This window comes from Paenibacillus phytorum, from assembly GCF_013141715.1.
GTDB lineage: Bacteria > Bacillota > Bacilli > Paenibacillales > NBRC-103111 > Paenibacillus_E > Paenibacillus_E phytorum.
Genome location: NZ_WHOA01000241.1, coordinates 461,373 through 519,043 on the forward strand (window position 1 = coordinate 461,373; position 57,671 = coordinate 519,043).

At 44.8% G+C, this 57,671-nt stretch carries 55 protein-coding genes and 1 riboswitch (2 of these 56 cut by a window edge); of the genes, 45 read left to right on the top strand and 10 right to left on the bottom strand.

Features of this window, described 5'->3' with window-relative positions; all coding sequences use genetic code 11:
- Positions 1-423, top strand: the 3' portion of a protein-coding gene (locus GC098_RS35380) for a low molecular weight protein-tyrosine-phosphatase (protein ID WP_171648938.1). Its footprint begins 60 nt before the window's first position; the window shows 423 of its 483 coding nt (coding positions 61-483); its start codon lies beyond the left edge, outside the window; it ends in the stop codon at positions 421-423.
- An 84-nt stretch (positions 424-507) separates the two neighbouring features.
- Here the strand turns inward: GC098_RS35380 and GC098_RS35385 are convergent, their stop codons facing one another.
- Both GC098_RS35385 and GC098_RS35390 read right to left on the bottom strand, forming a co-directional pair.
- Positions 508-906, bottom strand: a complete 399-nt coding sequence (locus tag GC098_RS35385) for a hypothetical protein (protein WP_171648940.1) — start codon at positions 904-906, stop codon at positions 508-510.
- Positions 907-995: 89 nt separating this feature from the next.
- Positions 996-2,198: an ATP-binding protein gene (locus tag GC098_RS35390; protein ID WP_171648942.1), complete on the bottom strand. Its 1,203-nt coding sequence runs from the start codon at positions 2,196-2,198 to the stop codon at positions 996-998.
- A 262-nt stretch (positions 2,199-2,460) separates the two neighbouring features.
- On the opposite strand from GC098_RS35390, the gene GC098_RS35395 reads away from it, so the two are divergent.
- The 9 genes from GC098_RS35395 (at position 2,461) to mgrA (ending at position 11,828) form a co-directional block, all read left to right on the top strand.
- On the top strand, positions 2,461-2,643 hold the full coding sequence (locus GC098_RS35395) for a hypothetical protein (RefSeq protein WP_171648944.1): 183 nt from the start codon (positions 2,461-2,463) through the stop codon (positions 2,641-2,643).
- A gap of 114 nt (positions 2,644-2,757) precedes the next feature.
- Positions 2,758-3,768, top strand: a complete 1,011-nt coding sequence (locus GC098_RS35400) for a 2-oxoacid:acceptor oxidoreductase family protein (protein WP_171648946.1) — start codon at positions 2,758-2,760, stop codon at positions 3,766-3,768.
- A 34-nt stretch (positions 3,769-3,802) separates the two neighbouring features.
- Entirely contained in the window at positions 3,803-6,106 is a 2,304-nt protein-coding gene (locus GC098_RS35405; RefSeq protein ID WP_171648948.1) for a thiamine pyrophosphate-dependent enzyme, read from the top strand.
- A 184-nt stretch (positions 6,107-6,290) separates the two neighbouring features.
- Positions 6,291-6,584, top strand: coding sequence for a hypothetical protein (locus tag GC098_RS35410; RefSeq protein ID WP_171648950.1), 294 nt, complete (start codon positions 6,291-6,293; stop codon positions 6,582-6,584).
- 119 nt (positions 6,585-6,703) lie between these two features.
- Positions 6,704-6,791, top strand: a riboswitch (cyclic di-GMP riboswitch).
- Between the two features lie 153 nt (positions 6,792-6,944).
- Positions 6,945-7,898: a C40 family peptidase gene (locus GC098_RS35415; protein ID WP_171648952.1), complete on the top strand. Its 954-nt coding sequence runs from the start codon at positions 6,945-6,947 to the stop codon at positions 7,896-7,898.
- 49 nt (positions 7,899-7,947) lie between these two features.
- Positions 7,948-8,598 carry a ribonuclease H-like YkuK family protein gene (locus GC098_RS35420; RefSeq protein WP_171648954.1) on the top strand — a complete coding sequence of 217 codons (651 nt, stop codon included), beginning with the start codon at positions 7,948-7,950 and terminating at the stop codon, positions 8,596-8,598.
- Between the two features lie 148 nt (positions 8,599-8,746).
- Positions 8,747-9,253 (top strand): ADP-heptose synthase, encoded by a 507-nt coding sequence (locus tag GC098_RS35425; protein WP_171648956.1) that lies wholly within the window; start codon positions 8,747-8,749, stop codon positions 9,251-9,253.
- Between the two features lie 24 nt (positions 9,254-9,277).
- Positions 9,278-10,306 (top strand): phosphotransferase, encoded by a 1,029-nt coding sequence (locus GC098_RS35430; protein ID WP_171648958.1) that lies wholly within the window; start codon positions 9,278-9,280, stop codon positions 10,304-10,306.
- Between the two features lie 532 nt (positions 10,307-10,838).
- Positions 10,839-11,828 carry an L-glyceraldehyde 3-phosphate reductase gene (gene mgrA / locus GC098_RS35435; RefSeq protein WP_171648960.1) on the top strand — a complete coding sequence of 330 codons (990 nt, stop codon included), beginning with the start codon at positions 10,839-10,841 and terminating at the stop codon, positions 11,826-11,828.
- A gap of 3 nt (positions 11,829-11,831) precedes the next feature.
- Here mgrA and xerS read toward each other — a convergent pair whose 3' ends face one another.
- Complete coding sequence (gene xerS / locus GC098_RS35440) at positions 11,832-12,914, bottom strand: tyrosine recombinase XerS (RefSeq protein WP_171648962.1); 1,083 nt, start codon at positions 12,912-12,914, stop codon at positions 11,832-11,834.
- A 204-nt stretch (positions 12,915-13,118) separates the two neighbouring features.
- On the opposite strand from xerS, the gene sigV reads away from it, so the two are divergent.
- The 7 genes from sigV (at position 13,119) to GC098_RS40545 (ending at position 18,681) form a co-directional block, all read left to right on the top strand.
- The gene (gene sigV, locus GC098_RS35445; protein WP_171648964.1) at positions 13,119-13,622 is read left to right on the top strand and encodes an RNA polymerase sigma factor SigV; all 504 of its coding nucleotides are present in this window, start codon (positions 13,119-13,121) and stop codon (positions 13,620-13,622) included.
- 1 nt (position 13,623) lies between these two features.
- Positions 13,624-14,499 carry an anti-sigma-V factor RsiV gene (gene rsiV, locus GC098_RS35450; protein ID WP_171648966.1) on the top strand — a complete coding sequence of 292 codons (876 nt, stop codon included), beginning with the start codon at positions 13,624-13,626 and terminating at the stop codon, positions 14,497-14,499.
- A gap of 64 nt (positions 14,500-14,563) precedes the next feature.
- Positions 14,564-14,887, top strand: a complete 324-nt coding sequence (locus GC098_RS35455; protein WP_171648968.1) for a hypothetical protein — start codon at positions 14,564-14,566, stop codon at positions 14,885-14,887.
- Positions 14,888-15,185: 298 nt separating this feature from the next.
- On the top strand, positions 15,186-16,205 hold the full coding sequence (locus tag GC098_RS35460) for an ABC transporter ATP-binding protein (protein ID WP_171648970.1): 1,020 nt from the start codon (positions 15,186-15,188) through the stop codon (positions 16,203-16,205).
- Positions 16,180-16,983, top strand: coding sequence for an ABC transporter permease (locus GC098_RS35465; RefSeq protein ID WP_171648972.1), 804 nt, complete (start codon positions 16,180-16,182; stop codon positions 16,981-16,983). Before GC098_RS35460 ends, GC098_RS35465 begins: the two co-directional genes overlap by 26 nt.
- Positions 16,967-17,812, top strand: coding sequence for an ABC transporter permease (locus GC098_RS35470; RefSeq protein WP_171648974.1), 846 nt, complete (start codon positions 16,967-16,969; stop codon positions 17,810-17,812). Before GC098_RS35465 ends, GC098_RS35470 begins: the two co-directional genes overlap by 17 nt.
- A 200-nt stretch (positions 17,813-18,012) precedes the next feature.
- Complete coding sequence (locus GC098_RS40545; protein WP_246359131.1) at positions 18,013-18,681, top strand: DUF3892 domain-containing protein; 669 nt, start codon at positions 18,013-18,015, stop codon at positions 18,679-18,681.
- Between the two features lie 199 nt (positions 18,682-18,880).
- Here the strand turns inward: GC098_RS40545 and GC098_RS35480 are convergent, their stop codons facing one another.
- From GC098_RS35480 to GC098_RS35495, 4 genes are all read right to left on the bottom strand, one after another.
- Complete coding sequence (locus GC098_RS35480; protein ID WP_171648976.1) at positions 18,881-19,162, bottom strand: hypothetical protein; 282 nt, start codon at positions 19,160-19,162, stop codon at positions 18,881-18,883.
- A 133-nt stretch (positions 19,163-19,295) separates the two neighbouring features.
- On the bottom strand, positions 19,296-20,159 hold the full coding sequence (locus GC098_RS35485) for a helix-turn-helix transcriptional regulator (protein WP_171648978.1): 864 nt from the start codon (positions 20,157-20,159) through the stop codon (positions 19,296-19,298).
- A 49-nt stretch (positions 20,160-20,208) separates the two neighbouring features.
- Positions 20,209-20,631, bottom strand: coding sequence for a DUF3995 domain-containing protein (locus GC098_RS35490; protein WP_171648980.1), 423 nt, complete (start codon positions 20,629-20,631; stop codon positions 20,209-20,211).
- A gap of 193 nt (positions 20,632-20,824) precedes the next feature.
- Entirely contained in the window at positions 20,825-21,556 is a 732-nt protein-coding gene (locus GC098_RS35495; RefSeq protein WP_171648982.1) for a YqjF family protein, read from the bottom strand.
- A 173-nt stretch (positions 21,557-21,729) separates the two neighbouring features.
- On the opposite strand from GC098_RS35495, the gene GC098_RS35500 reads away from it, so the two are divergent.
- From GC098_RS35500 to GC098_RS35515, 4 genes are all read left to right on the top strand, one after another.
- Positions 21,730-21,933, top strand: a complete 204-nt coding sequence (locus GC098_RS35500; RefSeq protein ID WP_029195001.1) for a YwbE family protein — start codon at positions 21,730-21,732, stop codon at positions 21,931-21,933.
- A gap of 24 nt (positions 21,934-21,957) precedes the next feature.
- Positions 21,958-22,209 carry a YolD-like family protein gene (locus tag GC098_RS35505; protein WP_171648984.1) on the top strand — a complete coding sequence of 84 codons (252 nt, stop codon included), beginning with the start codon at positions 21,958-21,960 and terminating at the stop codon, positions 22,207-22,209.
- Between the two features lie 149 nt (positions 22,210-22,358).
- The gene (locus GC098_RS35510) at positions 22,359-23,270 is read left to right on the top strand and encodes a tyrosine-type recombinase/integrase (protein ID WP_312880541.1); all 912 of its coding nucleotides are present in this window, start codon (positions 22,359-22,361) and stop codon (positions 23,268-23,270) included.
- 106 nt (positions 23,271-23,376) lie between these two features.
- Positions 23,377-24,300, top strand: a complete 924-nt coding sequence (locus GC098_RS35515; RefSeq protein ID WP_171648986.1) for a S66 peptidase family protein — start codon at positions 23,377-23,379, stop codon at positions 24,298-24,300.
- A 62-nt stretch (positions 24,301-24,362) separates the two neighbouring features.
- Here GC098_RS35515 and GC098_RS35520 read toward each other — a convergent pair whose 3' ends face one another.
- On the bottom strand, positions 24,363-24,986 hold the full coding sequence (locus tag GC098_RS35520) for a C40 family peptidase (RefSeq protein WP_171648988.1): 624 nt from the start codon (positions 24,984-24,986) through the stop codon (positions 24,363-24,365).
- A gap of 390 nt (positions 24,987-25,376) precedes the next feature.
- Here GC098_RS35520 and GC098_RS35525 point away from each other — a divergent pair, with 390 nt between their 5' ends.
- The 11 genes from GC098_RS35525 (at position 25,377) to GC098_RS35575 (ending at position 36,987) form a co-directional block, all read left to right on the top strand.
- Positions 25,377-26,189 carry an ABC transporter ATP-binding protein gene (locus tag GC098_RS35525; protein WP_171648991.1) on the top strand — a complete coding sequence of 271 codons (813 nt, stop codon included), beginning with the start codon at positions 25,377-25,379 and terminating at the stop codon, positions 26,187-26,189.
- Positions 26,173-26,985 carry an ABC transporter permease gene (locus GC098_RS35530; RefSeq protein ID WP_171649095.1) on the top strand — a complete coding sequence of 271 codons (813 nt, stop codon included), beginning with the start codon at positions 26,173-26,175 and terminating at the stop codon, positions 26,983-26,985. Before GC098_RS35525 ends, GC098_RS35530 begins: the two co-directional genes overlap by 17 nt.
- Positions 26,982-27,854 carry an ABC transporter permease gene (locus GC098_RS35535; protein WP_171648993.1) on the top strand — a complete coding sequence of 291 codons (873 nt, stop codon included), beginning with the start codon at positions 26,982-26,984 and terminating at the stop codon, positions 27,852-27,854. The genes GC098_RS35530 and GC098_RS35535 overlap by 4 nt, the downstream gene beginning before the upstream one ends.
- Before the next feature lie 83 nt (positions 27,855-27,937).
- The gene (locus GC098_RS35540; protein WP_246359132.1) at positions 27,938-29,011 is read left to right on the top strand and encodes an ABC transporter substrate-binding protein; all 1,074 of its coding nucleotides are present in this window, start codon (positions 27,938-27,940) and stop codon (positions 29,009-29,011) included.
- 80 nt (positions 29,012-29,091) lie between these two features.
- On the top strand, positions 29,092-30,465 hold the full coding sequence (locus GC098_RS35545; protein ID WP_171648995.1) for an aspartate aminotransferase family protein: 1,374 nt from the start codon (positions 29,092-29,094) through the stop codon (positions 30,463-30,465).
- A 6-nt stretch (positions 30,466-30,471) separates the two neighbouring features.
- Positions 30,472-31,743 carry a M20 family metallo-hydrolase gene (locus GC098_RS35550; RefSeq protein WP_216625522.1) on the top strand — a complete coding sequence of 424 codons (1,272 nt, stop codon included), beginning with the start codon at positions 30,472-30,474 and terminating at the stop codon, positions 31,741-31,743.
- Positions 31,740-32,621, top strand: a complete 882-nt coding sequence (locus GC098_RS35555; RefSeq protein WP_171648997.1) for a nitrilase-related carbon-nitrogen hydrolase — start codon at positions 31,740-31,742, stop codon at positions 32,619-32,621. The genes GC098_RS35550 and GC098_RS35555 overlap by 4 nt, the downstream gene beginning before the upstream one ends.
- A gap of 20 nt (positions 32,622-32,641) precedes the next feature.
- The gene (locus tag GC098_RS35560) at positions 32,642-34,006 is read left to right on the top strand and encodes an NAD(P)-dependent oxidoreductase (protein WP_171648999.1); all 1,365 of its coding nucleotides are present in this window, start codon (positions 32,642-32,644) and stop codon (positions 34,004-34,006) included.
- Between the two features lie 32 nt (positions 34,007-34,038).
- Positions 34,039-35,334: an NAD-dependent dihydropyrimidine dehydrogenase subunit PreA gene (gene preA / locus GC098_RS35565; RefSeq protein ID WP_171649001.1), complete on the top strand. Its 1,296-nt coding sequence runs from the start codon at positions 34,039-34,041 to the stop codon at positions 35,332-35,334.
- 2 nt (positions 35,335-35,336) lie between these two features.
- Positions 35,337-36,779: a dihydropyrimidinase gene (hydA, locus tag GC098_RS35570; RefSeq protein ID WP_171649003.1), complete on the top strand. Its 1,443-nt coding sequence runs from the start codon at positions 35,337-35,339 to the stop codon at positions 36,777-36,779.
- Positions 36,772-36,987, top strand: a complete 216-nt coding sequence (locus GC098_RS35575; protein WP_171649005.1) for a hypothetical protein — start codon at positions 36,772-36,774, stop codon at positions 36,985-36,987. The genes hydA and GC098_RS35575 overlap by 8 nt, the downstream gene beginning before the upstream one ends.
- Here the strand turns inward: GC098_RS35575 and GC098_RS35580 are convergent.
- Complete coding sequence (locus tag GC098_RS35580) at positions 36,984-38,597, bottom strand: PucR family transcriptional regulator (RefSeq protein WP_171649007.1); 1,614 nt, start codon at positions 38,595-38,597, stop codon at positions 36,984-36,986. The genes GC098_RS35575 and GC098_RS35580 overlap by 4 nt on opposite strands.
- A 117-nt stretch (positions 38,598-38,714) precedes the next feature.
- Between GC098_RS35580 and GC098_RS35585 the strand changes: the two genes are divergently transcribed.
- The 10 genes from GC098_RS35585 to GC098_RS35630 all read left to right on the top strand — a co-directional run bounded on the left by GC098_RS35585 (position 38,715) and on the right by GC098_RS35630 (position 51,112).
- Entirely contained in the window at positions 38,715-40,157 is a 1,443-nt protein-coding gene (locus GC098_RS35585) for a CoA-acylating methylmalonate-semialdehyde dehydrogenase (protein ID WP_171649009.1), read from the top strand.
- Between the two features lie 124 nt (positions 40,158-40,281).
- On the top strand, positions 40,282-41,232 hold the full coding sequence (gene corA / locus GC098_RS35590) for a magnesium/cobalt transporter CorA (protein ID WP_171649011.1): 951 nt from the start codon (positions 40,282-40,284) through the stop codon (positions 41,230-41,232).
- Between the two features lie 53 nt (positions 41,233-41,285).
- Entirely contained in the window at positions 41,286-43,049 is a 1,764-nt protein-coding gene (locus GC098_RS35595) for an ABC transporter ATP-binding protein (RefSeq protein WP_171649013.1), read from the top strand.
- The gene (locus GC098_RS35600) at positions 43,046-45,019 is read left to right on the top strand and encodes an ABC transporter ATP-binding protein (RefSeq protein ID WP_171649015.1); all 1,974 of its coding nucleotides are present in this window, start codon (positions 43,046-43,048) and stop codon (positions 45,017-45,019) included. The genes GC098_RS35595 and GC098_RS35600 overlap by 4 nt, the downstream gene beginning before the upstream one ends.
- A gap of 175 nt (positions 45,020-45,194) precedes the next feature.
- The gene (gene rpiA / locus GC098_RS35605) at positions 45,195-45,866 is read left to right on the top strand and encodes a ribose-5-phosphate isomerase RpiA (protein WP_171649098.1); all 672 of its coding nucleotides are present in this window, start codon (positions 45,195-45,197) and stop codon (positions 45,864-45,866) included.
- Positions 45,867-46,264: 398 nt separating this feature from the next.
- On the top strand, positions 46,265-46,792 hold the full coding sequence (locus GC098_RS35610; protein WP_171649017.1) for a DinB family protein: 528 nt from the start codon (positions 46,265-46,267) through the stop codon (positions 46,790-46,792).
- A 37-nt stretch (positions 46,793-46,829) separates the two neighbouring features.
- Complete coding sequence (locus tag GC098_RS35615) at positions 46,830-47,264, top strand: SRPBCC domain-containing protein (RefSeq protein ID WP_171649019.1); 435 nt, start codon at positions 46,830-46,832, stop codon at positions 47,262-47,264.
- Complete coding sequence (locus GC098_RS35620; RefSeq protein WP_171649021.1) at positions 47,261-48,058, top strand: lipid II flippase Amj family protein; 798 nt, start codon at positions 47,261-47,263, stop codon at positions 48,056-48,058. Before GC098_RS35615 ends, GC098_RS35620 begins: the two co-directional genes overlap by 4 nt.
- 84 nt (positions 48,059-48,142) lie before the next feature.
- Positions 48,143-49,021, top strand: a complete 879-nt coding sequence (locus tag GC098_RS35625) for a radical SAM/SPASM domain-containing protein (protein ID WP_171649023.1) — start codon at positions 48,143-48,145, stop codon at positions 49,019-49,021.
- Positions 49,022-49,165: 144 nt separating this feature from the next.
- On the top strand, positions 49,166-51,112 hold the full coding sequence (locus GC098_RS35630; protein WP_171649025.1) for an ATP-dependent DNA helicase: 1,947 nt from the start codon (positions 49,166-49,168) through the stop codon (positions 51,110-51,112).
- A gap of 18 nt (positions 51,113-51,130) precedes the next feature.
- On the opposite strand, the gene GC098_RS35635 is transcribed toward GC098_RS35630, so the two are convergent.
- Complete coding sequence (locus GC098_RS35635) at positions 51,131-52,930, bottom strand: ABC transporter substrate-binding protein (protein ID WP_171649027.1); 1,800 nt, start codon at positions 52,928-52,930, stop codon at positions 51,131-51,133.
- Between the two features lie 143 nt (positions 52,931-53,073).
- On the opposite strand from GC098_RS35635, the gene GC098_RS35640 reads away from it, so the two are divergent.
- The 3 genes from GC098_RS35640 to GC098_RS35650 all read left to right on the top strand — a co-directional run.
- Positions 53,074-54,576, top strand: a complete 1,503-nt coding sequence (locus GC098_RS35640) for a DUF4153 domain-containing protein (protein ID WP_171649029.1) — start codon at positions 53,074-53,076, stop codon at positions 54,574-54,576.
- Positions 54,577-54,671: 95 nt separating this feature from the next.
- Positions 54,672-56,243, top strand: coding sequence for an S-layer homology domain-containing protein (locus GC098_RS35645; RefSeq protein WP_171649031.1), 1,572 nt, complete (start codon positions 54,672-54,674; stop codon positions 56,241-56,243).
- Positions 56,244-56,486: 243 nt separating this feature from the next.
- Positions 56,487-57,671 carry the 5' portion of an MFS transporter gene (locus tag GC098_RS35650; protein WP_171649033.1) on the top strand. It continues 219 nt past the right edge of the window, so 1,185 of the gene's 1,404 nt are visible here — the first part of the coding sequence; the start codon lies at positions 56,487-56,489; its stop codon lies off the right edge, out of view.

The window sequence follows — 57,671 nt, forward strand, 5'->3', positions numbered from 1 at the left end:
GTTTTTCGTCATCAGGTTAAAGAAGCGGGTCTCGATGCTGTAATTGCTATTGATTCTGCCGGAACTGGTGACTGGCACATTGGACATCCCCCACATCAAGGCACTCGGGACATATTGGATCAGTATCAGATTAAACATGAGGGACTAAAAGCAAGGCAAGTTAGGTCCAATGACTTTATTCAATATACATATATCATTGCGATGGATGCGAGCAATGTAACTAATCTGGCATCGTTTGCACCTGATTTCGTTGAAGGTGAAAAACGAGCTGCTATTCATAAATTGCTGGATTTTTCACCTGATCGCTCCAATAAAGATGTTCCAGACCCTTATTACACGGGTGATTTTCAAGAGGTGTACGAGATGGTCGATGAGAGCTGCGAACGCTTACTAGCCTTTATCATCGAGAAAGAAAAGCTGTAAGATGATCTCTTATGAAATAAAAAAAGCAAGGGTGAGAAAAGAAAAAGATTCTTTTCACCCTTGCTTTTTTGTTGTGGAGGAGTTCTAAAATATAGTTATACCGATGCGCTGCATATATTCAGATATGGCTTTGAGCATACTCGGATGGATGGGAATAATGACATCGGTTGGCCCTATTTCGAACAGCCCGCTGCGGTTATGGACGGTAGCTGCTTGGACATAAATGCGGAAGTAATCAGAACCAGGTGCTACATGGGTGAATTCTCGATTGGCTGATCGCGAGTTTACGAAGGTGACGGCTTTGAGAGCTGAATGATCGTATGGAATAATGCTAATTATATGAACCAACTTGAAATAATAATTAATGTGAGGTTTGTGAAGGATCAACTCTTTGGAAGAGACAGTAAGACCGAAATCCCTCTTTTTATGCGACATTTTCAAGTCGCCCTCAAGTGATTTAATCGGAATGAAATCAGAATTCATAGTAAAGCCCTCCTTACCAGTCATGATGATCGCTTGTCTTAACAGAATAGCACAGATCATCAAGTATGTTAATGGAGGGCGCTGGGTGCTCACTTTTGCTGAAATAAAATGGAGCATTGCGTGCCTTGGTTTAAATTGCTGGAGAAGGAGATTTTTCCGTTCATCATTTTGATAATACTCATGACCACGACGAGCCCAAGTCCAGTACCTTGTGCTTTGGTCGTGTAGAAAGGCTTACCGAGCGAATTTAATTGCTGCTTACTCATTCCAACACCAGTGTCAGAAATAGAAATTTGTACAGCATTAGGCAGCTTACAGGTACTTAATGATATTTTACCGCCGTTAGGCATGGACTCAATCGCATTTTTAACAAGATTCATCAAGCATTGGCGCAGCTTTTTGGATTCTCCTAGGATGTAAAGGGGATCTTCATTTTCATGATTAATATGGATAGCGACCTGGTGATCTGTAGCAAATGGCGTGATGAAACGCAGCATGGCTTCTATCTCTTCTTTGAGTTCTAATTGTTCCTGTAAGTTAGATGACGGCTTGGCATAGTTTAAGTAATCACCCAGGATGGCGTTTGCTTGATCCACACCCGACAACGCAAGGTCGACATACCGTTTGTGATCGTTGAAGGATAGCTCTTTCTGATCCAGCAACTGAAGAAAGCCTCTTGTCGATGTGAGAGGATTACGTATTTCATGAGAAATGGTGGCTGCAAACTGGCCGAGCATTCGATCCTTTTCCAATGCGACAAGTCTCTGTTTGTGAATCTCATGCTTTTTCACAAAAAATTGTAAGTATGTAATCATCCAAAGAGAGAAAAAGGAAAAAATTACGGTGTATGCAGCATACAAAGTAATAGGAGATTGTATGTTCAGCGTTAATAGCGCATACAATACTTCGTACACGAGCAGCATACCCGTTGCATAAGTTAATTTCATCTTAAGTGTAGGTTGATTTGTTATATTTCTGAAGAGCAATCCACCTAATAATAATAAAACAGCACTGCTTATTAGAGCGGGTTGCCAATAGTAATTCAGCACGACCATACAACCTATGTTAAATAAGGTCCAGGTAATAAAAGCTGGAATAAATCCGATAAACAGAATCACAGCAATCAAGCTGATCGGAAACAAATGGAGGGAATAAATTAAGGGATCAATGTCTTCAAATTTCCAGTACAAAAAGATGAGTACGATTAAAACTATTGTGAATAGAAATCTACGCTGATATTCTTTGTAAATGAAAATAGGGGTAAGAACTAGATGGATTAATATAGCACTCATGATGTAGAAGAGACCATGTAGTTCATTGGAAATGATTGAATGGAGCAAATGAAATGCCATCCTTTCCGATGTACGACAGTATCTTTTTTATTTCTACATTATCTCACAAAAACTGACCTTATCAAGGGAAATGGGTCATTTAGAATGCTAAAGATTTGATAAAGACTTATGGTGTTATTCCTATAAACCGCTGTATAATAAAGAAACATGAAGATGCAAGCGTTTACAATCTAAGTTGGTTGTCAAACAAGGAGAGATGAGGATGCGGATGCGGTCGTGCTCACAGGTTTGCGGTGTTGTCTTTAATCCGATTGATGATGATTATGTGGACGTATGTGAGGATTGTGAGGATGCCGATAAAGATAATTTTGCTCAAGAAGAGAATATAGGGCCGAGAAGTTACTATTTGGGAGGGTGCGGCCTCATTATTGATTATTTACTATGAATGGACCCTTTTAAAAAAAGGTTGATTACCAGAGATTTCTTGTTACAATGAGAGTAGATTTACTATTCATACTATTCATTATTTATGCAGTTCATTTTTGAAAGGAGACCTGGCATGGTAACTTTACCTAAATTGAACGATCTCGGTTTTTTTGAGATTAGACTGGAATCCATCGGTGGGCTCGGCGCGAATCTAGCGGGTAAGATGCTGGCGGAAGCGGGAGTCGTTGGGGTGGGTTTGAACGGGGTTAGCTTTTCTTCCTATGGTTCAGAAAAGAAAGGATCGGCAGTGAAAGCACATATAAGGTTTTGTGACATGGATACGAGAATTCGGGATACATCACCGGTCGAACGACCGCATGTTGTGGGTGTTTTTCACGAATCGCTTTCCAAAACTGTAAACGTTATCAGTGGCATCTATGAAGATAGTACAGTACTTGTAAATTCGACAAAAACACCAGATGAATTGAAGGAAAAGATGAAGCTCCGGGGCGGTACCATTGCAGTTATCGATGCAATTGGAATCTCATTAGAAGAGAAGAATCGCGTGAATATGGCGATGCTTGGTGCGCTATTCCGGTTGTGTGATTTCCTTGATCCAGATGTCATGAGAGGCGTTATTCGTAAATCGTTAGAAAAGAAATATCCGCTTGCTGTTGCACCAGCCCTACGAACGTTTGACCGTGGTTACGATGAAGTTAAGTTCCAAACGTATGCGCTTCCAGAAGGGGAGACGATGCCCGATTTCGTTCGTTTCGATACGCCAGTCCTTGGTTATGAAACACAGTCCATTGGGGGCGTCATTACGAATCCTGGGAACAGCATTCTGAAAGATTTAAGTATTTCACGTGCGGGGATGATGCCGCATTTCCATGAAGATAAATGTATTCACTGTGCCTCCTGCGATAACGTGTGTCCGGATTTCTGTTTCGTTTGGGATGAACTACCCGACAAGAAGGGGCGTCCTCAAATGTTCTTACAGGGGATCGACTATCAATACTGCAAAGGTTGTCTTAAATGTGTACAGGCTTGTCCGACCGAAGCGCTCACTAATGAGCGGGAAGAAGATGGTTATGCGGACTTAAATCGCATGCCGCATCGATTCAATCTAGCTATAAACTCTTAGAGAGAATTTATGGGAGAAGGGTGGAACTACTCGCATGTCCATTGATATCAAAAAGGAATTAGGGCAAGCCAAGGTCGAGCAGCGCATTGTATATGAATCAGGTAACGAGATGGCGGCTTATGCGGCTCATCAAATTAATTATCATGTTATGGGATACTTTCCGATATCTCCATCTACGGAGGTTGCGCAATTTCTTGATCTAATGAAGTCCAATGGACAGCATGATATCGTGCTCATTCCAGCAGACGGTGAACATGGTTCGGCAGGCATTTGTTATGGCGCATCAACTGCTGGCGGCCGCGTATTTAACGCGACAAGCGCCAACGGTTATTTGTACATGTTGGAACAAATGCCGGTACAATCTGGGACACGCTTTCCCATGGTGATGAACTTGGTATGCCGCTCCGTATCCGGACCCTTGAATATTCATGGGGATCACTCTGACTTGTACTATGCTTTAAATACGGGATGGCCGATTGTGATGTGTCGGGACCCGCAAGCGGTCTATGACATGAATATCATAGCTTTAAAGCTAGCTGAAGATCCGGAAGTTCGATTGCCGGTTTTGGTTGCTTCGGACGGTTATTTCACGTCTCACCAAAAGCGTAGAGTACAAACGTTCGCGCATCGTGAGGATGTGCATGCTTTCGTAGGTGAGAAGCCACAGGGCTTCCCGGATACGCTGGATCGTGATAATCCGATCACCGTAGGTCCTTATATGAATGAGCCGGATTATATTAATAACTGCTACCAGCAGTCCATGGCCATGTACAACGCTGAAGGTGTTTATGATCGTATACGGCAGGAATACGCTGAGTTGACAGGCCGTGATTATCCGATTCTTGAGCTATATCGGATGGAGGACGCGGAAGTCGCCGTGTTCTTGATGAATTCGGCTTCCGAAATCATCAAGGACGTCGTCGACCAACTCCGCGAGAAGGGCATTAAAGCCGGATCGATCGCGCCAAACATCATCCGTCCATTCCCAGCAAAGCAGATTGCTGAAGCTTTGCAGAATGTGAAGGCGATCACCGTTGGCGATCGCGCGGATTCCTATGGCGGCCATGGCGGCAATATGGTCAACGAAATTAAAGCGGCGCTGTTCACACATGGGAACAGAGATACGCTTGTCATAAGCCGAATCTACGGCTTAGGTGGCAAGGACTTTTATGCCGAAGACGGGCATAGTTTGTTCCAATTTGCCATTGACGCTGTACAAAGCGGCAAGGTGGAAGTTCCCTTCGATTACTACGGCCACACGCCAGGTGATCCTTCGAAAGCGCCGAAGCGGGTGTTGACGCCGATGAAGTATGAGGATTTGAAGACGGGACTCATCACGGTAACGCCGGATGAGAACACGGGCAAGCTGAATGTGCGTATCCCGCCTTTACGTGCATTGACGAAGAAACCGAAGCGTATTGCTCCGGGGCATGGCGCATGTCCAGGCTGCGGCATTTTCTCCGGCTTGGAGCTGTTTTTCAAAGGGATTGAAGGCGATATTGTCTCGATCTTCCATACAGGCTGTGCGATGGTTGTAACGACGGGTTATCCGTATTCGGCTCACAAAGCGACATATATTCATAACCTGTTCCAGAACGGCGCAGCGACCCTCTCAGGAGTTGTGGAGATGTTCTGGGAGCGCAAGCGTCGTGGCGAACTCGACCATTTGGGTCTGAAGGACGATTTCACCTTCGTGATGATCACTGGTGATGGCGGAATGGATATTGGGATGGGGCCCGCGATCGGAGCGGCTTTGCGCAATCATAAAATGATTATTCTCGAGTACGATAACGAGGGATATATGAACACGGGTGCTCAGTTGTCTTATTCGACGCCAATGGGTCATCGTACATCGACTTCGAACGTTGGGAAGCATCAAGGTGGTAAAGTGTTCCATCACAAGGATACAGCCCAAATTATGGCCGCTACCCATATTCCATATGTATTTACGGGGTCGGAAGCGTATCCGCAGGATCTTGTGAAGAAGGCCGCGAAAGCACAATGGTACGCCCAAAATGAGGGCTTGGTGTATGGGAAAATTCTCATTGCCTGTCCATTGAACTGGCTGTCAGATGACCAGGAAGGCTCCAATATCGTCGGAGCTGCAGTAGATTCCTGCTTCTTCCCGCTCTATGAAGTGGAGCACGGGGTTACGTCCATCACGTATAATCCGGAGGATAAGAGCAAGAAGATTCCACTATCGGATTGGCTCAAGACGATGGGGAAAACGAAGCATATGACGAAGCCTGAATATGAGGGTTCCCTGAAATCGTTCGAAACGGAAGTCGAACGTCGTTGGAATATGTTAAAAGCCAAACATGAGAATGCTTATTTATAAGTCGTCATCATGAGAAAACCTTTATCGAGGCCATTCAAAGATGAGCGACCGCGTTTAGATGTAGGTTTTATCGTCAATAACAAAGCGGTTTTCGGAAACCGAAAACTTATACTTTCTTATGTGGAAAAAATGAAGGCACATTCACCTATGTGGTGAACGTGCCTTTTTATCGGAGGAATGAAAGATGCCCTATGTGTTGCAGCACAAAATATCGCAGCAGATTTTCACATGTACACTTGTCAATCACTACGGTTTAGCTTATTATGGTGTTAAATTTTGGCCGGATTTAGAGGAGGCTGAGCAGGAATATCCTGCTTTTCTACACAACATGGGGGGAATGGAGTCGGATGCTTGGCAAGTGACTGAGCTCGAGGAAGGGGAAATGAAGCTCTGCAATGTGAAGTTGAAAAATGACCCTAATTTGCAAGTGTTTTGGCCTCTTACACGAAAACCGGAAGTCCGTAAACTGGAAAAATAAACCGTAGCGTCAATAGGTACGCAGCCACTATGAGTTCGACGAGAAACGCAACCTTTCGCCTATATTCGTGAAGAACCCCCTCAAACTATAATAAGGATGCGGTAGAAAAAATTAACATCACAACGTAATGGCATACCGAGCGAAAGTTTGGGACGCAAAGCTATAGGGGCTCTCGTGCCAAAGGTACAGTGCTAGCCAGCTGCCGAATGCGATGGGACCCCTCTACAAGAAAAGGATGACCCTGCTGAGGAAAACGGGCCATCCTTTTTACGATGTAGAGGAGGTGACAGGTTCAAATTATCCATTTCGTCAGTGAATCAGATACATCTAGAGCGATATCAACCTATGGAGGAAGACACGATGAGAAAATGGAAAATGGTTATCGGAATGCTTGTTTTAGCGCTTACTTTTGTAGTCCCTGCAGCCATTCAGGCAAATGAGGGGATAACGACAAAGGCACAAATTGTTTCGGGGGTAAGCTTCAGAGATCAAGCTAGTACTTCAAGCAATGTTATACGTTTATTGAAAACAAACGAAATTGTTACCGTCACGGACTATGTAACGACGAATTGGTATAAAATCAAGGATGCACAGGGTGTAAGCGGATATGTTTCGACGAATAGTAAATATATAAAAATAACTAGCAATGCGGAAATCATCTATGGCGTAAACTTTCGCACACTTCCAGCTTCCGAACCCGGCTCTAAGATTATTCGGATGCTTAGTAAAGGGGAAGACATCCTCGTTACAGCAAAAGTCAATGACAGCTGGTATAAAATTCAAGACGCTAATGGAACTAGCGGGTATGTAAGCACAAATAGTAAATACATAAGCACTGATTTCTCTGTCATCAAACCCAATCTACCTCTCGCCGACGAAATTAAAGCTGTTATTGCAGCTGGCCAAGTTTACTTAGGCACTCCTTATGAATTTGGTTCGGTACGCAACGATACCACGACCTTCGATTGCTCGGATTTCATTCAAACGATGTTCTGGGATGCTCTACGATTCTCCGTACCTAGCGATTCACAAGCACAAGGCAACTATGTTAAATCGTTAGGTCCTGTTAGTAAGGATTGGAAAAGTTTGAAACGTGGAGATCTGATGTTCTTCAGCAGCTACAAAGGGAGTAAAGCATCAGATTATGATAACGTGAACGTTCTTACAGAACCGATCACGCATGTTGGACTTTATTTAGGAAATGGGAATATGCTGCATACGTATTCGATCGAATCCGGCGGAGTTCGTACGGATACGATCGATGGGAAGCAATGGGAAAATCGATTTTTGTTCGGCGGCAGTGTTTTACGATAAGTGATTGTTCGATCAGAGGAATTTTGCCATATACTATAGATAGGGGCGGATGCAGCTTCAGCATCCGCTTCTTCCTCATTCTAAGGAGAAAGGAAGAACCTTATCTTTGAAACCTTTGACGACGACCCAACCACTGGAATTTCGGAACACAACGGAAAGAGGACTTAACCTAGATACCGTACACGAGCGTATTCTCCATTTCATGCGTCACGACCCCGTAGCAACCTACAAATTTATTATTGGTACGGATTGTCAGGTACACACAGGTCATACGAAATTCATTACCGGTGTAGTTATCCAGCGGTTAGGAAAAGGAGCGTGGGCGTGTTATCGTCAAGTCATCGTTCATCGGGCCCTACATTCGATTAAGGAAAAGCTTTCGATGGAAACTGCTTTGAGTGAAGAAATTGCCATGTATTTTGATGAGTCTAAACGACAGGATATGGAAAATATTATTCTTCCACATCTGTATCAAGGTGCTTCCTTCGACATGTTTATTCATATTGATGCCGGTGACGATGAAAATAAGAACAGGACGGCTAAATTCGTCCAAGAAATGGTGCGGAGAGTGGAATCTGTTGGTATGGTTCCTGTTATTAAACCAGATTGTTACGTAGCTTCGGCCTATGCCAATCGTTTTTCGAAAAAGCCGTATCAGCCAATTTATAAGAATCATGAGGTCATCGATGGAATCCTATAAGAGAAATAGCAACCGTTAGTTCGAAGTGGTCACCTCGATCATAGGAACTGACGGTTTTGTTTGGCCCAAGAAGGTTGTGAAAAGAGGATTCCTCCGCTTCTTAGCGAAATAATGCTTCTACAAGGTTAGAAAGAAAGGGGAGAACAAGATGAGCAAAACATTTATAATAGAAGCCGTTATGCTAGCGGTGCATGGTCAGTTAATGCTGCCTGGGCAGCCTGTTACTTATGTGATACCTTATACCAGCATTCAGGAGTTATACGAGCTTCAGACAGGCAGTGAGCCGATCATGTTAGAGGAAGAAGACGATGGCTTCGTGAAGCAAATGATTGGTGAGCTGATTGCTTTCTTCGAGGAATCTTTTAATAAGAAAAAAATTGAAAAAGCGTTAACTGTTCCATGGCGTAAAAGCCCACCTTTACCAATAAATGAGTATGTCACCTTAATGATTGTTTTTGCGATCGACAATGAGGAGTATGGGGACAATTTCGACCCGATTGAAACCGAATTAATTCTGACGGCGATCAAAGAACAGGCTGCTCTGTTAACTGACCAGTTAGATTTCATTGAACGTATGGTTCAAGCAGGAATTCCAGTCGAAGCTTATGACGTAGAGGATTTTGAATTTGCGGTAGAAGGTGACAATCAGGTTTAGAAAGAGGAGTTGAGGAATGCAATTATGCGTGTCAAAGATCAAGAGGAGCAATTAACCTCACTGCCAACATACTGGTTTCCAGCTCAAACATGGTCCATGCGTGTTGGCGCGGGAGGTATGAATAATACAACTCGGTTCGTAGACGTGGAAGGTACTTCCTATGTTCTTCGATTGTACGAAACTCATCGTGACATGGACAAAATAATTTTCGAGCATAGTGTTCTTTTGGCATTAGATAAAGAAAAAGATAAGCTTCACTTTCGTGTGCCTGTGCCCGTAGAGCTCCCAGCTGGGGGGACAGTTGTTCGATTAGACGCTAAGGAAGGCAAACTGGCTGCCTTATTTACGTACACAGATGGCTGCAATCCTACTTGGGGGAATACGCATCAACTGCTGCAATTCGGAGAGGCTGTCGGAAAGCTGTCATCTGCTCTGGCTGCGATTTCCATGGAACTTGAACCTGTCTACCCACCGTACTATGAAATTGAACATATCCATCCCCGCTGCACGCCAGATGCGATTCAAGAGTTCTGTCTTCAACCACCAGAACCATTCAGGATGCAGCGCGATGAGCTTTCCTATATATTTGGTCGATTTGCTGCTTTTTATAAGGCTATTCCTTATCTTCGAAAGCTTCCACATCAACTCGTTCATGGTGATATCAACGGGTCTAATATGCTGGTTAATGCCGATGGTCAAATTACGGCCGTACTTGATTTTGAATTCGTAACGCTAGATGTTCGAGTTATGGAGTTAGCGGTCTGCTTATCAGATCTTATCGATCCCACTCTACCGTTAGAAGAACTGCGACGCAATTGTACTGCCTTTTACAAGGGGTATGGCCAATCGATTCATTTGAGAGAGGAAGAAATTGTGTTGTTGCCTCTTCTGATCGAGCTTCGTCGGTTGGATGTATTTATCCATTTTCTGGGAAGATATTTAGATGGGGTGGATGCTCAAGGGGTGCTCGTTGATATTATTCATAACACATTTAACAAAACGAAGTGGCTGCAAATGAATGGCTCGGAGCTTGTGCTTACTTTGCTCAAATAGCATGCGTGAAGATGGGGTAATCGTACAAGTGATAGTTCTCTGGATGGAATACCATATAGCACCAATTGAAAAGGTGGTGTTTAGGTATGCCTAAAGGTGTTTATCGGGGCAATGTTCTCGCTATGCCTAACTGTGGTCGTTTTTGCCGTAATGTGTGTACACGATTATTTGTTGTTGGGCGCAATCAATGTATTGCGGATTGTCTGCGGTGTGGTGGATTACGCGGAAGTGCAAAGTCCACTGTGAAATCAAAAGGAAAAATGGCTCACAAATCAAAACGTAAATGTCATTGCGGCTGTGGCAAATGTAAATAAATTTGAAATAACTGGCGAAGGAATTCGGCAGTTTTATTTCTGATTGTAGGTAAAATAAATGCATGACTAACCTTGAGGTAAGTAAGACACGTTTTTTTCAGTTCTTTTTTTGTTGCCTCGGTTAACCTATACTAGTACTTAAGAAGCCAATTTACTGGTGAAACTTTGGTAGAAACATACGAAGTAAGTTTTCTACGAAAACTCTGAGGAGGACAAACATGGTCTATCAAGCAAGCTCAACGCGTTATGCAGAAATGAAATATAATCGTTCAGGCAAATCGGGACTTAAGCTCCCGGCCATTTCATTAGGTTTGTGGCACAATTTCGGTGGATTAGATCTCCATGAGAATGGAAGGGCTATGCTGCTTCGTTCTTTTGACTTAGGGATTACGCATTTTGATTTGGCTAATAACTACGGGCCGCCACCAGGGTCAGCTGAGGAAATGTTTGGTAAGGTGTTGAAAAGTGACTTGGCCGCGTACCGCGATGAGTTGATCATCTCAACTAAAGCTGGTTACCACATGTGGGAAGGTCCTTACGGTGAGTGGGGCTCTAAGAAATATCTAGTATCCAGCTTGGATCAAAGTTTGAAAAGAATGGGATTGGAATATGTAGATATTTTCTATTCACACAGACCGGATCCGAATATACCATTCGAAGAGACTATGGCTGCCCTGGATTTAATTGTTCGTCAAGGTAAAGCTTTGTACATAGGACTTTCTAATTATACGGCAGAGCAAACGAAAGAAGCAGTAACGATTCTGAAAGGTCTGGGAACACCGCTGTTGATTCATCAACCTTCATACAGCATGTTGAATCGTTGGATTGAGAATGGCCTGCAGGATGTGCTGGATGAGTTTGGCGTAGGCAGCATCGCGTTTTGTCCGCTTGCACAAGGCCTGCTGACGAACAAGTACGTGAGTGGGGTGCCAAGTGATTCTCGCGCGGGTGGGAAGAGTCAATTCCTGAACACGAAAGATATTACGGAAGAGAAACTTGCACAAATTAATCAACTGAATGAGATAGCGAGCAGTCGTGGACAAAGCTTGGCGCAAATGTCGCTAGCTTGGGTTCTTCGCGGCGAGCGAGTAACGTCAGCGTTGATTGGTGCAAGTCGTGTGTCTCAAATTGAAGAGAACGTAGCTGCACTTAAAAACCTAGCATTCTCTCCAGAAGAATTGGCTAAAATTGAAGAAATCCTGAAGTAATCTTCAGGATTCCAGTCGTTTATCAATCGCTTCGGACATTGTTCTATCTGTGAGATGCGCATAGATTTGCGTTGTTTCAGGGGAAGCATGTCCGAGCTGCTCTTGGGTTTTGTACAAGTCATTCTGTAAGTAATAATCTGTGGCGAACGAGTGCCGCAGCTTGTGAACAGACAGGTAGGGCTTGCCGAAGCGCTTAGCGTACTTGATAACGAGTTCTTGGATAGCCCGTTTCGTCATACGTTCGCCCTCTTTTTTGCCATTTGCGATGGCAAGGAAGAGGGCTTTTTCCTTTTTGAGCGGCTTATAGCGAGTTGAGCGGATGGCGATATAGTCCGTTAGAGCTTGAATAGCTTCATTACGGAAGTATACGGGAGTTTTGAACGTGTCATCATTCTTACCTTTGCGATATACGTATGTAAGCTTCTTCTTGAGGTCAATATCATCGACGTTCAGATTGAATACTTCCGATACACGTAGCCCTGAATTAAGTATGAGTGTAATGATGCAAGTATCTCTTATTTTGTTCAACTCGTAGGAGTAGAGAGCTTGCTTATTGGTAGCTACATCGTGTTCATAGCCATGCTGCACATACGCAATAAATTCAACGATCTCCTCTTCTTGAAGCAGCTTGCCCTCGAGTTTAGCGGCACTATCTTTGGGTCTATGCGAGCGTTTGATCTCCACTTTGGCCATCACATTCCGCTTCAGAAGCGGGTAGAAATTATCGTCCTCGGCAATTTGGCTTAAATAATGGAATAAGGAACGTAAAGCGGAAAGCTTACGGTTAATCGTCGTTTTCACATTAGCCTGGACTTTACGAGTAGCTAGGAACATGCGGAAGTTGTCAACGCTATCCATATGTAATTTCTCCAAATCCTCCAGAGGAACTTGGTTCATTGAGGGAGCAGAACTTAATCCTTCGGCCAACAGCCAGGATAGAAAGATTTCGTAATCACGCACATACTCAAGTAAAGAGGATGGAGAGAGGTCTGGCAGCTTATAATTGATAAATTTCTCAATATACCACGGCATAGTAGGGATTCTTTTTTCTAATTCAAGGCGATCTTTGACTTTAATGATGTTCATAGGTAAATGTCACCTCACTAGCTTCTTCTTGCTGTTAGTATAGCAGTGGGTAAGGAAAATTGGTAGAAGAAGGTCGATTCGAAGAATATGACCCTGTGTTAATATAAAATGTACCAAACTATTCTACGCAGTCGCACGTCTTAGCCATACAAGACCAAATCTTATACGCGCGTAGAAAAAGGAGCGTCTTTTAACCTCATGACGATGAATGGCAAGTTAGAAAAGTTGCTTATTGCATGTATTACGGAACATAAAGAAAATGTGTATCGTCTAGCTTACAGTTACGTTAAAAATTCGGAAGATGCCCTCGATGTCGTTCAAGACGCCATACATAAGGCTTTTGCCTCAGCCGGCTCTCTGAAAGACACCGCATCCATAAAGAGCTGGTTTTACAGGATTGTTGTAAATACTTCATTGGATTTCTTGAGGAAGCATAAGAAAATTCAAGTTGTTGATGAAATCACGATGGAATCGTATGCTCAAGGCAGTGAAGATGCCTATGCCAATATTGATCTGGAAAGGGCACTGGATGATTTGCCGACAATCTATCGAAGTGTGATCGTACTAAGATTTTTTGAGGATTTGAAGATTGATGAAATCGCCGAGGTTTTACAAGAAAACATCAGTACGATAAAAACGCGATTGTATCAAGCCCTCCGATTACTCCGGATTAAAATGGTCGACGATAAGTTAGAGGAGGTCAACTAAAATGAATGAGAAAATAGAACAAATGAAACAACACTATATGGATATTCCGATTCCAAAAGAACTGGATTTTATCGTAAACAAAGCCATTAAGCAAAATAAGAAAAAGAAAAACAATTTTAAATGGGGATTTGCAGTTGCAGCAGCGGCTATCTTGTTTGTCACAGGTATCAATACTAGTCCTACTTTGGCCCATGCTTTATCTGAGGTGCCTCTCGTTGGAGACGTCGTTAAGGTGCTAACTTTTAGAGAATATAAGTTCAATGATGGAACCTATAAAGCTAATTTAGAAGTGCCTGTAATCACGAATCTGGATAATAAAACCTTGGAAAATACTCTGAATAACAAATATCTGGAAGAAGGCAAGAAGTTATATGCTGACTTCATGATTGAGATGGAAAGTTTGAAGGAAAATGGCGGTGGTCATGTAGGTGTAGAAAGCGGTTATGTCATCAAAACTGATAACGATCACATCCTTTCAGTGGGAAGATACGTGGTAAATACGGTCGGATCCTCCTCAACAACATTCAAATACGACACAATCGACAAGAAGAAACAATTGCTGATCACTTTGCCAAGTTTGTTTAAAGATGAAGCATATATCCGTGTTATTAGTGAAAATGTTAAGGAGCAAATGAAGGAACAGATGAAGCGGGACCCGCAGAAGATTTATTGGGTTGAAGGTGTTTCTAATAAGGTAAATTCATACTTTAAAACCATCACGAAGGATCAAAACTTTTACATCAATACGAATGGTCAACTCGTTATCTCTTTCCAGAAATACGAGGTCTCTCCTGGTTATATGGGCGTTGTAGAGTTTATTATTCCGACTTCTGTGCTGTCTGATATTTTGACGATGAAAGGCGAGTATATTCAATAGGAATAAAAAAAGGAACATTTACTAAAATTAATCGGGTATGAAAAATTCAGCTGGGGGTATCTCAATGCAACAACAACAAACGCCGCAACAAAATCAACAAGGTTTTGAGCAAATAAAAGAAGCTGCCCAAAAAGCAGAGCAAGCTGCTGAACAAACGCTGCAAGTTGCTCAGGAGATTTATTCACAGGCGACTGAAGCTGCACTGACCGAAGCAGAACAACAGCTGCAAGATCTTCAGGGACAAATCCAACAAGCCCAGCAAAAGACAGAAGATTTAAAACAAGAATTACAAACGACACAAGAATCGCAGCAATCTCAACAATCTCAACAACAATCTCAGCATTCTCAACAATCTTCGCAGTCTCATCAATCCCATCAAACCCAATAGCGCAACGTAAGAGAGTTAGCGTAAAAAGTCTGTGCATCTGCAACAGGCTTTTTTTGCTTAGAGGGGTCGCAAAAAAAGTGTTGTCTGTACATGACATCATGTGTTAATATGTGGAAAATAAACGGAAGGGCTTCTAGGGATCCGAACCTACAAAGGTGGCGAACCGAGCGAAGCCGACACGGATACATAACGTGTTACACCGTAAGGGATAAAAGACCTTCGGAAAGTTCCGCCTGTTTAGGCGAAACGGACCGAGGTCTTTTTTGCTTTACCGAAATAAAAAGTGGAGGGAACAGAGATGGCATCGATCCGTGTGGAACAATTGGGGAAATCCTTTCGACTCAAGAAAAAAGAAGAAGGCTTTATGGCTAGTGTTCGAGCACTGTTAAAGCCGGAGTATGTAGACAGGTCAGCTGTAGAGGGTATAACGTTCTCCGTAGATCAGGGGGAAACGCTTGCATTTCTCGGACCGAATGGTGCCGGGAAATCCACGACGATTAAGATGCTGACAGGCATCCTTCATCCTACAACAGGTCAGGCTGAAGTTCTAGGCTGCTGTCCATGGAAGGAGCGGACGAAGCTGAGCTATCAAATAGGCTCTGTCTTCGGGCAAAAATCGCAGCTTTGGTATCATTTGCCTCCCATCGATACCTTCGAGTTAATGAGCCGTATTTACGAGCTGCGGCGCAGCGAGTATGTACGCCGGCGTGATGATCTTATAGAGAGATTTGAGCTTGGACCCTATTTGCATACGGCAGTGAGGAAGCTCTCGCTAGGCGAACGGATGCGCTGTGAGATCGCTGCTTCCTTGATGCATCGCCCGCAGGTGTTGTTCCTTGATGAACCTACGATTGGGCTCGACGTTGTCGTTAAACAGCGAATACGCGAGCTTATTCTAGAGTTAAAACGTGAAGAAGGAACAACCGTTTTTCTTACGTCACATGATGCTGGTGATATTGAGCGGCTATGTGACCGGGCGATTGTTATCAATCATGGCCGGATTGTCTTCGATGACCGTGTCGAGGTTATGAAGCAGCAGTTTTTGACTCAAAAAACCGTGCGCCTTGTACTGGAAGAGGAGCCGGATGCCATACAAATTATAGGGGTGAAGGTACTCGAAAGAAGTGGTGTAAGAATTTCGCTTTCCGTCGATATGGGGCAAACAACAATTGAAGCAGCGCTGTCCCAAATCATGGCTGAGCACCGAATCATTGACGTTACGGTTGAAGATCCACCGATGGAGGACATCATCACACGTATGTATGGGAACTTCGGTAAGGAGGAGAAAGAACATGAACAACTGGAGAAAATCGGTTAAATATGCCTTTATCGGCAAAATCACACTTCGCAATCAACTTGCTTATGTGGCCGATTTTCTTATCCGCTCGTTGTTTCTGCTGTTGATTCTTTATGTTTTTCTTCAACTATGGCAGACAACGTTTCATGGCGAGGGAACGGAAACCATAGCAGGCTTCAGCTTCAAGCAGATTATGTGGTATCTCGTTATAACGGAATCGATGATCCTCGCCTGTCCAAGTCTCTGCTCACGCGTTGAGGAAGAAGTGAAAAGCGGGGATATCGTTTTCAAATTTGTACGGCCTGTCAATTTTGTCGCCTTTCACTATGTCGAATATATGAGTGAAGCTGCGATTCGTTTTCTCGTCAACGCGGCGCTTGGCGGTCTGTTAGGATTGCTTATTATGGGTCCGCCTAATTTTGGTTATGGGTTACTATGGTTGCCTATTGTGGCACTGTGCGGTTTCACGGTTAATTTCATGTTGAATATGGTTTTAGCGCTAAGCTCTTTCTGGGTGGAGGAGACACGCGGATTGGAATTCGTATACAACAAATTTTTATTTACGATTGGCGGCATGCTGATGCCTCTGGAGTTGTTTCCCGACTTGCTGCAGCGGATAGGACGTTGGCTGCCGTTTCAAGCCATAGTCTACATCCCTGCCAAGACAACAGTGACCTTTGATGGAGCTCAATTGCCAAGCATGATCAGCACTCAGCTAATATGGGTTGTTATCATTGGCATAATTGTCTCATTGGTCTATAAAAAAGGAGTGAAAAAGCTCAATGTTAACGGTGGATAGCCGCAAATTGACACCCATTAGTGAATTTGATCAGCCGGGTAAATTCGTGCGTTTACTTCGTTTCGTTTGGCAATGCTGGAAACTAAATCTTGCTGGCGCCATGGAGTTTCGCATGAGCTTCCTTCTTACGGCCGGTATGATGGTCATCAATAATGTGGTGTGGATTGTGTTCTGGGGACTTTATTTTGGCCGATTTCCTGTACTGAACGGATGGGAACTGCAGGATGTGATGATGCTATGGGCTGTAGCGGCTGGCGGCTTTGGCGTTATGGAAACGTTTTTCGGTAACGCTATGCGAATTTCGAATCTGATTGCAACCGGACAGCTTGATATTTTTTTAACTCAGCCTAAGCCAGTACTGCTTCATGTTCTCATCAGCCGAATGTCGGTAAGTGCAATTGGGGACGTCTTGTTCGGACTTATAATTTACGTCGCATTTGGAGATAAATCGATGATAGGCTTTATAAAATTTGGTTTAGCCATGCTGTTGTCGACGCTGATTTTCATGTTTTTCGCGGTTATTGTGAACTGCCTTGCGTTCTGGTTGGGGAGTGCAGATGGGTTGAGTTTTCAGCTATTTAATGGGCTCCTGACATTCACCACGTATCCAACGAGCATATTTCGGGGGCTGGGCAAAATCGTACTGTTTACTGTGTTGCCGGCGGGGTTCATCAGTTACTTACCAATTGGGTTGTTACGACAGGTGGATATTCCATTTATATCAGGTGCCATAGCTGTGACAGGTCTGCTTGGCATGGGAGGCATCTATTTGTTTTACACAGGACTCAAGAGATACGCCTCAGGCAATATGATGGGGCTTCGGCGTTAATTGGGTAAAAAGGGATAAGCTGCATATAGTTGACGCATGCTATAGGTGGAAGCCGCTTTATAGAAGTAACAAAGGAGCTGATATCTATGGCGCGACGCCGACGTGGACAACAACCGATGCAACAACCAATGCAACAATCAGTGCAACAACAGATGCAACAACCAATGCAACAATCAGAGCAACAACAGATGCAACAACAGATGCAACAACAGATGCAACAACCAATGCAACAACAGATGATGCAGAATCAACCGTATGGGTTGACTAATACAAAGCTTGGACCCTCTCAAAATTATAGCAATGCGGTCGAACCTACCCATAATGGGAATTTTGCATGGAATGGTCAACCGATTCCAAACGTACAGATGTACCAGCAAACTGGACAATATGGGCAGCAGTCATTTATTCCTCAAGCTCGTAACAATGGAACACAGGCTTCCCAAGGTGGAATGCCGGTTCCAGGTTCTTCTGGGAACATGAATGCCGAGTATGGTCAGCGAAACACGGGAATCAACCATGCGGATGCGAGAAATGTAGGCTTTCAAGGGGGATATACCGGCTATGGTGCGAATGGCCAACCAACCCAATATGGCACTTTTATGCGGGATGGAACGCAGTATGGTGCTGGTCCACACACGATAGACCCCAATAAAGCTATTATTCAATCCGTCCATTATGGAGATGGCGGCATCAGCGCGGTTCAATTCCAAGATGGCAGGGTGGTTGATATTGCTAATGCCATTGCTATGACAGAAGCAGGACTGATTGAAGATGTGAATACGGGTAGGAATCGGGAAGGTCAAAAAACGCTCAGATCTTATCCGGATGGCGATCCAAGCAACAATTTATCTAATTTACCTCGATTTTAAAAAGATTAATTTATGCAGTTTGCCATGTGCAAACTGCATTTTTTCGCGCAAGCCAGCTTGATAAGCGCCGAAGGCGGAGCCTCAGTTTTTTATCAATAGGTGCTCCAAAATGAAAAAGCCACCGTTACAAGTCGGCAGCCTTTTTGCTCTAGTGGTTTAATGAGCTCATATAATAGCATTCTTTGAATGCGGATACATTTTATTTTTTGAAATTTGCCAGATACTTGAGAACAAGTCCAAGTGCGCCGAGGTAATAAGCAATTAATAATACGAAGCCTGTTGGATCAAGAGACAACATGTTGGAAATTAAAAATAAAGGGAAAACATAGAACAGCATATCTTGCAGATAAGTCAGAATCAGAGTGCTGGAGAAGCTGCCAGCTTTGAGTGCTTTATATAAGCCTAGTAAAAAGCTAAGCCCCATAAAACCCAGAACTACCAACATCGAATAGAGCATCCAACCCGTAAGTGTAAGTGTCATTTAGATTCACCTCCCCGCAGGAAGATTTTCTTTCTACTTTATCATATGCTGTCACATAACAAGTCGTACTAGGACAACACGATTATTTTATATAAAAATCATGTTTACATAACTATAATTATGTAAACAAATTTTAAAGCTGCATATTATTCCGATAAATAAGGGGGGAGACGCCTACGTATTTCTTAAATAGCCGGGAGAAGTAAAAAACATCTTTATAACCAAGTGAATCTGCGATCTCCTTTACGGTATCGTCTGAATTCAGCAGAATGTTTTTCGCTGCAGCCATTTTCAAACGGTGAATATAGGCTCCAAGTGGGTAGCCGGTATATTCGCTTACGATCCTCCGGAGCGTAGAAAGCGAGATATGGTGTCGTTTTGCGATAACCGCCGCGTCAAAAGGCTGGAACAACGAATCACCGAGATCGGCCATGAGATCGATTAATTGCTGTGTTTTTGTCGTTTCTGCCGGTACCTGATCTTTTAGAATAAATTCAAAAAGCAAGGATTCAAGCAGCAACGCAGCACGGTCGATATTATCGGGTATACCGCTTTCCATAAGAATAAAGATGCGTTCGATCCGATTATGCTGGGCGGCATCTTCATGCCCAACCTGCTTCGCCAAATCCACATGTGTAAGCCAGCTACTGAGCCATTCCGCAATACGGCTTCCCTCGAATGTGAAGTAATACTCATCCCAATAACCGTCTGCATCCGGTCCATAATTATATACGGCTCCTGGTCGAAGGAAAAACAGACTGCCGCTTTCAATGTGTTGAACGGCGCCGTCATCGACTTGATAGGAGCCCTTTCCACCAGCAATATAGACAATGGCCCACTTGGTAAATTTAGCATGAGCTCGAAATGATATACGGCCTGGGAGATGCCCAACAGCGAGGATAATCAAGGATTGCAGCTTTAATTTACTGGAATCAATGGGCAATGAAATGATCCGAAGCGGATAAGGACTGATCATATAGTCCATGAATCTTGGCATATCGTGTATTCCCTCCGTGTAAGCTCCATGGTATCGTTGAGAAAGCGAATTAGCTGTAAATGAGCGTGTAATAAAATGTGAAGCATAGCCATAGGCAAAGTGGTGTGAACAAAAATGTATCATATGTAGCGAAACTAGTCTGTTTGACCCTTTTAAATAAACCCACATATTTAAAATCCCCAATTGCCCGGAGTCCAAATACGAAGACACAAAGCCAACAGCCCCATTGAACCCATGGAGACGAAGGGAGGGCTGGAAGTAAGCGCCCTTGAATAGCCAGCAGCAGTGAAGCGCTAAACAAGAGAATGGCTACGATTAAAGTCGCTATTAAGCCAGGTTTAAACGTCAGTTCTCCTGAACCGCTTGTAGCAGGGATAACAACTCTGCTTCCCCATTGACCGCCAAATGCCCAGAACACATGTAAGCCTCCGATACAAAATAAAAGGAAAACAGAAATTCCACTGATCATCATCCTTGAATCACAACCTCACGTTAATGAATGCCATCTCTGTCATTATTTTAACTGAAATAAGCTTTTTTCAATAGGAAAAAGCACGAAATGATAGAAACACCGCGTTAATTTGTGGTTTTTATATGAATTAGCTACATTAAATATTAATATCATTAATTATATTTTTATCACCATGAAGTAGGAATATCGTGTTTTATGTAAGGCGAAGCTTTTCGAGTGCCCAGATTTTAACCTTTAATTTCTTAGCGAAATGTAAAAGTGGTGATGTATCTGGAAGCCGAATTCCCAAAGAGTAAGGGAGGGTATTGACGTTGAATGAAGCTTCAGCCGATTGTAAGGGCCATGAGTCATGATCGATATCACCTCGATATACATTACCGCGTCGATCTATGCAATAGAGACAATAACGTTCGGTTAACCAATACTCTAGAGTTCCATGATTCGCTAATCGTATAGCGGATGATGGGCTATATTCACCAGTAAATTCACCTTGTCGTGCACGATTATCTTTTCGTAAAGAGTGGTAAAATATGGTGTTATCTGGCCGATGTTGAACTTGAATATGTGCATAAAAGTACGGGAGATGGAAAGCGAAGCGTGCTGCTTCAACAGCGAATCGGTTATGAGCATCTAGACTGAAAAAGTAAACGCCAGGTTTACCTTGTATGGTTACGTAGGTCCTTACATTGATTTCTGGAAAGGCTGAAAAGTAAGGTAACGGAGGTAAACCTCTAGGTGCTATGCCTGACATGTGGAATGGAACAACGCCGATCCATGCTGTTCCGTCAAAGGTATCAATAGGGATATGGGCGGGTATGAGTGGTCTTAATGATTCGATGGGAATGGGCCAATGAGCAAAGAGTAAATCGTTCCAGATTTGGTGCATGATCCAGGGCTTGTTAGGTAACGGCCATGATCGACTCATAAGTGGTTCTCCTTCTGTATTCGCAACTTCGAACTTTATTATTTAGATTAATCGTATTGATTTAGTATGTCGTTGTAAAGGGTTTTGCAAATGTACGCAACTTGATGGGGAATGGGGGAAAACTATGTTATAATAAAACACACAATTGAAAGAAAGCAGGCGACTCACACAGCATGAATGGCCAAAATCGTAAAGATGTGATTCCAGGTATTGAAGTGAATATTGTTTTGAAGCAAGACCAACGCAGCGGGAAGTTGACGCGTGGTATTGTCAAAGATTTATTAACCAATTCACCTACCCATCCTCATGGGATTAAAGTAAGATTAGCAGATGGACAGGTTGGACGTGTTAAAGAAATATTATCGCCGGCAAGGTGATTTATAATCCAGGGGGAACGTGAGATGGCGAAAGCAAAAGTAGCAAAAAGACCAACGCGGGATGAATTTGTATTGGAAGAGATCGGTAATCAACTGTCCGAAGCGAAGCAGGAGAACTCCGAGATTGTACTGACGGTTTGGGGGCGTGAAGAACGTGTTCGCGGGATCATAGCGACTATGGATTCGCGGACCGGAAGAGTACATATGCAAACAAATGGTGAAATTGATAAAGTACCGTTCATGGACATTATGAAAGTCGAATACCCACGAGACTAAGACCGGAAAAACGGTTAATAAGCTTATTCTGCTGTTCTTTACACGGGATAAGCGCAAATTGACCGTTTTTTACTGTCAAAAAAATTGCACTAAATCTATATTTAACGCAACTTAGATTGTAACGGACGGAGTGAATAGGATTGGGGCAAGTGTACGAGTATGATGATGAGTATTTGGAGCTATTTGACTCATGGATGAAAGATCAAGGCTTTACGAAACGAACACAACAAGCTTACTTAGGGGATGTTCGGTTATTCCTTTCCAGCGTAGAGAAATCATTGCCAACGATTGAGGCAATTGATATCATGCGCTTCTTGACGAAAATGAGACAGGGTGGGGCAGGGGATGCCGCGCGTAATCGCTATTTATCTTCGATTCGGACATTTTTCGCGGCGCTGATCGAACTCCAAATTGTGCAGAGCAACCCTTCACTAAACGTGAAAAAATCGAAAGTCGAGAAAAACCAAATTCCCACGTTTCTCAGCGAGCAGCTGCTTGCTGTGTTTTTACAATCGATCGAGGGGAAGTATCAGATCCGGAATGTGGCCATGTTTCTATTGATGAGTTATGCAGGTTTACGTGTAAGTGAGCTGCATCGACTAAACATCGCTGATTTCAATCGTTCAACGAGTACGCTGCAGGTGTTTGGCAAAGGGCGGAAATGGCGTGTCATCCCTCTTCCTGCCGAACTGGTTAAAGTTCTGAATAAAGCATTAATCGAACGAATGGATACAAGGAGCTCGGTGGAGCAGCCTTTTTTTGTTTCTCAATTTGGTCGGCGAATTAGTGTTCGTATGATTCAAACGATTGCAGAGAAGCATTTCGAGGTGCTGAAGAAGCAGTATGCGGAACTACAAGGGAAGTCGATATCAAGTCACAAGCTTCGGCATACGTTTGCCACGATGCAGGTTCTGGCAGGAACGGATATCCGAACTTTGCAGGAATTACTTGGACATGCGAGCATCCAGACCACGCAGATTTACACCCATGTCGGAGATAAACAAAAGCAGGATGCAATGAACCGAGTTTCGGCTTTTATTCCAGTAGGGATTGGGATATAGAACAGGAGTTGTAATAATTAATTCGGGTGGTGCATATAAGGCAACAAAGAGATTACAAAGTAGGATCCAAATTTTGAATAAGTTCTCTTTGGTAGGAGGCATATTTATGGCTATAAGGCCCCCCATTTTACAAAGGGGTGATACCATCGGAATTGTTACTTTAGGAAGTCCGCTTGACGCAGCAATCATTGATGAAAGAATTCAAACAATTGAAAATATGGGATTCAAAGTAGTAATAGGGAAATATGCGTATGGTTATGGTGGCATTGTTGCCTCAACAGCGCAGCAACGTGCTGAAGATCTTATGAGTATGTTTGAAAATCGCAGTGTGAAGATGATATTACCTACAAGAGGAGGGACAGGGGTCAAAGATATTTTACCATACCTTAATTATACGATCATAAAAAACAATCCTAAAATTGTAACTGGATATAGTGATATCACGATTTTATTAAATATCCTATACCAATTTTCCAATTTAATTACTTTTCAAAGTCTATTGTTAATTGACTTTAGCACGAGCACACCAGCGTATAATTTCAACCAATTTTATTCGGCTACATCAACTCTCAGTAGTCCAAGAGTGATACAGAATCCACCCGGCATGCAGCAGACCAGTCTGATTGAGGGGAATGTTAGAGGTCCGATCGTAGGGGGGAATCTCACTTCATTTGTGGATACCCTTGGAACTCCATACGAAATTGATACGACCGGTAAAATATTGGTCATAGAAGAGACACATGAAGCAACGAATGTGATTTACCGATATTTGACTCATCTAATTATGGCAAGGAAATTTCAAGATTGCGTCGGTGTGGTAATGGGACAATGCACAAATTGCACGAATTCTTATTCTACGACTTATAATGACTTAATAACTGGGTTGATTGCTCCGTTAGGAAAACCTCTCATGACCAATGTAAGTACAGCTCATGGCCTTTATAAAGCAGCAATCCCCATTGGAGCGAACGTTAATCTTGATACTTACAATAACAGGCTTACTGTGCTTGAACCCACGGTAATAGCCTAGAGCACATTGTACAACTTGTCTAGAACGAAAAAAAGCCGGTAAAAACCGGCTTTTTTCTCATATTAGTTAATTAAACGACGTGCACCCCAATAATGTGCATCATAGTAGGGAGTACCAAAGAAAGTGCTAATCTTTACTTCCCTCGTTCCCATGGTACCTGCTTGAAGAATCTTGTTATTTCCAAGATAAATACCTACATGCGAGACTCCGCTTGTATAAGTTCCTTGTAGAAATACAAGATCACCTTTACGCAGATCGCTTTTATCAACTGGCGTTCCTAATTGACTCAATAATACTGACGAATGAAGAAGGTTAAACCCGTGTTGATTAAACGCATATTGTACAAATCCAGAGCAATCAAAAGCAACATATGGCGTGCTGCCGCCAAATACATATGGCGTTCCAAGCTGCTTCATTCCTGTTGCAATGATCGCATCTGCTTTTACTTCCCAGCTCTGTTTAATAGCCTTAACAGGAAGATTAATAACAACACCTGCGTAGATATTTTGCTGATTAACATTTGGATTATTTGCGATGAGATCAGCTAATGGAACATTGAACTTCTGTGAAATGGACCAGAAAGTGTCAGCATCCGTAGCGACGTATTGATTCGAAGGTGCCGCATTTGCGATTCCGCTGATTAAGAGACTTGTCGCCATTGCGGTTGTAAGAATAAACTTTCTCATGAATTTCCTCCTAGATGTTATATGTAGTCACTTAAATATTCTATCAGAATGAATAAATAGAGAATATGAGCAAATTATGGTTATACGTGAGGTGGGGCTGTTTGCATGACATTTGTTTACATAACATATATTATGTTATCACAAAATTGGAGAGCATCAAAATGAACCGCTTGTCCCCATGCATGATAAAAAAACGAGAAGGGGGATCCAAATTATATCAATACTACGTTTTTCTTCATTAGCTGTTTACACTATGTCAAATGAAAAGTCTGATTTTGGAACACTTTGTATAATGTAAATCGTCATAGAAGTTATATAATATAACATATACAGTAATCATATATCACATTTACATAACGCAACAACAAAGTTCAAATGAGGAGGGACACAATGAATTCAGATCTTTCCCAGCAGAAAGTGGAAATTTCGGTGGATGGTGTCTGCATGGTGTTTGGAAAAAAAGGAAAGCAAGTGACTGTACTCCAAGACATCTCGTTCGATGTAGCCCAGAATGAATTCATATCCTTACTTGGGCCTTCCGGCTGTGGTAAATCAACGCTGCTGAGGCTGATGGCTGACCTGCTGCAACCCTCGAGCGGTCAAATTATTATTCAAAAGGAGCATCCGCGGGAAGTGCGTTTGCGCAGGAAATTCGGCATTGTGTTTCAGAATCCCACGCTTTTCGAATGGCGAACCGTACGCGAAAATGTGGAGCTTCCCTTAGAGGTAATGGGGCGTAATCGCGCGGAGTATAGAAGTATGGTCGATCAACTCCTTGAAACCGTAGGGTTGACGAAATTCAAAGATTATTACCCTTGGCAGCTAAGTGGCGGCATGCAGCAAAGAGTGGCTATTGCGCGAGCTTTATCGCTGGATCCGCCAATTTTGTTTATGGATGAACCTTTCTCGGCGCTTGATGAATTCACAAAGGAGAAACTGCAATTCGAATTGCTTGAAATTAAAAGAAAAACGAACAAAACGATCGTTTTCGTCACTCATAGTATTCCGGAAGCCGTGTTTTTATCCAATCGAATCATTGTATTATCGGCAAATCCTGGTCGCGTACACTCCGTTCACCACGTCGATTTGGGAGAGGATCGCACTTTGCTAACCCGAGAATCGGAGCGTTTCCATGCGTTAACTTCATCGATTCGAAATTGCTTCTACGAGGAGAGTGATGCCCTTGATGATCAAATTGGATAGACAATGGCATCAAGCTGCTGTTATTGCTTGTTGGATAGCAGCATTGCTCCTTCTCTGGGAAGTGCTCGCTTGGCTGCTCCATAACGTGATTCAAGTCTCACAACCCGATTCTAAACTCCCTTATTTGCATAAGGTGATAACCTCCTTGCAAGACAATCTTCCTACCCTCATCAAGCAAGGCTTCACAACATTCGGCAATGCGATGACTGGTTTCCTGATTGGCACCATTTTCGGCGCCGCCTTAGCCATTTCCATGAGCCTCTCCAAAACGGTTGAACACACGCTAACTCCTTACATGGTCGCTTCTCAAATGGTGCCAATCATCGGTCTTGCACCTATCCTGTACGGCATCTTCCATGATCCGAGCCTTTCGCGGATCGTCATGGCAGGTTATGTGACATTTTTTCCTGTCACCATCAACTCGCTTCGCGGGCTGCGCAGTGTGCAGCCTGAACAGCAGGAGCTTATGCGTTCCATAGCTGCATCAACCTGGCACAGCTACCTGAAGCTCAAGCTGCCATCTGCGCTGCCTGGGCTGTTCGCCGGGCTCAAGATTTCAGCTCCGCTGGCGATCACAGCTTCCATCATCGTTGAGCTGATGGGAGCTCCCGATGGAATCGGCGTGCTAATGGTTAGCTCACTATATTACGGAGCTGCACAAGTATACATGTTCTGGTGCACAGTGCTTGTCTCGATTGCCATTGGCTTTACCACCTTTCTAATGCTAGTTCTCCTAGAAAGATGGCTGACACCTTGGCAGCCTGATTTCCGCGAAAGCAGGAGGGGAGGCTCATGAAGGAGGTCATTTTAAGTAAAGACCAACAAGCTGCAGTGTCGACGCTAACGAGTTTGGAGGAACCAACCCGAACTTCCACTGGAAAAGTACGAGCAGGCTACACGGTTATTTTCACGCAGCCAATGAAGCTATTCCCGTATTTATTCGGTCTCGTATTCTTGCTGCTTTGGCAATTCAGAGGGATACATACCTTATTCAGTTTAGAACGCTATCAACTGCCAATTCCTTCAGATATCATCACAGCCATACGCGAGAATGGCGATATTCTGCTCATTTACACGCTGTACACGGGGATTGAAATCATCGGCGGCTTCCTCATCGGTTCGTTGCTGGGCTGGCTTGCAGCAGTCGCGGCTTCCTTTCGGCCACAAGAGGGTACGGGTGCGATTTCGATCATGGCCTCGCTTAATGCAGTGCCGATCGTGGCCCTTGCGCCCATCATGAATAATTGGTTGGGAGATGGCGTCGCCTCCCGAATGGGGATCGTCTCTGTGATGACGATGGCTACCATGGCCGTCAGCACCTACAAAGGGCTGCGTTCAATTGAGCTTTCCTACCTGGAGTTAATGACTTCATACGCGGCCAGCACCAGACGTCTTTTTCTCAAATTAAGATTACCTAAGGCCTTACCGGCGATATTTTCGGCCCTTAAAATCAACATGTCAACGAGCATCATCGGTGCGATAGTGGGGGAGTTTTTCATTGCATCGCGTGGCTTAGGCTACTTGCTTTCGGACCAAATCCGTCTGGCTAACATGCCCTTAGCTTGGGCTTGTATTGTCATCGCAGCTATCCTGGGAATTGTTTTATATACAATCATTCAACTTGTAGAAAAACGATTTATACCGTGGTCAATATCTAATCGCTAAACGAAAACGAATATTTAACATGAGCATCAAGGGATGACAACATCTTTACATACATAGAAATAAATAGGAGAGGATTGGTTCGTTTGAAAAAGAGAATCCTTACTGGCAAATTGGCTTTGATGTTAAGTATGTTCATGATTTTAGTTCTCGTCACAGCTTGTGCTTCCGACAAATCAGCAACCACAACGCCAGCAGGTGCTACAGCAGCAGATGCAACCAAGTCTCCTTCGGCAGAGCCGCTCAAGAAGGTCAAAATTCAGTTGAAATGGGTGCCGCAAGCACAGTTTGCCGGAATCTATGCCGCTAAAGAGAAAGGCTTTTACAAGGATGAAGGCATAGATGTAGAAATTGTACCTGGGGGACCGGATGTCATCATCGAGCAGCAAGTTATAAATGGCGCTGTCGATATTGCCGTATCGAGCTTTGATTCTTTGTTAGTCAACCGTGACAATGGATTACCTCTCGTCTCATTAGCGCAAGTGACGCAGAAGAGTTCGTACCGTTTATTATCCAAAAAATCGACGGGTATCGATGCACCAGCCAAAATGAAGGACAAAAAGGTCGGGACATGGATGGGCAGTCAGCAGTTCCAAGTGCTTGCTTTTATGGAGAAGAACGGACTTGATCCGAAGAAAGACATTCAATTGGTGAAACAAGGCTTCACGATGGATCAATTCTTTGGGGATCAGTTGGATGTAGCGACAGCAACGATTTATAACGAGTACTATGTTGTGCTTGAGAGCGGTGTGAAAGAGACAGATTTGAATGTGTTTAACTTTGATGATGCCGGTGTTGCGATGCTGGAAGATACGCTTATTGCGAAGAAGGACTGGGTTGACAAGAACCATGATCTTGCAGTTAAAGCCGTGAGAGCGACCATGAAAGGCTGGAACTATGCGATTGAGCATCAGGATGAAGTCGTGGATATCGTGATGAAAAGTGTAACGGCAGGCAGTACAACCAAACAGCACCAAACGACGATGCTGAAGGAGATGGCGAAGCTTGTGAAGCCGGAAGGATTTAAAAATGAACAAGTCGGTTCATTCGTAGATGAATCAGTGACACGGACAGCGAACATTGCGCTGAAATATGGCTTGATTAAGAAACCGGCCGATTTGACTGCGGCTATTGATAAAACGATTTTACAGGGCAAGTGAGTTTTGGAAAGGAAGGCGGATCGTGGATGACTGTAGTCTGCGATTCTTCTTTACATCATCAGGAGAGGGGAGCTGGGCTTATGAGCGCTAACGAGGTTAGTGATCTGGTGACGAAGGAGGACCTGCTTGAGAAGGATCGCAAATATGTGTGGCATCACATGTCTGCACATAACGAGAATCCGATGATACTTGCTTCTGGTGAGGGAAGCTGGGTTACAGATGTGGATGGGAATCGATATTTGGACGGTATGTCCGGATTATGGTGCGTGAATGTGGGTCACGGTAGAAAAGAAATTGCGGAAGCGGCCGCAGAGCAAATGATGAAAATCGCTTATGCTACACTCGTTCAATCCCATGTACCAGCAATTGAATTAGCGGCGAAGTTGAATGAGTGGTTGGATGGCGAGTATCGGATCTTTTACTCGAATTCGGGGTCGGATGCCAATGAAGTGGCTTTCAAGATTGCTCGCCAATACCATCATCAGAATGGGAAGCCATCTAAACATAAGTTCATCTCGCGGCATCGCGCTTATCATGGCAATTCAATGGGGGCATTGGGGGCAACTGGGCAAGCGCAGCGTAAGTTGAAATATGAACCGCTCGGTGTGGGCTTCCAGCATGTGCCGCCGCCGTATTGTTATCGCTGTCCATTTGGCCAGACGAAGGGTTCGTGCAGTTTTCAATGCGCCAAAGCCATCGAGGATGCCATTGTTTGGGAGGGAGCAGATTCTGTTGCTGGCGTAATCGTGGAGCCAGTGATTACGGGAGGCGGGATGATTGTTCCTCCGGACGAGTACCTGCCCATGGTGCGCAGCATTTGTGACAAGTATGATGTGCTGCTCATAGTAGATGAAGTGATTTGCGGATTCGGTCGATCCGGCGAGAAGTTCGGTCATATGAATTATGGGGTGAAACCGGACATCGTGACGATGGCCAAAGGCTTGACCAGTGCGTACTCGCCGCTTTCTGCAACCGCTGTTTCGGCTGAATTGTATGAATCGTTCAAAGATAAAGAAGCGACCAGCCATTTAAGACATATCAATACATTCGGTGGTAATCCAGTCTCTTGCGTTGTTGCGTTGAAAAATATGGAGATTTTAGAAAAAGAAAACCTGGTTACGCGCTCTGCTCATATTGGAAACACATTTAGAGCTCAATTAGAACCTTTACTTGACCACCCGCATGTTGGCGAGATACGCATTTTTGGATCAGCAATGGGCATTGAGCTCGTAGAAGATCAAGTGTCGAAGGTTCCGGCGACTGCTGACCGTGTGTTGAAGATCATTGTAGGCTGCAAGCAAAAGGGTCTGCTTATAGGGCGGAACGGAGATACGGTGCCTGGATTCGCTAACATTCTCACGCTGAGTCCACCGTTATCTTCGACAGATGAGGATGTTGCTTTTATCATTGAGACCTTGCTTGCTGTGTTTGATGCCAATCAGGAGAAAGGATGATAGGTCTTGCCTAGTGCACCTCAGATACAAATTAACGCTTCACGACTGCAACGGCGTATTCAGGAGCTCGCTCAAATCGGGAAAATCGGGGAAACGGGCGTATGCAGGCTTGCTTTGTCCAAAGAAGATCGAGAAGGCGTGGAACTAGTTAAAAGCTGGATGCAAGAAGCTGGGATGGAAGCTTCAATCGATCCATTCGCCAACTTAATTGGTGTACTTAAAGGGAGCAATCCGAATGCACCGGTTCTCATGCTAGGCTCTCATGTGGATTCGCAGCCTTATGGCGGTAGATTTGATGGTGCGATTGGTGTACTTGGTGCGATTGAAGTGGTCCAAACGCTAGTGGAGGAAGGGATAGCGCCAGAATGTAATATTGAAGTTGTGGCTTTCTGTGATGAAGAGGGCTGTCGCTTCAACAAAGGGCTTTTCGGCGTTCGAGGAATGACCGGAAAGCTTGAAGCAAATGAGTTGGAGCGTACGGACAAAAATGGTATTACACGCAGGGAAGCTTTGGTTCAGTTCGGGTGCGAACCTGCTGACTTCGAGAGCTATGAGTACCAAGAAGGTCGGATTGGCGCTTTTCTGGAGCTGCACATCGAGCAAGGTCCGGTCTTAGAGTCACTCGATGCTCCGATTGGTATCGTCAGCGGAATCTCTGGTCCATTATGGCTCACCGTGGAGATGATCGGCTTCGCTGGGCACGCGGGTTCGGTGCCGATGTCTATGCGCCAAGACGCGCTTCTAGGCTGTGCCAAAATCATTGTGGCGCTCAATGAGTTAGTGCGGCAGGAGCCAGGTGCACCGACTGTTGGTACGGTGGGTTCGCTCTCGGTGTTTCCTGATTCCCGCAATATCATCCCAGAGAAGGTATCCTTCACCATTGACTTGCGGGACATTGATTTACGGCGTCGCAATGCGGTTGAAGCGGAGCTGCTCAGCGTGATCGAAAATGTATCGCGTGAGCATGGTCTCACCTATACGATACGCGAAGATACGAACAGTGAACCCCGCTACTGCGCGAATTGGATCAAGCAAAACCTGCATCAGGAAGCAGCTCTGATGGGGTTGACCCCGCCAGAGCTGATGAGCGGACCTTTCCATGATTCGCTCACCATGTCCTATGTGTGTGATTATGGGATGATTTTCGTTCGATGCCTCGAAGGCATCAGTCACAATCCCAAAGAATATGCTAGTCCAGAGGACATTACGCTGGGCACGGAGCTTTTATACCGCACCGCACGCCGGGTCGCCACGGAAAAGGGGGGACTTCAGCCATGAGCAAGGTGATAATTGGCCTCATTCAAACCTCGCATGATGTACATGGCGATGAGGCTGTGGCCAAGCACAAAGAAGCGGCGATACAAAAGCATATCGCATTGGTTCGTAAAGCGGCGCAGCAGGGCGCACAAATTATTTCTTTGCAAGAAATTTTCTACGGCCCTTATTTCTGCGCAGAGCAAACAACAAGGTGGTATGATGCCGCAGAGGAAATACCGAAGGGGCCAACGACTATGCTTTTTCAGGAATTGGCGAAGGAACTCGGAGTTGTCATCATCCTTCCCATTTATGAGCGAGAAGGCATCGCTTCGTACTACAATACGGCTGCAGTGATCGATGCTGATGGTACCTATTTGGGAAAATATCGCAAGCATCACATTCCGCACGTGGCGGCAGGCGGCGGATCTTGTGGGTTCTGGGAGAAATATTATTTTAAACCAGGTAATCTGGGCTACCCCGTGTTCGATACAGCGTTTGCTAAAGTTGGGGTTTACATCTGTTACGATCGCCATTTCCCAGAAGGAGCAAGGGTTCTTGGACTCGGTGGAGCTGAGATTGTGTTCAATCCGTCCGCTACAGTAGCGGGGACATCCGAGTATCTCTGGAAGCTCGAGCAGCCAGCCCACGCCGTGGCCAATGGGTATTATGTCGGTGCCATTAATCGTGTTGGTCTCGAAGCTCCGTGGAACATGGGAGAATTCTATGGTCAATCTTACTTGGTGGATCCGCGTGGTTCAATCGTTTCCATCGGAAGTCGAGATCAAGATGAAGTGGTCATCGGCGAAATGGACAAAGAGTTAATCCGTGAAGTCCGCAATGTTTGGCAATTTTATCGGGATCGCAGGCCTGAAACCTATGATCAAATCGTTAGCTTATAAGCGTGGGAGGGGGAGCGAAGATGAGTTCAACATTTATTTCCTTAACCGATTTGAAACGCAATTTCGCCGAGGTCAAATCTGGCATGAAGCCGAAAGAGGCGATCGAGGAATCGAACCGCTGCTTATTTTGTTATGATGCTCCTTGCATTCGTGCCTGTCCAACCGGTATTGATATTCCCTCATTTATCAAAAAGATTGCTTCAGGCAATCTCAAAGGCTCCGCACGCACGATCATGGATGCGAATCCGGTAGGGGCCTCTTGTTCAAGGGTATGTCCCACAGAAGAGCTATGTGAAGGAGCTTGTGTACTCAATCATTCGTCCAAGCCTATCCTGATTGGCAACTTACAGCGCTATGCGACAGATTGGGCAATCAAGAATGAACAAATATTGTTCAAGGCCGGGACAAGTAATGGGAAGTCGGTTGCTGTGATTGGGGGCGGGCCTGCTGGTTTATCGGCAGCTCGAGAGCTTGCCCGCTTCGGGTTCAAGATTACGGTGTTTGAGGCGAAGGAGCAGGCTGGAGGGTTAGATACCTATGGGATCGTCTCGTTTCGGCTGCCCCAGGAAATATCGCTTTGGGAAGTCGAGCAGGTTAGGCAGTTAGGTGTGGAATTCCGCATGAGTACGCGAGTTGGCATAGATATAAGTAGCGCAGATTTACTGGGCGACTATGATGCTGTAGTTCTGGCTGTGGGCATGTCGAAGGTTCCGATGCTCGGTATTGAAGGCGAAGCCTTGACGGGCGTGTACGACGCCATTGATTTTGTTGAATCCACGAAGACAGAACAAGAGCTGGATACATTCCTCATTGGGAAGCGGGTAGCGGTCATTGGAGCGGGAAATACAGCCATTGATGCGGCCACGTGTTCAGTGAGACTAGGAGCTGAAAAGGTGCAAATTGTTTATCGGCGTACGCAGGAAGAGATGACGGCGTATGATTTTGAATATGATTTCGCTAAGCAGGATGGCGTTGCGTTTCAGTGGCTTACAGCTCCAAAACGGATCATCGGGGATGCGAATGGGAATGTCGTAGCATTAGAATGCCTACGCATGGAACTAGTGGAAGTAGATGCGGGGCGCAAACGTCCGGTTCCCGTTGAAGGCTCAGAAATCATCATTGAGGTAGATGCCGTTATTAAAGCGATTGGACAGACGAGGCATGTTTCCCTCATTGATCAATTCGAACTTGCACACACGCGAGGAACCGTTACGGTTGATCCATTAACAGGTCAAACGTCCAATCCCAAGGTGTATGCAGCGGGCGACGTCATTTTCGGAGAAGGACAGGGAGAAGCCATGGTTGTATCGGCGGCTCAGCAAGGCAAACAAACGGCTTATGCTATTTATAATCAACTGGTGAAAAGGGAAAATGCTTCGGCTTAATGACTATTTAAATGGATCGGGAGGGATTCAACATGGCTGATTTACGCATAAATCTGGCAGGTATAGCTTCACCTAATCCGTTCTGGTTGGCATCGGCTCCACCAACCAATACGGGATATCAAGTTCAGCGTGCTTTCGAAGCGGGGTGGGGTGGAGCGGTATGGAAAACTCTTGGTGATCCAATTATTAATACGTCTTCGCGCTTTGCCGCCATTCATTTCAACGGACAACGCGTTGCGGGCTTCAATAATATTGAACTCATCACCGATCGGCCGCTTGAAGTCAATCTCAAAGAGATTTATGAGACGAAGAAGCGCTTTCCGAATCATGCGATTATTGTATCCCTGATGGTAGAGCCGAACCGCGAGAAATGGCATGAGATTGTGAAAAAGGTCGAAGCTGTAGGTGTAGACGGCTTGGAGCTGAACTTTGGCTGCCCGCACGGCATGGCTGAGCGCGGCATGGGCGCTGCTTCGGGGCAGCAGCCGGATCTCGTGGAGGCGCAGACGATGTGGGTGAAGGAAGCGGCGACGACGCCGGTCATCGTGAAGCTCACACCAAACATCACAGATATTACAAGCACAGCTAAGGCGGCGGTTCGAGGCGGAGCGGATGCGATTTCGTTGATCAATACGATCAACTCATTAGCAGGCGTAGATATCGATTCGTGGAACACGATTCCTCATGTCGGGGGCAAGGGCTCGCATGGCGGGTATTGCGGACCGGCAGTTAAACCCATTGCCCTCCATATGGTTGCAGATTGTGCGCGAAATCCAGAGGTTGGCGTACCTATTTCTGGCATTGGCGGTATTTCCAATTGGCGAGATGCTGTTGAGTTCATGCTGATGGGCGCGACGGGTGTTCAAGTGTGTACGGCGGCGATGCACCATGGTTTCCGCATTGTGGAGGATATGATCGATGGCTTGAACAACTATTTGGATGTAAAAGGTCTCGCCAGCGTCACCGAATTGATCGGGAAATCCGTTCCGCGCTACTCCGATTGGGGGAACTTGGATTTGAACTATGCGGTTGTGGCACGAATTGACACGGATACCTGTATCAACTGCAACAAATGCCATATTGCCTGCGAGGATACGTCTCATCAATGCATTGATATGTTGACCGGTGATCAGGGTCAGTCTTATTTGCAAGTACGCGAAGAAGATTGTGTAGGATGTAACTTATGCGCGATTGTTTGTCCCGTTGAAGGCGCCATTTCTATGATTGAGGTACCAGGAACAGATGCGCCAATGACGTGGAACGAAAGGCAGGAGGCTATCGCCAAGCTGTCAGAAGACAAAGATTCCACCAAGAAGGAGGCTGTGTAACCATGTCCAAGCTCATTAAGAACGGAACGGTCGTGACGGCTGTTGACCAGTATCAGGCGGACGTCCTTATCGAGAACGGGATCATTACGCAAATAGGTCTGAACCTCTCCAAGGAAGGGGCAGAAATTGTAGATGCCGCAGGTCATTACGTGTTCCCAGGCGGTATTGATCCGCATACCCATCTTGACATGCCTTTTGGCGGCACGGTTACAGCCGATGATTTCGAGACCGGTACGAGAGCGGCTGCTTTCGGTGGAACGACAACGATCATTGACTTCTGTTTAACGAACAAAGGAAGACCGCTGAGTCAGTCTGTTCAAACTTGGCACCAAAAAGCCACAGGCAAAGCCGTCATTGACTATGGATTTCATTTAATGATTGCAGAAATCAACGATGAGGTGCTGGCAGAGCTGCCGAAAATGATTCACGAAGAGGGGATCACCTCACTCAAAGTGTTTATGGCTTATAAAAATGTGTTCCAAGCCGACGACGGCACGCTGTATAGGACATTGATCGAGGCAAAGCGGCACGGAGCACTTGTCATGGTACATGCAGAGAACGGCGATGTGATTGAATATTTGATTAAAGAAGCGCTGGAAGCGGGAAATACGGATCCGATTTACCATGCACTAACGCGTCCATCTTTAATTGAAGGAGAAGCGACAGGGCGTGCGGCTAAGCTTACTGCATTGGCAGGCTCTCAGCTTTATGTTGTTCATGTGACGTGCGAGGAAGCCGTTCAGCAGATTGCCGAAGCACGGAATCATGGTGTTGATATCTGGGGGGAAACGTGCCCGCAGTACTTGATGCTGGATCAGACCTATTTGGAAAAGCCGAATTTCGAAGGGGCAAAATACGTTTGGTCGCCTCCGCTGAGACCGCAGTATCACCAAGAGGCTCTGTGGACCGCTTTGAAAAATGGACAGCTCCAGACGCTCGGTTCTGATCACTGCTCTTTTAACTTTAACGGGCAAAAAGACTTGGGACTAGGCGATTTTAGCAAAATCCCGAATGGAGGACCCTGCATTGAGGATCGATTCTCCATCCTATATTCAGAAGGCGTAGTGAAGGGCCGCATCACGTTGAATCAGTTCGTAGATATCGTATCTACGCGAATTGCGAAGCTTTTTGGCTTATTTCCCAAAAAAGGGACTATCGCTATAGGATGCGATGCAGATATTGTCATCTTTGATCCGAACGTAACTCGGACGATCTCAGCTGAAACCCACCATATGAATGTGGATTACAATCCATTTGAAGGCATCGTGATCTCTGGGGAGCCTGTCACTGTACTGTCTCGAGGCGAATACGTCATCCGGAATAAACAATTCGTAGGCACGGCGGGTGCCGGGCAATTCGTGAAACGAGCCACATATCATGCAGCTTCACGCGATGAAAAGTCGAAGAATGTAGAAGCTGTCAAAGGGGGAGCCACACATGTCTGAGTATGTGCAATTTAAGCTAGAGAAGCAGAAACTGGATGACTTCGTGGCTCAGAAGTTCAAAATCGTCGGGGTGAAGGAAGATCTGGAGGGAGCATGGCTCGATCTCGAACATCCCGGCGGTGAAACGGCGAATCTGCATCTAACGACGGCGAATGCTAGAAAGTATTATGTGTCCTTGCTCCTTAAACAAGGGCAAACGCAGGCTTAAACTATTGCGCCATGCATGTATTCGTAGCCGTGTAGGGCGAGCTCAATAGCAATCCTCTTGTGTGGATGCATGTAATCGTCACCAAGCAGCGCTGATATTTTGTCCAGGCGGTGGTACAGGGTTTGCCGGACGATAAACAGCTCCTTGGCTGTATCCTGTTTGGATCCGCATAGCGCTAAATATACGTTCAATGTCTTCAGAAGCTGTCCATTTTTCTCTCGATCATACTGAATTAATTTCCCAATGTATTCATCAATGAATGACTCCAGCAGACCGGTTTGTTTCATTTTTAGAATCACTTTGTTCACATGCTGCTCATGATAGAAAGGACTTGCAAGCATTCCGGTATCTTTCTGAATCTCAATCGTTTCTTGGGCGGTCTCATAGCTTTCCTTAACACGAGTTGGGTCACTCAATGTTTTCCCGATACCGAACCAAGGGGAGAGCAAGATTGTTTCTTGATTAGCCTCTGATTTTTGAAGTCTTTGTATGGCTCTGGAAATTCGTTCATTGCATGGTGTAGTAGGCAATTGGTCAAGTAGGATGAATACGATTTGATCGTGTATGATGGTAGGCATGAGGTAGAAACCTTCACCTTCGAAAAGAGCGCGGGCGATCATCTGCTTCTGTAAAAGGATATCTTCGTAGTCTTTGGAGGGTTCGGCTGTTGAGACGATGTCAAATAGACAGACGATAGTTTGGCTCAGCTTCATGGAGGGTTTGATGGAGAACATATAATCGCGAATTTCTTGCCCTGTATGTTTGCCGTTCAGCCAATCTGTGACCCAGAGATTCTGTTTGTACCGCGTTTTCTCCTCCATATATTTCGTACGCATCATTTCTTGTGCAATGGCCGTTGCGAACCTGTCTAAGGCGAGGATTTGAAATTCACTGAGTTCTTGATCGGCATACAAAAGTAAGTCTGCGAACAAATGTTCTAAGGCTAAAATAGGGCGATGGGCAAGTTTGCTTTTGGCATTAGGAAGTTGAAAGATCTCGCCATAAATCCATTTCTCATAAAAGGCATCGGCCTTCGTTTTCGGCATGGCAGGGACGAACTGCGCCTCCGCGCCGAAGGGAAAGAAGGCGACTTGTGAGTGTGTCGTTTGATGCAGCAGCTTTAAGAGGGACTGCAGTCCTTTCCCCGAAAGGAGTAACTGATTCAGCTGGGTGGAGAGGGATTCCAGATCTGACACCATTTTGTGATGCTGATGGATGAAATAGGCATGCAGATCCTGCGTAATGTCAATATATCGAACTTCTTCGTGGAAAAAGATAAGTGGAAAGTTCTCTTGGCTGGCAAGCTTTTTCATCTGTTCTAATGGCTGTTTCGTATACGTGCCGAGCTCAATACATAATCCTGAAGCTCCGCAGTCGATCAACTGCTGCAAAAAGGAGAGACTAAGCTCCTCGTTATCATGCCAACCAATGCCTGTGCTTAGAATAAGCTCATTCCCATTGAGTAGATGGCCAACTTGGGTCACTTCCATGATATGTATCCAACGTACCTTTCGGTTCAAAGCTTCCTCACTTGCGATGGCTTCTGCTTTGTGAAATAGCGGTCTCTGCAAAATATCTTTCACTGTTAATTGTAAGAGTGTCTGTACCAAGCGAGTTCACCACCTTCATGTAAGGAAAGTTGACGTAATAGAATAGTAATTTCACCTATTATACAATGTGTCCAAAGACTTTTGGGAAAAATTCTTCCTACCAGGAGATGAACGAATATGAAACTCTTACAAAATTTCGTAAATGGTGTTTGGATCGATTCAGAAAGCGGTTCAGTGAGTGATGTGATTAATCCGGCAACAGGAGAAATCATCGCTCGTGTGCCGCTTTCTTCATCCGAAGACGTCGAAGCTGCTGTCCTAGCAGCACAAACGGCCTTCGAACCATGGAGCAGAACACCTGTACCCAAACGAGCAAGAGTATTGTTTCACTACTGGCAGTTATTGCAGGAGCATGAGCAAGAACTAGCAGAGCTCATTACATCAGAGAATGGTAAAAGTTATAAAGAAGCGTTAGGTGAGGTGCTCCGTGGGATCGAATGCGTGGAATTTGCTGCCGGAACGCCTTCGCATATGATGGGGTCGACATTGGCTAACATATCTGCCGATATGGACTCGGAGCTTTTTCGGGTGCCGCTCGGTGTTGTTGGGGGGATAACACCCTTTAACTTTCCGATGATGGTGCCTTGCTGGATGTTTCCCTTAGCCATTGCTTGTGGAAACACGTTCGTCTTAAAGCCTTCTGAGCGAACACCGCTGACTGCAATGAAATTGGCGGCATTATTTCAGGAGGCGGGGCTTCCTGATGGGGTGCTGAATATCGTCCATGGTGCACATGATGTCGTCAATGCGCTGACTACGACTCCCGCCGTGAAAGCTATCTCATTCGTAGGCTCGCAGCCAGTTGCGAAATATGTCTATGAGAAGGCTTCTTCAGCAGGTAAACGTGTGCAAGCGCTAGCAGGGGCCAAAAATTATCATATCGTGATGCCAGATGCCCATGTTGAAAAATCGGTTGAGAATATTATCATGTCTTCCTTTGGAAGCGCGGGGGAGAGATGCATGGCTTGCTCGGCAGTCGTGGTTGTTGGGGATGGGGAGAATTTCGTAAATAAGCTTCATCAAGCAGCACGTAATATGGTAATTGGCAATGGCATGAAGGAAGAAGTAACACTCACGCCGATCATTCGAGGCGAACAGCGCACCAGGATTGAAGCCTTTATTGACAAAGGGATAGAGGAGGGAGCGGAGCTTCTATTAGATGGAAGAAATGCCGAGGCTTGTTCGGCTGAAGGATTTTTCCTTGGAGCTACGGTATTTGATCATGTGAAACCGAATATGACTATCGCGAAAGAGGAAATATTTGGCCCGGTCTTGTCTCTATTCCGTGCTGAGTATTTGGACGAAGCACTGCTGCTTGTGAATCAATCGCGATTCGGCAACTCGGCCGTCATCTATACGGAGAATGCCAAATCCATACGCAAATTTCGAGAAGAAGTAGAAGCTGGGATGTTAGGCGTAAACGTTGGCGTACCGGCTCCGATGGCCTTTTTCCCATTCTCAGGCTGGAAAGACTCCTTCTATGGAGATTTGCATGCCAATGGCAAAGATGGTGTAGAGTTTTATACGAAGAAAAAGATGATTACGTCTAGATATTTTTGAAATTAGTTTTAAAAGAATAGGGGAATGAGGGCCGCAAGGGATTGCGGCTTTTTTGCCGTTGTGTATGGACAAGCTTTAATCGTTGTTGTAGGTTAATGAATAGGGAATTAAGGGGGAGACACAAGTGATTAGAATATTGGCTGTTAACGAAGAACAGGAGATTATCCATGTATCCTCATTAGAGGAGCTTAAAAATTCAAATATAGATCGGTACTGGGTAGATTTCAATGCGCCTTCCAAGGAGGAAGCTTTACTCTTACAAAAGCACTTTCAATTTCATCCACTGGCTATTGAAGATTGCTATCACTATCTGCAGCGTCCTAAACTAGATCATTATGAGGATACTCATTTTTTTGTCCTTCATGTTTTGCATCCTGAAACATTAGCTGCGGAAGAGGTTGATTTGTTCTGGGGGACTAACTTCATTGTTACTTTTCATTATTCACCGTCTAAGGAAATTGATGAGGCATGGCATCGCATGGCAGAACAACAAAAGTTTAGTGAGAAAGGCATTATATACACGGCCTATTTAATTATAGATAAGCTGGTAGATGAATATTTCCCTAGTCTATATCAAATTGAAGATCAGTTAGATGAAATCGAAGTAAGAGGTAAAAGTGTTCCCGTTCACATCTTAATGAACGAAATATTTGAAATAAGAGCAAAGCTATTAAAGATTAGAAAGACAATTGTTCCTATGAGGGATCTGCTCTATCGTGTTATTAATACCGAAAAAATTGAAGGTCTTAAAGAACATGTTGTCTATTTTACAGACATCTACGACCATCTGCTTAAGCTATCAGAAATTATTGACTCCAATCGAGATTTAACTGCGGATATACGAGATAGTTATGTTTCCATAAATTCCTATCGTATGAATACGATTATGAAGACTTTAACAGTGATTACGACGATTTTCATGCCTCTGACATTTATTGCTGGGATATATGGAATGAATTTTCAAAATATGCCGGAACTTACTTGGCGTTGGGGATATTTTATTGTTCTATTTACCATGTTCGGCATTGGTTTCGGTATGTATTTGTTTTTCCGAAATAAGAAATGGTTTGATTGATTAGTAGTATTAAATATTAATGTCATTAACTATTAGTGGAGGACGCTTCCATTATGAAGCATAAACAAAAAAAACATAACACGATGGGGCAATATACGGAGCTGCTTAGCCGATATTTGTTCCCCCAAAAGGGTACGCTCATTGTATTGACGATGCTCTTATTCGCATCTATTGGTCTTCAGCTCATCAACCCGCAAATTATTCGCTATTTTATCGATACCGCTCAAACACAAGGGGCTATGCAGCCACTGATTACAGCCGCGATTATGTTTATTGGCTTTGCGCTTGTTCAGCAGCTGGTTTCCGTCATTGCTACCTATTTTAGTGAAAATGTAGGGTGGAAAACTACGAATAAGCTGCGGGTGGATCTTGCCGCTCATTGTTTATCACTGGATATGTCATTTCATAAATCACATACATCAGGCTCGCTCATCGAACGTGTAGATGGGGATGTGAATGCACTGGCCAATTTCTTCTCGAGCATGATCATTCATTTATTGGGTAATTTGCTCTTGATGGCTGGCATCATTATTTTATTACTTCGGGAAAATTGGTTAATTGGAGCGGGGATGGCCTTTTTCGTCATTTTTGCGGTCTTTATGATTCAGTGGATTCGTAAATTCGCTGTTCCAGTTTGGGCGGGATGGCGGCAGGCGAATGCAGAGTTTTATGGCTTTATTGGTGAGCACTTGGAAGGTACAGAGGATATCCGCGCCAATGGTGCAGTTGGGTTCGTTATGAATCGCTTCTATACGATGCTTAGAAAAATGCTGCCGCTTCGGGTGAAAGCCTTTCTCGGTTTTTGTGCGATGTGGAACATGTCTATTTTCGTCTTTGCGCTTGGCAATGCCATGGCGTTTGGTATTAGCGCTTATCTGTGGCACACCCAGCATATCTCACTAGGTACTGTGTATCTGATTTTCTTCTATACGGAATTATTAGCCAAGCCAATTGAGAAGATTCGTACGCAAATGGAAGATTTGCAAAAGGCAGACGCAAGTATTTCGCGTATACGCGAGCTGTTCGCTATCCAGTCTGAGATTAAGGATGGGACTGGGACTCCGTTACCGGAAGGACCGCTTAGTGTTGAATTCCGTGATGTCACGTTTAGTTATGATGGGGATCAGCCTACGATTGAGGAGTTAAATCTGACTCTGAAACCGGGAGAAGTCCTAGGACTCCTTGGCCGTACGGGGAGTGGTAAGTCAACGATGGCAAGGTTGCTGCTTCGTTTTTACGATCCTCAAAGTGGGAGTATCGCGCTTGGTGGTACTGATATCCGGAGTTGTAAGTTAGTTGATCTACGTAAACGTGTAGCTCTTGTGACGCAAAATATTGAAATTATGCAAGGGACCATTCGAGATAACCTAACCTTCTACGACGATTCGATCACGGACGAACAAATTATTGAAGTACTCAAGGAGCTTGGACTTGGAGCGTGGTACGAAGCAATGCCTGATGGGCTAAATACAGGTTTAGCCTCCGGAGGAGGAAGCCTATCTGCAGGAGAAGCGCAGCTGCTAGCCTTCGCACGGGTTTTCTTAACGAACCCCGGACTTGTGATCATGGACGAAGCTTCTTCAAGACTTGACCCGCTGACAGAGCAGCGTATGGAAAAAGCGGTATCCAAGCTATTGACCCAGCGGTCCTGTATCATGATTGCGCATCGTCTAACAACCGTTCAACGAGCGGATCATATTCTTATTCTGGATAATGGGCGCGTGTTGGAATCGGGTAAAAGAGAGCATCTGGCCGCAGATCCGAACTCTCGATTCAGCCAGTTACTTGCCACAGGCTTAGAGGAGGTGTTGGCATGAATACATATCAATATTTGTGGCGGCTTATTATGTACCGGCCAATACGGTATCTGGTTAACGCCATTGCTTGGACAGTTATCTATTTGGCGCCGATTGCGCCTGGACTTATAACGAAAGAGTTTTTTGATTCTCTGACAGGTACGTCGGCGCTGGGTTATGGTGTATGGGGACTGATCGCCTTGTTAATGGCTGCAGCCTTAGGGCGCATTATGCTGATCGTAATTGGTTTTATTACGGATGTTAATTTTCGCTTTCGTATGGGGATGCTGCTTAGACGAAATTTGCTTGAGCATGTATTAAAACAGCCGGGGGCACAGGCCATTCCCGTTTCTCCGGGGGAAGCGATTAGCCATTTCCGAGATGATGTCGATCAATCGGAAGAGGCAGCAAGCTGGTCGGTCGATGTGTTCGGGATGACTTGTTTTGCCCTCGTATCGGGCTATATCCTGATTCGGATTGATGCTCAAATGACTCTGCTTGTGTTTATGCCGATTGTTCTTGTTATAACAGCTGCGCAGTTGGCTACGGTTCGCTTACAGAAATATCGCGCAGCTAGCCGTGAAGCTACCTCCAAGGTAACGGGAGAGATCAGCGAAATGTTCGGCAATGTGCAGGCGATTCAAGTAGCCGGTGCGGAGAAACGAGTGATCGCTCGGTTCAGCAGCTTTGGTGACGATCGTAGGAAAGCGATGCTGAAGGATCGGCTCATGGGTGAACTGCTGGATTCGGTGTTTTCTAACTCGGTTAATTTGGGGACGGGACTTATATTATTGCTGGCTGGAACGAAAATGAGAGCTGGGACGTTTACCGTCGGAGATTTTGCTTTATTCGTGTACTATTTAACTTTTGTTACGCAGTTTATTACGAATGTAGGAAAGTTTATTACTTACTTTAAGCAGATGAGTGTGTCCTTGGAGCGATTGACGTTTCTTTTGCAGGGGGCATCAGCTAAGGTTCTTACAATGGTTAATTCATTGCATTTGAAGGTGGAGAATAAAGTGGCGGTGGCTACTGTGTCCGTTATCCCTTTGGCTCAGAAGGGAAGAGAGGATGAAAGTTTGGGTGGGGTAAAGCGGGTCGAAGGACTCGAGCGTGAGGGTGGTAGTGAGGTAAAGATAGGGCAAGGACTCGAGAGATTTAGCGCGGATGAGGCGAAAGAGAAAGGCTTAGAGCGTGAATACGCGGTTGGAGCAAAGTTAGAGGGAAAATTCAATCAAGAAACCGGATTTGCAGCCTCGCTGCAGCGGCTTGATGTGAATGGACTGAGCTACGCTTACTCTGATACAGGCAGAGGGATCTCGGACATTCACTTCAGCTTGAAAAGAGGATCGTTCACCGTTATTACGGGAACGATTGGTTCGGGCAAGACCACGCTTGTTCGCTCACTCCTTGGGCTGCTGCCTAAGGGAGAGGGAACGATTGCGTGGAATGGTGTGCCCGTCGAAGATCCGGGCACATTCTTTACACCGCCGCGGAGCGCTTATACCGCGCAGGTGCCGCGGTTATACAGCGATACGCTGCGCAACAATATTTTGCTCGGGCAAGCGGAGCAAGGCGATAGCTTGCAAATGGCTTTGCACGCGGCGGTGATGGAGTTCGACGTCGCGCAGCTGCCTGGCGGGCTGGACACCGTCATCGGCCCGCGTGGGGTGAAGCTCTCCGGCGGGCAAGCGCAGCGGACGGCTGCAGCGCGCATGCTCGTGCGCGACGCCGAGCTGTACGTCTTCGACGACCTGTCGAGCGCGCTCGACGTCGAGACGGAACAGAAGCTGTGGGAGCGGATGTTCCAGCGTCGAAGCGACGCGACCTGCCTGGTCGTATCCCACCGCAAAACGGCGCTATCGCGGGCGGACCACATCATTGTGATGAAGGAAGGTCGCATCGAGGCCGAAGGAAATTCGGAAGAACTACTGCGGCAGAGTGCGACGTTCAGGGAATTGTGGTATGGAGATGAGCGGCATTCATCATGAATTAGTAGAGAAGCCTGAGAGATTGGGCTTCTTTTTATTTATATAAAGGAAATTTGTAGGGGATTCACGAAAATATATGAACTCCTTTTCCAATGACAAAGATTGTAATTCAGAAATGATGAGGGCAAAATAAGGTAAGGAATAACCTAAATTCAGGGAGTGAGAATAGAAAATGCTGAACCCCAAAAAACTAGCGGCTGAGAAAGCTGTTGAATTTATTGAAGATGGCATGGTAGTTGGATTAGGTACAGGATCTACGGCTTACTGGGCAATCCAAAAAATTGCTCAAAGAATACAGGAAGGACTTCGTATACGGGCCGTGGCGAGTTCTAGGGACTCGGAAGAATTGGCAATAAAGTTAGGAATTCCTATCGTTCCATTTTCTGAAATAGAATTCATAGATATAACGATCGATGGTGCTGATGAGGTTGATACGCATTTAAACTTAATAAAAGGCGGAGGCGGCGCATTAGTCAGAGAGAAGATATTAGCAATTAATAGTAAGAGATTTTTTGTAATTATAGATGAATCAAAACGAGTAGAACATTTAGGCCAATTTTCATTACCGGTCGAAATCGTACCCTTTGCTGTAAATTTAACAATAAATAAACTAAAGGAACTAGGATGTGACACAAGGATACGAATGAGGAACGATAAGGAGTATATTACGGATAACGGAAACATAATTGTAGATTGTAACTTTGAAAAAATAGTAGAGCCAATAGAGCTAAATAAACAAATCAACTTAATTCCAGGTGTTGTTGATAATGGCTTATTTACTCGCATGGTAAGTTCATTAATCGTTGGATATAACGATGGAAATGTAATGATTATCGACCAACCATGAGGGCGGTATGAAATCACACTTCATGCATTTTGTGCATCAAAATTTGGCATTGAACACCCTTTGGAGGGATTACCTGCAAAATGTGCAGTTAATTTCGCCTCAAAAGGCTCAAACGGAGTATATCGGGTGAATTTGATGTAGGAAATGCAGGTAATTCATGAGAGAAGAGTAGCTCACGTGAAATTTACTGCATGTTTTACAGCAAATATTGTTCGAATACTCCAACGGGAACAGGGAATTAGTTGTTGTTGCAGTGGCAGTTACTTTTGAATTTTGGCTAGTGGGATGATTTAAGGGGAGTTTGAGAGAGGCGTTTAAAGTATAAGCAGGGAAAATCTACCAAAAGAACGAATCTAAATAAGATAATTCTAACGATTAAACAAGGAGCGAAAGTACATATGCGCGATACACCTAATCTTCTACTAATCACAGACATACCAGGCTATGCGCCTCAAATTAGCAGGCTAATGTCCATGATGAATTACGCCAGATTTACAACACTGAGAAGTGTGGAAGGACTCACAACCGAGCATTTAGACTACACAATCGACGAGACAAGCAACTCCATCGGCTCTTTGCTGCTACACTTCGCTGCTGTCGAGGTTGCTTATCAGCTGGAGACATTTGAGCTTCGTGACTTGAACGAGGAAGAAATGAAAATCTGGGGAGCAGCCCTCGAGCTTGGGGATCAAGGAAGAGCCCAAATTAAAGGAAATAACCTCGACTATTATCTCAACATCTTGAGCGAGGTTCGCAGCAAAACGTATGATGTTTTCAAGACGAAGACAGATGATTGGTTATATGAGGAGCATCCATTCTGGCAAAACCAGCCTGCTAACCATTATTTCATGTGGTACCACGTGTTTGAGGATGAGATTAATCATCGGGGACAGATTCGTTGGATGAGAAAACGACTTCCGGTATAAAAGCGGTGAATTTTAACCCGATAGGAGGAAAGAAGAGATGAATACCAACAAACAAGTTGGTCTGACCGCTTCGGTAGGCTTTCAAATTGGTGTTAGACGTACACTTCCCTTTTTTCAAGAAGAAGCTTGGGAACTGCTGACTTCAACACAAGGGAGAAAACTTTGGTTAGGTGATGCAGACTCGGTTGAGATTGTTAAAGATCATAAGTTTGTGACGCAAGAAGGAACGACGGGGGAATTTCGCGTGGTGAAGCCATTGGAGCAACTTCGATTGACTTGGCAGCCTGCAGACTTTACCAATACGTCAACACTTCAAATTCGTCTGCTGCCTGCCGCTAGTTCAGGGAAAACAACGATTAGCTTCCATCAAGAGAAGCTGGACAGTGCGGAGCAAAGAGATGAGATGAAAGCACATTGGGAAGAGGCTATCCGCGGATTACTAGCTCTTTCTGAGGAAAAGTCCATACGATGACTAACACGCTAATACTGGTCTTCATTCTGACGATGATTATCCATACAGCAGAAACGTTATCATACTCAATTCGGTTCGCTGGGGTACAAGTAAACAAGCTGGCAGTGGCACTCTCTTTAGTCGGTATTGTCGTCCTTGTTTCGCGCACAGCGAATTTAATTCAGGCGCCAATGACTGCACACTTCGTTGATTTTGCTAAGTTCGAACCGACCTTCGATTTGGAACGATATCTGCGAATCAGTTTATTCGCTTCATCGATTGGGACACTGATTGCGATTGCTTTATTCCCATCTTTTATCAATCTTAGCGTTCGAGTCATTTCCCGGTTGGAAATTGCAGGATCGATTCCGAAACTCATAACGAGTGTAACGGTGACGCAGTTGAAGAACACGAAAAAATATTTGAAGAAGCCGAACGTCAAGCTGTTGAGCCAATTCCGTTATTTGGGGATTCCAAAGCGATTCCTTTTGATTAATATTATGGTGACAGCTTTCTATTCGGTTGGTGTACTTTCTTCCTTATATGCCGCGCATTTATTACCTGAATTTGCAACGACAGCGTCGCAAGCATCTGGACTTATTAACGGGATTGCTACTATTTTGCTTACCATATTCATAGATCCGCAGTTAGGTCTTATCACGGACAAAGCACTGCATGACGAATCGCAACGTAGACAGCTAGGTAAGATCTATGCACTGCTCATGACATCTCGATTTCTGGGAACGCTGCTAGCGCAAGTTTTCCTTATTCCGTCTGCTCATTTTATTGGATGGATGGTCAAATGGTTTTTCTAATTGTTCGATTTCCTTTCCTTCATAGAGCTTGCTTGGTATAATTACAAATATCATAGGAGCGCAGCTAGAAATGGAGCCATAGTAATGAAGAAGTTCAAGAAATTTTATATCGAAATTACAAGTGTTTGTAACTTGGCCTGCACCTTCTGCCCACAAACGAAGCGCCAAGCTAATTTTATCAAAATCGATACTTTTAACAATATATTAGATCAGATCAAGCCGCACACGGATCACATTTATTTGCATGTCAAAGGGGAACCTTTACTGCATCCGAAGATTGACGAGCTGCTGGATTTGAGCCATGAGAAAGGCTTCAAGGTCAATATCACAACTAACGGTACACTGATTAACAAAAATAGACACAAGCTGCTGGATAAACCGGCGCTGCGGCAAATGAATTTCTCCTTGCACAGCTTTGATGGCCACGAAGGATCTGAGGATAAAGAAGGATATGTCACGAGTATCCTGCGATTTGCTAAGGAAATCGTTGCCAAGTCCAATGTGATTATCTCATTCCGTTTATGGAATCTAGATACGGACAATCAGACGAATCAAGAACGACAGCGAAACCGTGAAGTGCTGGAATTGCTCGAGAAAGAGTTCGAACTTGATTACAAAATCGATGAGAAATTCGTTCGCGGTACTGGTGTTAAGTTGGCCGATCGCGTCTATCTGAATCAGGATCATGAGTTCCAATGGCCGGATTTGAAGGCGGAAGAAATTGAAGGGCCGGGCTTCTGTCACGCACTGCGGAATCAAGCAGGTATTCTTGTTGATGGCACTGTGATTCCTTGTTGTCTAGATGGGGAAGGGGTCATTAATCTGGGCAATATCAACCAAACGCCTTTCTCCGAAATCGTAGAGGGTGAACGGGCGAACCGATTGTTCGAGGGCTTTTCCAGACGTGAAGTTGTCGAGGAATTATGCCGCAAATGCGGATATCGCGAACGTTTTAGTATGTAAAATAGGAGAGCTCATTCTAACGGCGTGTGTGCTGGGGAATGAGCTTTTTTCTTATGTTTCTATTTCTAGCGATTCTTTGCTTTTAATCAGCATTCGTGGGATAATATAAGTTTGATTCGATTCTATTTGTTGGGGGCACATTACGTGGGACGTTATCCATTTGCATATGATCACGCGCAGCCATTCATGCAGCAGGTTTCTGACTGGATTGCGGATATATTTTATGAAGTTCTACCTGAAGCGGGTTTCGAGGTGCGTGACGAACAGATTTACATGGCGTTCCAGTTAGAACGAGCTTTTGCTGAGAAATCGACCATTTTTGCGGAAGCAGGGGTGGGTACGGGGAAAACGCTTGTCTATTTATTGTATGCGATATGCTACTCGCGTTTCATGAAAAAACCGGCTATCATCGCTTGTGCGGATGAATCTTTGATTGAACAATTGGTCAAGCCAGGTGGTGATATTGATAAAATATCGCGTCACTTGGACCTCGTGATTGATGCGCGGCTTGCCAAATCGCCTGACCAATACGTATGTCTCGTCAAGCTTGATGAGGCGCGATTCGGACACGAGGATACCGGCATATATAGAGAGCTGCATGAAGGACTTCCTGACTTCGTTCATACACGTGAAGCGATGCAAACCTTCCATGCTTATGGGGACCGTAAAAACTACCCGCACCTGAATGATGAACAGTGGCACAAGGTAAGTTGGGATGCCTATCAGGATTGTTTCGTCTGTGATAAGCGCCATCGCTGCGGCCAAACGTTATCTCGTGAAGCGTATCGACGTTCGGCGGATCTGATTATCTGCTCGCATGATTTCTACATGGAACATGTATGGACGTACGACGGAAGAAAGCGTGAAGGTCAGCTTCCTTTACTGCCGGATCATTGTACGGTTGTTTTCGATGAAGGTCATCTGATGGAATCGGCTGCTCAGAAAGCACTAACGTACAAGCTGAAGCATATGGTGTTCGAGGAATTAGTGATCCGTTTGTTAAAAGGGGAAGTACGCGAGACGTTAGCCGTCTGTATTGATCAGGCCATTGAGCAAAGCGAGCTCATGTTCGAAGTGCTTGAAAGCTGCTGTCAACCTATTGTTGGATCGGATCGTAAGCAGATTGTCATCAATGACCGATTGCTGCGAGAAATCCACCGGTTAAGTGATATTTTATCGGAGATTGAAGAGGAGCTTGTCTTTGAAGGTGAAATGTTCACATTAAACGACTACCAGCTTAAGATCGTGGAAGAACATTTGGAAATGATGCAGAAAGCACTGGCTTTGTTCCGCAATGATCAAACCTTCATTTGTTGGGCCACTGAAAGCATAACAGGTCTCAGCCTAGTAATTATGCCAAGAACCGTGAAAGAAGTGCTGAAAGAACACGTGTTTTCATCCAAAATGCCAATCGTTTTCTCATCGGCTACGCTGTCGGTTGAGGGTTCATTCGATTATGTGGCTAATAGTTTGGGCCTCGATAAGTATCTATCATTCTCTGTAGATTCTCCTTTTGATTATGCAGAGCGGATGGAAGTCATCGCACCCAAATGGGAGTCTGGCGGTACGTTTCAAGAAAAGATGGAATCCGCGGTTCAGTTGTTAAAAAGAACAGAAGGAAGAGCGCTTATTCTGTTCCCAACCCACGAAGAGCTGCAGCGGTTTAAGCGAGAAATCAAAGGTCGTTCGGATTCTTCAGAACTGACGTTCTTGTTTGAGGGAGATCAAGAAATCAGCCATTTGATTGCCTCTTTCCAGGGGGATGAGCACAGCGTGTTGTCTGCTGTCACCCTATGGGAAGGACTCGATATACCGGGTCCTTCGTTGTCTAATGTCATAGTCTGGTCGCTGCCGTTTCCTCCACAAGATCCCGTATTCAATGCGAAGCGTCAAGCTTCAACCTCGCCGTACGAAGAGGTTGATATTCCTTACATGCTGTTAAGGCTCAGACAGGGGATTGGGCGCTTGATTCGTACTCGCGAAGATAGTGGAATTATTGCCATCTTCAATGATGAACTGCACGATAACGTGGTGCTTCGCGAGCACATTGTTCGCATACTACCCGCTGGTGTAACGCTGAAGAGCGAGTAATTTACTTCAAGGTTGGTTCTAGGTGAACCAAATGTCGCGAAATCGCACCCAACCAAGCGAGTCGAGGGAGATGCCGCGAATCGATGGATGGTAAGCGGTTTTGAGATGTTTTCGATATAGAAATAGCAGGCTGTGGCGCTGCTTGAGCTGGGATTCCAACTGCTCGAGCAGCGCCATTCTGCGTTTCGGGTCGGACTCGGAACGCAGCAATTGTAAGCTGTCATCGAGCATGGTCTGCACTTCAGGCGCAGCATGCTGCCGCATGCTCTTGTACATATCGTAGAGCCTCAGCTCGCGATGCTCGTCTAGCATGACGGCAAAGAGCAACAGATCTGCCGTCATGCGCAGCTCGCCCTTGAATTCTTCAGCTGGAATGAACAGGATTTCCAGAGTGATTCCGGACATTGCGTACATTTTCTGCAAGAGGAGCGCATCCTGCTCATATTGCGGGATGGTCGCCAGCTTCAGTACGTCACCCTGGTAGCCGGAAGCTGCTAGCAGCTTCTCGACTTCAATGGGCTTTCCCGTCGTGCTAATTACATGATTGGAACGATCCGTATCTTGTTCTGGCAGTAAGAAGAAACTGCTTGCCGCTTCAATGACATCACCAGAGAGCTGTTCCAGCAAATAGGGTTGATCCAATGCTAAGTTAAGTGCCTCGCGAATCAATGGATTCTTTAACGGTCCATCTTTCAATTCATTCACCGTCATGAATTTCGTCGTCATGCCAGATTGCCGTACTTGCTGCCAACGCTGCGCTTCCATGTCTGAAATTCGCACATTGTGCATGACTTGGAAAGGCTGTCTTTGAGCTGATAATTCCGTCTGTTCATTCTCCGGCAATGTCCACACTTCGACCCGATCCAAGAACCCACGTCCCTGAAAATAAGCAGGGAATGCCTCCAAGATCCATATCCCTTGCTCATGTCCAATTAGTCGGAATGGTCCTGTGCCAATGGGCGACTTATCCATCAGTCCGCCCGCTGCTTCACAGACATCTGCTGGTACGATAGAAGCGCGATTGGTAGTTAAGAATCCGAGAAATAATTCATTGCGTTCAGACAGTTGAATGCAAACTGTTGTTTCATTTGGTGTTGTAATGTCAATGATGCCCGCATAAGCCCAGCTATACAGACCACGCGGCGCTAAGCGCCCAAGCCGTTCAAGTGAATATTTCACATCACTCGCCAGCATTTCGTGGCCATGATGAAACTGCACACCTTTCCGAAGATAGAAGGTCCATAAGGTGCGAGAAGCATCTACATCCCACGCATGTGCAAGATGCGGCAGGATCTGATCTCCTTTGGCATCCATCCGAACGAGTCCATCGAAGAGCTGGTTCACCAGATGGGATTCCCCGGCATAATGGATGGCTGCAGGGTCTAAGGCGTGAATCGTTTGCGTAAGTGGGAATCTCAAAATATCCGTTCGCCGCTGGCCTTGCACTTCAGACCGAAAGCCGAATTGCCCTGACAACCAAACTTGGAATTGTTCCCGTAGGGAAGAAGCATGTTCAGCTGCTTGCAGCAGTTCAAGTGCAGAATGCAAATCCTGTTTCGCGACCAATTCCTTAGCTTCCTCCAGAAGCATATCTTCTTTGCGCGCATGGAAAATAAGAGTTGAGCGATTGCCTCGGCCTTTCTTTGGCAGCCAAGTGAGCCACTGCTCCTGTTGCATTCGCTTGAGAAGCAGCACCATATTGCGGTGCGTACAGTCCAAATGTAACGCTAGCTCCTGTAGCGTTATTTCGAGTGGATGTTCTTCATGGACCTGGGGGAATGAGCGTCGAAGTGTTAAATAATGCTTGCGTATTTTCACCCTTTAACCTCCGGAATAAAATATGAAATTATGAAAATTAAACTTACACTTTTTGTTCTTGTTTTACAGGTTACAATAAAGGGCAGGAAATAACAAATGCTTTTGCTGCCTTACCATTTGTAAAACAAAGGAGAAAAAGTCCAATGAGAGATCCTGCTCCATGGCAAAGAAAATACGGTTTAATGCTTATGTACGCATGTTTATTTGGTTTCATGGTTCAATACATGTTTATTGACCATGCCGCCGGCATCTCTGTTCTCATTAGTGTGGCTGGCTTTTACAGCCTTTACTTTTACGCCATAAAAGGAAGATTAGGCGGTTTTGAGCCGTGGGAAGGACAAAATAAAGCGGGTTGGTTCCTTCTGGCTCCAGTTGTATTACTCGCTATGACGTATACATTGTTTGCTAACATTCTGTTCCATACGCTTAATTTGCTTGCCTTACCCATATGCATTGCGATGCAGACGATTGTCTTATCACGCAATAGTAAGCATGCATGGTATCACGCTACATTCCTGCAGGATCTGCTGAGACATTGCTTTGGCAGGCCGCTAGCTTACTTGTCTGTACCTTTTGGGATGATCAAAGCTTGGCTGCCGAGTAGAAAGACCGAAAAAGAGTCTACTTGGGGAAAGATGGGGAAAGTGGGTGCAGGTCTCTTGTTGGCAGCCCCCATATTATTCATCGTTATTGGATTGTTATCTTCCGCGGATCGAGTTTTTCAATCTTGGATGGCCGAAATCCCGCATTGGTTCAACGGAATATCTATTGCTGAGGGGATTGTACGAACCGGCATGGGGATTGCAATAACCCTATACACGTTCTGCTATTTATGGGGAATTCTTTTTCCAAAAGTCATCGAAGTCAGCCAAACGCCTCAAGAGTTTAGTGAGGAATCAGCCGCTGTGAGCAAAAAGTTTCTGATTGATCCAATAACAGCCGGTACTTTGCTGGTGTGTGTCAATGTCGTCTACGTGCTGTTTGCTATCATTCAGTTCTCCTATTTATTCGGAGCAGCGAATGGGTTTTTACCAAATGGTGTTCTCTATGCGGAGTACGCGCGAAGAGGGTTTGCTGAGCTTGTTGCCGTCGCTATCATCAATATTTCGCTGCTTTTTCCAGGTTTGCACTGGATCCGCCGCAGTAGTCACGTTGGTGAAACCATTCGAAAATGGCTGCTGACGATGCTCGTCGGATGCACGATCGTGATGCTCATTTCCGCTTATGGAAGGCTTTCGTTGTATGAAGAGGCGTATGGCTTCACGCAAACGAGATTACTTGTTCATGGTTTCATGATTTTCTTAGGCGTTCTGTTTATCATTGCTTTGTTCCGAATCTGGATGGAGCGGATGTCCTTGTCAAAAGCTGTTATCACAACGGCAATCCTGGCCTATCTGGTGATGAATTATATGAATATTGAACAACGAATCGTCATCAACAACATGGAGCGGTACGAAAGAACGGGAATCATCGACCTTGAGTATCTGGGGAGACTCTCAACCGACGTGGTCCCGCCACTCAAGGAACTGCAAGCCAAGCACCCTGAGTTGGTGTCGATACAAGCAACCATAGATCGCGTTAAAGCTGATTCCGGAGACTATTCATGGCCTTCCTGGAATCTATCCAAGTATCAAGCAAGACGGTAATTGTAAAATATTTCAAAACATTTCGTTTCGATCTCAAAACAGCTGGGTATAAATTCCTATCAACACAAAACCCAGACTTAGGAGGATGAAACGTTATGAAAAAACAACTATCTTTCGTACTAACATCCGCAATGGCTTTATCCGTGTTCTCATCTGTTGCATTCGGCAAAACGTCAGCTGACTTCTCAGATTTGAACCAACTGGACGCCGCTACTAAAGTCAAACTCGATGCGATGATTAGCGCGGGTATTTTTGATGGGATGACCGAAACGACTTTCGGATTAAAGAGTCAAATGAACCGTGCACAGTTCGCTAAAGTTGCGGCGATGATCTTGGATCTTCCGATTAATGCTAGTTTAAGAGTTTCCTCTTTTACAGATGTAAGTACATATAATCAAGCTAATGGCTACGCATTACCGTATATTGAAGCTTTGAAAACAGCTGGAATTACAAATGGAGTTAGCGATGGTGCTTACAACCCAGCTGGACAAGTGACGAAGGAGGAGTTAGCTACTTTCTTGATTCGAATTTTAGGTAAGGATGCAGAGGCAGGTAATAAAACACTAACAGATGGATCCGTCTCTAATTGGGCCAAAGGGTACGTAGCTCTTGCATTGAACTTGAAGCTTCTCCCAGAAACAATAGGTGCTTTCGAAGGTCAAATGCCTGCTACCCGCGAACTCCTGGTAACAGGCGCTTATGAAGCAAAACAACAATATATACCAGGTAAAATCGCGATAGTTAGCGCACAGGCTATTGGAGCAAATAAAGTGAAAGTTTGGTTTAATCAAACGGTAGACAAGACAAAAGCTAACCTTACATTAAGCAAAGGAACATTGAATGTTCCGGTAACTGTGACTTGGTCTGATGATGGCAAGTGGGCTACTTTACTCACATCTTCACCGATCAGTGAAGGAGAGTATACAGCTGCTATTTCTGGGTTAGACGCATCAACTGTATCACGAAATGAAGTCTATTTCAGAGCACAAGCGGAGCAGGTGACCGAAATCAACTTCGTCAATCCAGAAGAAACCATTGCGAACAGCTCCGCTGCAACGATTAGAGTGAAAGCCTTGAATCAGTACGGAGAGACGGCATCCCTTGGAACGTCAGGATTCACGGCCATTGTTGCTGGTTCAGTTCCAGCAGATTTTAAAAGGGATGAGTGGGGCAACCTCGTCATTATTGCTAACGTCAAAGATGCGAATACTTCCCAAATGAATGATTATTTACCAGTAACCGTTTATGTGAATAATAGCAAACTTACTGCAGCTCGAAGCTTCAAAGTAGGCAATGCACCTGTTCTCAGCTTCATTGAACCGAACAAAATAACCTATTCGAATATGAAAACAAGATTGATTAATGTGGGCGATAAAGCTTCCATTTCATTGAATTTGTTTGACCAGTATGGGAACCCGATCATCAAAAGACAGTTTGATCAAAATGAGGTCACTTCAAAGAGCTTGACACCAGTTGTATCGCCTGAAAATCCAAACCTTGAGATTGTAAAGGCGGGTACTTCGCTAGGAACAACTGATTTATTTGATGAAAATGGGAACGCCCGCTTTGAGGTTAGACTGACTGCCAAGCCACTGAACGACAGCACTCATAAGATTACCATTTATAGCGAGGCTACTCATGCTACTGTGAGTGTGGATGTAAACTAATTAGGGCCATTTTATTGACTGCTTACTCTCTGGCGACAGAGAGGGGCAGTTTTTCTTTAGTCGAAGCTTTGTATGTTATACAAAAATTTTTGTTGTGTAAACTACTATACATGAGAACGTGCGTTTGGTACACTGGGAGAAGAAACGAAGTTGGTAAAAAATGGGGTGAATCGAGGGGTAAATGAATAGTAAGATCAATGAAATGAACTTAAAAATTCGTAAAGAGGAAGGAAGCCAGTCAAAATGAATGTCGTTGAGAGTCAAACCAAATCTGAAGAGGGCAATTCAGAAATAAAGAAAAGTGTCCTTTGGATCTATTATGTCATCTTTTTTGCCGTTTTGAATGAATCCGTATTCAACGTATCCACCCCAAGTATTGCCAAGCAATTCGGCTTGGATGCTTCCGGTGTAAGTTGGGTAGTTACGATCTTTTTTATCGTCTTCGGTATGGGAATGGTTATATTCGGTAAGCTTTCCGATATGTACAGCATCAAAAAATTGATTACAATAGGGATTTCCCTTTACGCTTTTGGTTCAATATTGGGTTTTGTATGCCAATCGTGGTATCCTGCTGTCATTTTATCCCGGGCCATACAAGGAGCAGGTGGGTCAGCTATCCCAGCCTTGATTTTCGTCATGGTAGCCCGGTTTTTCACAGTGAAAGAACGGGGGAGAATGTTTGGTATCATTACATCGACCGTTTCATTCGCTATTGGGATCGGTCCGGTACTAGGCGGTTATATTGCAGGATCTTTCCACTGGGCCTTTTTGTTTCTTGTTTCGGTACCCGTCGTCATCGCTATTCCTTTTTTTCAAAAGTTTCTACCAGTTGAACCGCGCAAAGCAGGTAAATTGGATGTTGTTGGAGCGGTACTGTTGGGTGTAGTCATATCAACGCTGATTTTGTTTACGACTGAAGGAAATTGGATCTACTTGGGAATTGTATTGGTAGCTCTTACGCTATTTATCGTTCATATTCGCAGAGCGAAGGAGCCGTTCGTCGAACCTGCACTTTTCACAAATTCTCTTTACCGAAATGGTCTCATCATCGGCTTTCTCATTTTTGGAACCGTGATGTCGGTCATGTTCGTCATACCGCTGATGCTAAGTAAAATATACGGCCTGGACACTGAACATATTGGACTTATTATGTTTCCAGGAGCCATTAGCGCGGTCGTATTTGGGAAAGTGGCCGGCAATATGACGGTCAAGCGAGGAAGCCATTATGTTGTATATCTAGGATTGATATTAATCGCAGCTAGTCTTTTACTGCAATCTTCATCGATCGGACTTTGGGTATGGTACATTGGAACAGCACTCATCATGATGTACATCGGATTTTCTTTCATGCAGACGGCATTAACGGAAACGATTACGCAAATTTTGCCGGTTCAACAAATTGGCGTCGGGATGGGCTTTTTCAATATG

What these genes read in the sequence shown, in the direction of transcription:
- GC098_RS35385 (WP_171648940.1), bottom strand. Translation starts at nt 906, where the DNA reads ATGAATTCTGATTTCATTCCGATTAAATCACTTGAGGGCGACTTGAAA.
- GC098_RS35390 (WP_171648942.1), bottom strand. Translation starts at nt 2,198, where the DNA reads ATGAGTGCTATATTAATCCATCTAGTTCTTACCCCTATTTTCATTTAC.
- GC098_RS35395 (WP_171648944.1), top strand. Translation starts at nt 2,461, where the DNA reads ATGCGGATGCGGTCGTGCTCACAGGTTTGCGGTGTTGTCTTTAATCCG.
- GC098_RS35400 (WP_171648946.1), top strand. Translation starts at nt 2,758, where the DNA reads ATGGTAACTTTACCTAAATTGAACGATCTCGGTTTTTTTGAGATTAGA.
- GC098_RS35405 (WP_171648948.1), top strand. Translation starts at nt 3,803, where the DNA reads ATGTCCATTGATATCAAAAAGGAATTAGGGCAAGCCAAGGTCGAGCAG.
- GC098_RS35410 (WP_171648950.1), top strand. Translation starts at nt 6,291, where the DNA reads ATGCCCTATGTGTTGCAGCACAAAATATCGCAGCAGATTTTCACATGT.
- GC098_RS35415 (WP_171648952.1), top strand. Translation starts at nt 6,945, where the DNA reads ATGAGAAAATGGAAAATGGTTATCGGAATGCTTGTTTTAGCGCTTACT.
- GC098_RS35420 (WP_171648954.1), top strand. Translation starts at nt 7,948, where the DNA reads ATGCAGCTTCAGCATCCGCTTCTTCCTCATTCTAAGGAGAAAGGAAGA.
- GC098_RS35425 (WP_171648956.1), top strand. Translation starts at nt 8,747, where the DNA reads ATGAGCAAAACATTTATAATAGAAGCCGTTATGCTAGCGGTGCATGGT.
- GC098_RS35430 (WP_171648958.1), top strand. Translation starts at nt 9,278, where the DNA reads ATGCGTGTCAAAGATCAAGAGGAGCAATTAACCTCACTGCCAACATAC.
- mgrA (WP_171648960.1), top strand. Translation starts at nt 10,839, where the DNA reads ATGGTCTATCAAGCAAGCTCAACGCGTTATGCAGAAATGAAATATAAT.
- xerS (WP_171648962.1), bottom strand. Translation starts at nt 12,914, where the DNA reads ATGAACATCATTAAAGTCAAAGATCGCCTTGAATTAGAAAAAAGAATC.
- sigV (WP_171648964.1), top strand. Translation starts at nt 13,119, where the DNA reads ATGAATGGCAAGTTAGAAAAGTTGCTTATTGCATGTATTACGGAACAT.
- rsiV (WP_171648966.1), top strand. Translation starts at nt 13,624, where the DNA reads ATGAATGAGAAAATAGAACAAATGAAACAACACTATATGGATATTCCG.
- GC098_RS35455 (WP_171648968.1), top strand. Translation starts at nt 14,564, where the DNA reads ATGCAACAACAACAAACGCCGCAACAAAATCAACAAGGTTTTGAGCAA.
- GC098_RS35460 (WP_171648970.1), top strand. Translation starts at nt 15,186, where the DNA reads ATGGCATCGATCCGTGTGGAACAATTGGGGAAATCCTTTCGACTCAAG.
- GC098_RS35465 (WP_171648972.1), top strand. Translation starts at nt 16,180, where the DNA reads ATGAACAACTGGAGAAAATCGGTTAAATATGCCTTTATCGGCAAAATC.
- GC098_RS35470 (WP_171648974.1), top strand. Translation starts at nt 16,967, where the DNA reads ATGTTAACGGTGGATAGCCGCAAATTGACACCCATTAGTGAATTTGAT.
- GC098_RS40545 (WP_246359131.1), top strand. Translation starts at nt 18,013, where the DNA reads ATGCAACAACAGATGCAACAACCAATGCAACAACAGATGATGCAGAAT.
- GC098_RS35480 (WP_171648976.1), bottom strand. Translation starts at nt 19,162, where the DNA reads ATGACACTTACACTTACGGGTTGGATGCTCTATTCGATGTTGGTAGTT.
- GC098_RS35485 (WP_171648978.1), bottom strand. Translation starts at nt 20,159, where the DNA reads ATGCCAAGATTCATGGACTATATGATCAGTCCTTATCCGCTTCGGATC.
- GC098_RS35490 (WP_171648980.1), bottom strand. Translation starts at nt 20,631, where the DNA reads ATGATGATCAGTGGAATTTCTGTTTTCCTTTTATTTTGTATCGGAGGC.
- GC098_RS35495 (WP_171648982.1), bottom strand. Translation starts at nt 21,556, where the DNA reads ATGAGTCGATCATGGCCGTTACCTAACAAGCCCTGGATCATGCACCAA.
- GC098_RS35500 (WP_029195001.1), top strand. Translation starts at nt 21,730, where the DNA reads ATGAATGGCCAAAATCGTAAAGATGTGATTCCAGGTATTGAAGTGAAT.
- GC098_RS35505 (WP_171648984.1), top strand. Translation starts at nt 21,958, where the DNA reads ATGGCGAAAGCAAAAGTAGCAAAAAGACCAACGCGGGATGAATTTGTA.
- GC098_RS35515 (WP_171648986.1), top strand. Translation starts at nt 23,377, where the DNA reads ATGGCTATAAGGCCCCCCATTTTACAAAGGGGTGATACCATCGGAATT.
- GC098_RS35520 (WP_171648988.1), bottom strand. Translation starts at nt 24,986, where the DNA reads ATGAGAAAGTTTATTCTTACAACCGCAATGGCGACAAGTCTCTTAATC.
- GC098_RS35525 (WP_171648991.1), top strand. Translation starts at nt 25,377, where the DNA reads ATGAATTCAGATCTTTCCCAGCAGAAAGTGGAAATTTCGGTGGATGGT.
- GC098_RS35530 (WP_171649095.1), top strand. Translation starts at nt 26,173, where the DNA reads ATGATCAAATTGGATAGACAATGGCATCAAGCTGCTGTTATTGCTTGT.
- GC098_RS35535 (WP_171648993.1), top strand. Translation starts at nt 26,982, where the DNA reads ATGAAGGAGGTCATTTTAAGTAAAGACCAACAAGCTGCAGTGTCGACG.
- GC098_RS35545 (WP_171648995.1), top strand. Translation starts at nt 29,092, where the DNA reads ATGAGCGCTAACGAGGTTAGTGATCTGGTGACGAAGGAGGACCTGCTT.
- GC098_RS35555 (WP_171648997.1), top strand. Translation starts at nt 31,740, where the DNA reads ATGAGCAAGGTGATAATTGGCCTCATTCAAACCTCGCATGATGTACAT.
- GC098_RS35560 (WP_171648999.1), top strand. Translation starts at nt 32,642, where the DNA reads ATGAGTTCAACATTTATTTCCTTAACCGATTTGAAACGCAATTTCGCC.
- preA (WP_171649001.1), top strand. Translation starts at nt 34,039, where the DNA reads ATGGCTGATTTACGCATAAATCTGGCAGGTATAGCTTCACCTAATCCG.
- hydA (WP_171649003.1), top strand. Translation starts at nt 35,337, where the DNA reads ATGTCCAAGCTCATTAAGAACGGAACGGTCGTGACGGCTGTTGACCAG.
- GC098_RS35575 (WP_171649005.1), top strand. Translation starts at nt 36,772, where the DNA reads ATGTCTGAGTATGTGCAATTTAAGCTAGAGAAGCAGAAACTGGATGAC.
- GC098_RS35585 (WP_171649009.1), top strand. Translation starts at nt 38,715, where the DNA reads ATGAAACTCTTACAAAATTTCGTAAATGGTGTTTGGATCGATTCAGAA.
- GC098_RS35595 (WP_171649013.1), top strand. Translation starts at nt 41,286, where the DNA reads ATGAAGCATAAACAAAAAAAACATAACACGATGGGGCAATATACGGAG.
- GC098_RS35600 (WP_171649015.1), top strand. Translation starts at nt 43,046, where the DNA reads ATGAATACATATCAATATTTGTGGCGGCTTATTATGTACCGGCCAATA.
- GC098_RS35610 (WP_171649017.1), top strand. Translation starts at nt 46,265, where the DNA reads ATGCGCGATACACCTAATCTTCTACTAATCACAGACATACCAGGCTAT.
- GC098_RS35615 (WP_171649019.1), top strand. Translation starts at nt 46,830, where the DNA reads ATGAATACCAACAAACAAGTTGGTCTGACCGCTTCGGTAGGCTTTCAA.
- GC098_RS35620 (WP_171649021.1), top strand. Translation starts at nt 47,261, where the DNA reads ATGACTAACACGCTAATACTGGTCTTCATTCTGACGATGATTATCCAT.
- GC098_RS35625 (WP_171649023.1), top strand. Translation starts at nt 48,143, where the DNA reads ATGAAGAAGTTCAAGAAATTTTATATCGAAATTACAAGTGTTTGTAAC.
- GC098_RS35640 (WP_171649029.1), top strand. Translation starts at nt 53,074, where the DNA reads ATGAGAGATCCTGCTCCATGGCAAAGAAAATACGGTTTAATGCTTATG.
- GC098_RS35645 (WP_171649031.1), top strand. Translation starts at nt 54,672, where the DNA reads ATGAAAAAACAACTATCTTTCGTACTAACATCCGCAATGGCTTTATCC.